The following is a 57,671-nucleotide window of genomic DNA, read 5'->3' as shown; positions in this document are numbered from 1 at the left end:
CTTTGGTGTGGAGACGCCCATCAGCAGGACGCGTCCGTTGTGGTCTGCGCTTTCAAGGGCTGCTGCTTGCGCCGCGGAGTTGCCGGACGCTTCGATGACGACGTCGGCGAAGGGCCGCCCCATGGCTGCTGCTGCCGCACCTGTGGTGTCCGGGGTTTCAAGCGGATTAACGGCAGCCGCCGCCCCCAGTTTCATCGCCGTTTCGCGACGAAGTGGACTGGGATCAAATACGACGACTTCCGCTCCCGCGGTAACAGCCTGGATCACTGCATTCAGGCCGATTGCTCCGAGTCCGTGCACGTGGACCGTGTCGGCAGCACTGATGCCGCCGATCTTCTTGAGTCCGTTTAATACGCAGGCGAAGGGTTCAATAACCGCGGCCGTAAGCATATCCACCTCGTCAGGGATGTGGAAGCACATGTCGGCCGGGACGGTGAACAGCTCGGCGGCGGCTCCATCGTGGGTGACACCGAACCAGTCGTTGCCGCCCAGGTGTCCGTGCCCGAGAACGCGGTCCCCGGGGTGGAATCCTTCAACAGCTGCGCCGGCTTCCACGACGATGCCTGACCATTCATGGCCCAGGACGTGGGGGTAATTGATCTTGAAGGATTCCGGCATGCTGCCGTGCAGGATTTCGATATCGGTGCCGCACACCCCCACGTAAGCGGGCCGGACCAGGAGTTCAGTGGCCTTGGGTGCGGTGACGGTTGCGGTGCCGGGTTCGACTGTGACGGTGCCGCCGGCGTCTTTGCGGACCAGGACGGCCGGCACGGTCCGGCGCGGAGGTGCTGCGGACGCCGTTCGCACGTCGTTGACGGTCTCAGACATGTTGTGTTCTTTCTGTAGATTCAGGCAACAAGGAGCAACGAGGATTGTTAGACGTCGCTGCCATGAAGCGCGGCAGTGACAAGTTCCCGAATACCCTCCGGGGTTACTTCCCGCGGGTTGGCGTACGGGTTCCTGGTGGCGATTTCAACGATCTTGTCGATGTCGGATTCCTTCAGGCCCAGCTCGGCCAAGGACGACGGTGCACCGAGGGCGAGGCTCAGTTTCCGGAAGTGGGCCGCCGGGTTGTCTGCCCCCGTGGCGCGCTGCAGGGCCGCGATCGCCTGCGGGGCGTGCTGGGCGTTGTAGGCCAGGGCGTAAGGAAGCACCACTGTGTGGGTTTCGGCGTGGGGAAGGTTGAAGGTTCCGCCGAGCGTGTGGCACAACTTGTGGTGCAGGGACATGGTCGTCGCACCCAATGTGGCTCCGCAGAGCCAGGCCCCGTACAGGGCATCGGAGCGCGCTTCGATGTTGGTCGGGTCCTCGACGATCTTTGGCATCGCTTCGAGCAGGGCACGGGTGCCCTCCTCGGCCATCAGGGAGATGATGGGCGAACCGTCCGGCGCGTACAGCGCTTCCACGGCGTGGGCGATGGCGTTGAATCCGCTGGTGACCGACATCTTCACCGGGAGGGACACGGTAAGTTCGGGGTCGTAAATGACACTGGTAGGTAGAACCTTGGAGTCGCGTCCGGTCTTTTTCTCGCCGTCCGCGGTCAGACCCCATACCGGCGTCATTTCGGAGCCCGCGTAGGTAGTCGGCACCGCAATGATGGGCTGGCCGAACTCCAGAGCGATGGCCTTGCCCAGGCCGGTTGTCGACCCGCCGCCGACCGCAACGTACCCGTCGGCCTGGGCAGCAGCAGCTACTTCACGCGCTTTGTGGGCGGATTCGATGGGCACATGCATTTCAGCTTCTGCATGCACCCCGGCGCTGAGCTCGCCCAGCTGTTGTGAAACCCTTTCGGCCATATCCGCCTGGAAGGGTGTAGCCAGGACCAGGACACGCTTGAGGCCAAGGTTGAGGACTTCGTCGTTAAGTGAGGCAAGCGAACCGGCTCCGAAGCGGACGCGCATCGGAAGTGCCTGGTACTGAAAATCCTTCATCGGGTGTTCTCCTGTGCTTCGATAATCCGTGCAGTGGACGAGGACATCACTGCCGTCTTGATAATGTCCGGGTCGACGAGATCGGGGTGGATGACGATGTCGATCACTGCCTCCATGAACGGTGAGGTGAGCCCGTAGCGGGCTGCATCGGCTTCTGAGGTGTTGGGCACGAATTCGGCGATCAGGCTCTGCTTCACGGCGAAAACGGCGTCTGAGTCGATGTAGTCGCTGCCGGCAACAAAGATGTGGGTCGTCAGTTGCCGGAAGCCCAGCGCGGTGACGATGAAATGGATGTGCGCCGGCCTGTTCGGGTGCCTAGAAGTCGCGTGGAGAAGGTCCCCAACAGGCCCATCGGTCGGGATCGGGTAATAGCTGGGGATAACGCTGCGGAAGTAGAACTCCCCGGCGGCGTTGGACGTGAACAGGCCGCGGCCGTTGCCGATGCTTTGGATGCCGGGTTGCTGGACGTCGTAGAAGCCCTTGGTATTTGCCTGCCAGATGTCGATGGCGGCATTGGGGACGGGCTCACCGGTGACAGAGAGGATGCGCCCCCTGACCAGGCAGATCTCTCCTTCACTTTCCGGGGAGGCATTCTCGCCCAGTTCACGCTTCGGGGATTCGACCATGTGGAACGGGCCCAGGACAGTGGAGTCGGTAGCGTCCGGAGTCTCGGCGTCATTGAGCGTTTCCACCATCATGGACACGCCCAGCACGTCGGAGAGGAGGATGAACTCCTGTCGGACGGAGTCGCACTTCCGGCCTGTGGCGGTCAGGAAGTTGATGGCGGTTTCCCATTCTTCGATCGTGGGTTCAATCTCCCTAACGAAGTTGTGAAGGTTGGTGGTGAGGCTGGTCAGGATGGTCCGAAGCCGGTCATCAGGGGTATTGCGGAAACTGTCGATAACAGCGGCAGTCAGTGTTCCCGGGCCGAGGTCCGTGCTCATGGTGCTGTTCCTTCCTTGGAGCTGGGGCGGCTGGTCAGTGGGGCTCAGATGCTGGTGAATCCGCCATCGACAACGAGTTGCGCGCCGGTGATGTACGAGGCCTTGTCGGAGGCGAGATAGACGATCGCATCGGCGACTTCGCTGGCCTTTCCGGCCCTGTGCATGGGGGTCTTGGCGATCAGCTCATCGGAAATGGCCTGATCCTGGTTTTCCGTCAAGGGTGTTGTGATCAGCCCGGGGTGGACCGAGTTCACGCGGATCCCCTGCGCTGCCCAGGTGGCGGAGGCGTTCTTCGTCATCATGGTGACGGCACCCTTGGATGCCTGATAGGCGGCGACGCCGGCTGCTCCGACAAGTCCCCAGATGGACGAGACGTTCACGATGGATCCGGATTCCTGCGCCAGCATGGCCGGTGCGACGAAGCGCATTCCCAGGAAGACGCCGGTCTGGTTGATGGAGATGATCCGGTGCCAGTCCTGGATGTCGATATCCGTGATCGAGTCGTACGATCCAACCAGGCCTGCGTTGTTTACCAGGACGTCGATCCGGCCGTGGGCATGGAGCACTTCTTCCGTGAGTGCCTTCCAGCCGTCTTCTTCGGCGACGTCGAGGCGCCGCCACTGGATGGTCCCGTCTGCTGCGTCCCCGGCGGCTATGTCGGCTCCGTAGACGGTCGCACCCTGTGCGGCCAGTGCCAGTGCTGTGGCGTGGCCGATGCCGCTGGCCGCTCCGGTGACGATGGCGATCTTCCCGTCAAAGGATGGTGAACTCACGATGTGCGCTCCTTGCGTTATAAGTGGCGGGCTCGGTTAGACGACGCGGCGGGTACTCCGGGAACCGGCCAGGTAGTTGAAGATCAGTGCGCTGAGGATGATCAGACCGTAGATGGCCTGGATCCAGAACGAGGGAACCTGGGACAGGACGAGGATGTTCTGGATGATGCCCAGCAGCACTACGCCGCTCAGGGCACCAATCATCGATCCCTTACCGCCGTTGAGGCTGATCCCGCCGATGACTGCCGCTGCGAACACGGTGAAGATCAGGCCGTCACCCTGATTGGCGGTCACGGACGCGATCCGGCCGGTGAGCATGAGGCCGGCGAATGCGGCGATGACCGACCCGGCGACGAAGACTCCGATGGTCAGACGCAGCGTCTTGATGCCTGCTGCTGCGGCGGCAGCATTGTTTCCGCCCATGGCGTAGAGCTTGCGGCCGACCGGGTGGCTGCGCATGAAGACCGCGGCGACAATCAGGAAGATCACGAAGAGCCAGATCTGGATTGAGATGCCCAGCCACTTGGTGTTGCCGAGTGCAAGGAATTCAGCGGGCAACCCTGAGAGAGTCTTGCCGCCGGACAGGCCCATGGTCAGGCCGCGGAGCAGGGTGAGCATGGCGAGGGTGACCATGAAGGCGTTGAGCTTCAGCTTGCCGACGAGGAATCCGTTGATGAGTCCGATGACGATACTCAGGACGAACATCGCAGCGAACGCGCCCCACGGCGTCCATCCCCATCCGGAGCCGCCGACGGCGGCGGGCAGGACCAGCCAGACGGCGAGCATCGGGGCCAGGCCCACGACGGATTCGAGGGAGAGATCGAAGTATCCCGAGATCAGGATGATGCTTTCCGCGATCACGACGATCCCGAGCACAGCAGAGGTAACAAGGACGTTGTTCAGGAGATTGTTCGCCGTGAGGAACTGCGGGGACAGGATGGTCCCGATCACCATCGCCAAGATAATGGCGGGCAGCAGCGCGAGCTCACGGGCCCAGCCGGACGAGCGGGCCTGGTCGATGATGTTGAGGGGCCGGCGGCTGGTCGGCGTACCCGCAACGGTCGGGGTATGCGTGGACATTGGACTTTCTCCTTGGTTTTTTGACTCTGTGATCGTGGGCTGCAGGGGCTGGGCGGACGTTTTCATGCCGCTGCCTCCGCGCCTTGGATGGCGCCTACGAGTTCCCACTCTTCGTAGCCGGCGTTGAGTTCGGTGTGGATTTCGCCCTTGTACATGACGATCACCCTGTCGCAGATTTCCAGGTCGGTGTCGTCGGTGGAGACGATCAGCAAGGACCGTCCGCTGTCACGCAGTGCCCGGAGGGACTCGTAGATGGATTCCTTGGCCGTCACGTCCACACCGGCGGTGGGGTGGACAAGGACAAGTGTGTCCGGGTTGGAAGCCAGCGCCCGTGCAAGCACGACCTTCTGCTGGTTGCCTCCGGAGAGCTCTTCGACGGCCTGCGTCGGTCCGTCGCATTTGATGGCCCAAGCCCCGGAAAGTTCTGTGAAGCGTTCACGGCGGCGCTTTGAGTTGATGAGGCCGCCAGGGCCGCGAAGCCGGTCAACGATCGTCAGGGTGGCGTTCTCTTCGACAGACAGTTCCGGGACGTAGCCGTTGACGTGGCGGTCTTCGGGTACGAAGCCCACACCCGCGTTGATCGTCTTGATGACGTTTCCCTGACCGAGGGTGTGGCCGTTGTGTTCAACGGTGCCTTGTTCGATTGCCACCTGGCCGGCGATGGCCTGTGCGAGCTGGACGTGACCGGCACCATCGAGGCCGGTCAGCCCGACACATTCTCCGGCACGGACGGTCAGGTTGGCTCCGAGCACTCGGAGGCCGATGCGGGCCCCCGAGACGGTGAGGCGCGTCTCGCCCAACTGGTCTTGGCGGCGGTGCTCGGCGGCAATCTCTTTCTTTGCCGCGGCAGCTTCTTCCTCGCTCACCCCGGCCATGACGTTGACAATCCGGTTGACGGTGAGGTCCGCCGTCTGGGCGGTCAGGACGTCGCGTCCGTCGCGCAGGATGCTGACAGAGTCGCAGACCTTGAAGATTTCCTCCAGATGGTGGGACACGTAGATCACGGTGACCCCGCGCTGGCGCAGGCTGTTGATCTGGGCGAAGAGTTCATGCGAAGCCCCTTCGTCCAGGCCGGCCGTTGGTTCGTCCAGAAGGAGGATCCGCGGTCCCCGGGACAGTGCCCGGCATACTTCGACGATCTTCTTTTCCAGCGGTTCAAGATCAGCGACAGTCTTATCGACGATGCGCTCGTAACCCCAGTCCTTGAGCTGGTCCGTGGCCGTCCTGCGGATCGCGGGCCAGTCCACGCTCCCCCACCGCTTGCGTGGGTAGGCACCCAGGCTTATGTTTTCCGCCACTGTCAGTTCCGGCACGAGGGTGCTTTTCTGATACACGCAGGCGATCGAATCGGATCCTGGACCTTCGGTGACGTCACCGTTGGCGCCTTGGATGTGGATGCTGCCGGCGTCCGGAGTCACCAGACCGGTAAGCATCGCAATCAAGGTGGACTTTCCGGCGCCGTTGCGGCCGAGAAGGGCCCGGGATTCGCCTGAACGGACGATCAGGTTCGCATCTGTCAACGCCTGGGTCGATCCGAAGGACTTCTGCAGCCCTCGGATCTCGATGGCGTTCTGGGTATTGGCTGTGACCACGATGTCACCCTTTCTCAAATTCAGTCTTCACCCTGGCCCTGCTCGGCCGGGAGGAGGCTACTTCTTGTTGCCCCAGAGGTTCTGGTCGTCAACGTTGTCTTTGGTGATGACCGGGGACGGAAGCATGTCGGCAAGGTTGCCCTTGTAATCAACGATTTCGCTGCCGTGCTCGGACGGACCGACCTTGTATTCCTTGCCGGCGATGGCGTCCTTGAGGTACTGGACACCGTACTTGCCGTAGAGGTCCACGGGCTGGGAAACAACAGCGTCAACGTGACCCGATCGGATGGCATCCAGGGATCCCTTGGAACCGTCAATCGTTACCAGCGGGATGTGGCCTGGCTGTCCGGCGGGAACCCACTTGCCCTGGCCTTCCATCACGGTCTGCACACCGGAGAGCATGACGGAGTCGCTGGCGAGGAACACGGCGTCGACCTGGGAGGTACTCAGAACTGTCTGGGCGTTTTCCACAGCCTTCGCGGATTCCCAGTTGGTGTCCTTCTTGATGATCGAGATCCCGGGGAACTTGGACTTCATGCAGTCGCTGAAGCCTTTGTCGCGGTCGAATCCGGAAGTCGTTGACAGAGCGCCGTGCAGCGACAGCACCATGCCCTTGCCGCCAGTGAGCTTGCCGATCTGTTCACAGACGCTGGTGCCCATAGCAACATTGTCCGCCCTGATGTTCATGTAGATCTTGCCGCCATTGGCTGCGGTGTCCACGGTCACTACGGGGATGTTTGCGGCGTTAGCGGCCTGGATGGCCGGGATGATGGCATCGCTGTCGCGGGGGATTGTCACCAGGCCCTTTACGTCCTGTGAAATCAGGGTGTTGATGTCGGTCACCTGCTTGGCGGGGTCGCCCTCGGCGTTGGACGCCGGGAGCATGTTCAGGCCGTTTGAATTGGCCTCGGTAACGACGGAGTCCACCAGGCCTGCCGTGAAGGGGTTGTCGAGGACACCGGCTGAGAAACCAACGGTGGGGTTGCCGTCACTTCCCGGTGACGCACCCCCGCCACAGGCGGAGAGCGCCAGCGTGGCGCCCATGAGCACGGCGACACCAGTGTGGCGGCGGCTCAGTTTGAATGCGGAGGCGCCTTTGCGATCCTGCACCATCATTTGCTCCTAATTAGAAGGTAGACATACACAGTGGAACTCTGGCTCCGGTGCTGCCCGTCCTCGACTTCGAGTCCGGCGCTTCCGGAGGCTTTGGCCGATGCGCCGACTGGCCGGGGAGATCCCCGCCGTTATCGGCTCTCGCGGCTTCATCACCCTTCAAATGTAAAGTGATACACCCCACAGTGTCAAGTAATACAACACATGTCACTTTACACTCGACCCCTACGCACCCTTCCATAATCCTGTTCCACGTAATAACTGTGAAGTCTGGGCAATGATGCGGTAGAGGAGCTAAACTCATGTGTACGCGTACTGTACACGTATGGCTGGTTCCCCGGTCTCTTGGTGGACAGACAAATCAGCGGTCCCTTCTTTTGACGGACTGGATCGCCGGAAAGGCCGAGGATGAGCATTCAAGCCACTGCACCGGTGACCCAGGAGGGTCGTGCCCAGCTGGGCAGTCAGCTCAGGGCTGCCAGGACAAGGGCGAAGATCTCTCTCAGGGAGCTTTCCCGCAGGGTCGGTATCTCCGCAAGTTTCATGTCACAGGTCGAGTTGGGCCGCGCCGTCCCTTCCATCGGAACCTTGTACACCATCGTTTCGGAGCTTGGGCTCTCCTTGGACACGCTCATGAGTGGTGAGCACTCGGCTCCCGCCCCGGAAGGAAATGGCGCGACCGTTGATTCAACTGTCGTCGGTCTTTCCGGCTTCGCCCCGTCTGCAGGCACGGCAATCCCGGGAATCCAGAGGGCCGGAGACCGTCCAGAGATCAACATGGGAGGCGTCCGCTGGGAGCGGCTCACGGAACGGGCCGACCCTTTGGTCGAGTTCCTGCGGGTGACGTACGCGCCCGGGAGCGAGTCCTGCTCCGCAGAGGCCCTGATGCGCCACCCCGGATGGGAATACATCCATATCCTTTCCGGCCAGCTCAACGTCCAGGTCGCCTTCGACAGCGATGTTCTCGGGCCTGGAGACAGCATGAACTTCGATTCCAACGTTCCGCACCGTCTCAGCAACACCTCCGCTGAAGATTGCGTCGCCATCTGGGCCGTGGTCGGCCGTCAAGGCTTCGCCCATCCCCTCGACCTGGCCAGGGCCGGACAGGGATCGAACGGTGAGGACTCCACGACGATGGAACACTCCCACTCCTAGCATTCCTCCCCTTTCATGACACGGACGCGGTAGACGCTAAAAGAGTGCCGGCGACGGGTGTCGCGCCGGCACTCTTTTGGCTTTGCTGGCCTGGGTCACTTCAGACAGCTGAGTCCGCGGAGGCGGTGGTGTCTTCCTGACCGAGGGCAGGCTGCCCAGGCTTGGGCGTCGGCTGGTAGGCCAGCAGCTTCCAAGATGAACCCACGCGGATCCACACGGCCAGCGCGGTGTTGTCCAATGCGGTCCGCGTGCCCCTGATGGTCAGATCGGCGTGCATTTCTCCCATCACGAGGGCTACATCGCCCACTATTTTGACCTGCTCCACCGGATGATCGATCCGGTGATAGACGTACACACCCTGCCGGCACTTGTCTATGTAGCTGATCAGGTCATCGCGTTCCCCGTTTGAGTGCGCGTAGACGAGGTCCTCATGGCAAAGTTCAGCGAAGGCGTCGAAGTCAGACCTAAGCACGGCCTCGTAGCGGCGGTTTTCGAGGGACAGGATCTCCTGTTCGTTTGAAGAATGGTGATCGGGCACGTGGTGCTCCTTCCGATCCAGGGCGGGCTGAAGGTTAGATGAGTCCGCGGATGCTGCCGCCATCCACGCCCCAGACGGACCCGGTGACGAAGCTGGTCACCGGGCTACAGAGCAACGCGATGACGCGTGCTACTTCCTCCGGAGTGCCGAGCCGTTCCAGGGGCAGCTGGCGCAGCTTCATTTCATGTTCTACGGCTGCCTGGCGTTCCATCCCGTGCAGGGTTGCGAACGTGTCAGCAAAACCGCCCGGCTTGGTCCAAAACGGTGTCCAGATGGGTCCCGGGGCCACGGCGTTGACCCGGATCTTCGGTCCCTCCGCGCGGGCAATGGACTTCGTCAAGGCCAGGACAGCTGCCTTGCTGGCGGAGTAGTCGACAGGCTGGGCCTCAGGTTGCCGGGCGAGGTCGGATGCGTTGTTGACGATGCACGGAGCCGCTGACTCGCGCAGGGCGGGCAGAGCGGCGCGGATGGCGCGCACGTAACTCATGAAGTTCAGCTCCATCGTGAGGGCCCAGTCCGCGTCGGTGATCTGCTCGAAGGTCCTGACTGCTCCAGAGCCGACGTTGTTGATGAGAAGGTCCAGGCCGCCGAGCTGGTCGATAGCCTCGGCAACAGCGTTGTTCGTAGCTTCACCTCGGGTGAAGTCAACAACGGTCGGGACGATCCGGCCAGGGTGGTCAGACGCCAGTTCCTCAAGTTCAGTCAGGGCCGATTTGTCGATGTCCAGGGCTGCGACTGTGGCTCCTTCGGCGGTGAGCAGCAGTGCTGTGGCACGGCCAATGCCCAGGGCAGCGCCGGTGATGACGGCTTTCTTGCCGGTCAGTTCCAGTTCCATGAGTTGTACCTTTCGGTGGTTCGGTGTTCCTGTGGTGCTTTAGTTCTGATGGGCGGAAGAACCTTCGGAGCCGGTCCGGAAATCAAAACCGGTGGTCAGGCCCCCGTCAGCTACAACGGTGGTGCCGAAGATGGCCGAGGACTCCTTGGCGAGCAGGAAAAGTGCCGAATTGGCGACTTCATCCGCTCCGGTGATGCGTCCGAGGGGCTGCCGCGCCTCCCATGGCTACATCGGATGATTCGGAGCCTCCCGGGAATGTCACTTCGCCGGTATCAGCGGTAACTACACCGGCTATCACTTTGACCAGGGTGCTCTTTCCGGCACCGTTTTCTCCCAGCAGCGCGTGCACTTCACCCGGCCCGGAAGTCCACCGAAACGTCGTTGAGCGCCTTCGCCCCGCCGAAGCTTTTGCTGATCCTGCTTACAGAAAGCAGGACCTCGGTACTAAGGACCACGTTGACCTCATTCCGTTTGATTGGTTCGAGGACGAGGTTAAGTGATCTAACCCACAGGTGTCAAGTCCAAGGTTACATGTTCACCCATGTTGTAAACCTCGGGCCAGAGGTTATCGTCATCTGAGCGGGTCCTTAGAAAACGCATTCTCCTCTAAATTAGGGCCGTCCCTCCACTGAAAATGCCGTAAGAGAAGGCTTGTCGCGGGCTCCGTGGCGCCACCCGGCCCGGCGAAATGTGTCAACTAGTAGTTGACGCCGAAGCCTGCTGCCACTTACCTTGGAATGAGGTTGGGCCAAGAATCATCAGCTTCGGGTTGGCTTTCCCTAACGAAGGCCCGGCTCAACGTCGTGAAGAAGCAGCGTTGGGCGTGGACAGCGGGGCGAAATCAGACTCGTGGCGGCCGATAGCCCCCAACACTTTAAGCAAGGAGAGTGCTCCGTGGATAACGCCACTGCAGCCGAGAAAAATAAGATCGAAACCTTGGAGGCAAAGCGCTACCAAGCCGTAGTCGACGGTGATTACGACGCCTTCGAGGGCCTGTGCCACCAGCGTCTGGTGTACACCCATTCGCTGGGTGACCGTGACACGCTGGGCAGCTACCTGGAAAAGCTTCGCAAGGGCTTCTATAGGTACCACCGGATCGACCACCCCATTGAAGACATCGTCTTGATTGGGGACACCGCACTCGTATTGGGACAGATGAACGCGGACCTCACCGTCAACGGAACCCACAAAACGCTTGCCAACAGCGCACTCTCGGTATGGATAAAAGAGGGCGAGAGCTGGAAATTCTTGGCGTACCAGCCGACTCCCCGCAAGCCTGCGGCAGCTTAGACCCCGCAACCTCTGCTCGCGCCAACGAAGGAAGAACCATGAACCAGGCTTTTGTTTACGACGCCGTGCGCACCCCGTTCGGCAAGTTCGGCTCCGGCCTCGCCGCCGTCCGCCCGGACGACCTTGCCGCGCATGTCATCAAGGAATCAGTGAAGCGCGCTCCCGCCCTGGATCCGGAGCGGATCGATGAGGTGGTCTTCGGCAACGCCAACGGCGCGGGCGAGGAGAACCGGAACATCGCCAGGATGGGCACGCTGCTGGCCGGCCTGCCGGTGTCCATCCCTGGCACCACGGTCAACCGGCTGTGCGGCTCTTCCCTGGATGCGGCGATTATCGCCTCGCGCCAGATCAACGCCGGTGATGCGGAGCTGGTGCTGGTAGGCGGCGCGGAGTCGATGTCCCGCGCCCCGTGGGTGCTGCCCAAGACGGAGAAGCCCTACCCTGCCGGGGACATGACACTGGCGTCCACCACGTTGGGCTGGCGCCTTGTCAACAAGGCGATGCCCAAGGAGTGGACCATTTCCAATGGTGAGGCTACGGAGCGGCTGCGCGAAAAGTACGGCGTGACCCGGCAGGCGCAGGACGAGTTCGCGGCGAACTCGCACAACCTCGCCGCCGCCGCGTGGGACGAGGGCTTCTACGACAACCTTGTGGCCCCGGTGCCGGGCACCGGCCTGGTCCGCGACGAAGGTATCCGGGCCGGTTCATCGGCGGAGAAGCTCGCGGGCTTGAAGACCGTGTTCCGGGCCGAGAACGGCACCGTGACCGCGGGGAACTCGTCCCCGCTGAATGACGGCGCCTCCGCGGCCTGGATCGGATCCGAGGCCGCCGCCGGGCTGCTCGGGCTCGAACCCCTGGCCCGGATCGCCGGCCGCGGCGCGCACGGCAACGACCCCCAGTACTTCGGCTACGCCCCGGTGGAGGCCGCCAACAAGGCCCTCGCGAAGGCGGGCATCGGCTGGGACCAGGTGGGCGCCGTCGAACTTAACGAAGCGTTCGCCGCACAGTCCCTGGCCTGCATCAACGCCTGGGGCATCGACCACACCATCGTGAACGCCCATGGCGGCGCGATCGCAATGGGCCACCCGCTCGGCGCGTCCGGCACGCGGATCCTGGGCACCCTCGCCCGGTCACTGCAGGCCTCCGGGGAGCGCTGGGGTGTCGCGGCGATGTGCATCGGTGTGGGCCAGGGCCTGGCCGTGGTGCTCGAAAACGTAACTGCCGACGCTTCGGCATGAAGGAAAGGGCTAGGCGATGCTGAATTTTGTAGACACCGTGGCCGATTCCGTCGCCGGCATCAGGGATGGTTCCACCGTGATGATCGGCGGGTTCGGCAACGCCGGGCAGCCGTTCGAACTGATCGATGCGCTGATGGACTGCGGCGCCACCGCCCTGACCGTGGTGAACAACAACGCCGGCCAGGGCGACCAGGGTTTGGCGCTGCTGATCAAGGAAGGCCGGGTGAAGAAGATGATCTGTTCCTTCCCGCGGCAGTCCGATTCCTGGCATTTCGACGCCAAGTACAAGGCCGGGCAGATCGAGCTGGAACTGGTGCCGCAGGGCAATCTCGCCGAGCGGATCCGTGCCGCCGGAGCCGGCATTGGTGGGTTCTTCACCCCCACCGGCTACGGCACCATGCTGGCCGAGGGCAAGGAAACCCGGATCATCGACGGACGTGGCCAGGTGTTCGAGACCCCCATCCACGCCGACGTCGCCCTGATCAAAGCACTGAAAGCGGACGGCAAGGGCAACCTCGTGTACCGCAAGACCGCCCGGAACTTCGGTCCCATCATGGCCGCTGCCGCGAAGCAGACCATCGTGCAAGTGTCCGAGATCGTCCCCACCGGTGCGCTGGACCCGGAAAACGTGGTGACCCCGGCATATACGTCAATACGGTTGTCCGCGTAGCGGCCTCAGACCGCCGCCTCGCCGGCACTAGCGAGAAGGTGGCTTGAGATGACTACTGCAACCTCCATCCAGACCTCTGCCACACCCCTGGGCCGGGATGACCTGGCCCGCCTTGTGGCCAAGGATATTGCCCCGGGATCGTTTGTAAACCTGGGCATCGGCCAGCCCACCTTGGTGTCCAACTACCTCACCGAGGACCAGGACATCACCCTCCACACCGAGAACGGTATGCTCGGCATGGGCCCGGAAGCCCAAGGCGACCAGATCGATAGGGACCTCATCAACGCCGGCAAGATCCCCGTCACCGAACTTCCCGGAGCGTCCTACTTCCACCACGCCGACTCCTTCTCGATCATGCGCGGCGGGCACCTGGACATCTGCGTCCTGGGCGCGTTTCAGGTCTCCGCCACCGGTGACCTCGCCAACTGGCACACGGGGACATCCGGGGCGATACCCGCCGTCGGCGGTGCCATGGACCTGGCCACCGGCGCCAAGGAAGTGTTCGTCATGATGACCCTCCTCACCCGCGAAGGCGCCTCCAAGATCGTGGAAACCTGCACCTACCCGCTCACCGGCGTCGGCTGCGTCACCCGGGTCTACACGGACAAAGCAGTGTTCCTCACCGGCCCCGAAGGCGTCGCCGTCCGCGAAACCTTCGGCTGCACCCTCGAAGAACTCCAGGAACTGGTCCCCGTCCCGCTCAAGGCCGCCGCAGCCGGCTAAGGCGGGCCCTGTAATAAGAGGGAACCTACGTTGCCACGTGGGTTGTCACACGTGGAAGAAGTTCCTGGAACGGCTGGAGCCGGGTGCATCGGGCCAGGACGTTCGTCGAGATAGGTCACACCCCAACCTGACACAGGGCGTATTGGCTGGGCCCCGAAATGAGGGACTTAGCTCTGGGCCCACTGAGAGGCTCGGTCCCGCCGCCGCCCACAGCCAGGGAGAATTCCTATGGGTTATCCACCGCTACTGCTGCGATGGGTGCTACCCCAACGGCGCCCGGCTTCCAGCCGTGGATAATCCGAATTGACCCCAGCTGTGGACGGAACAGAGTCACCACGGTCAGCTTGTCGAGCCTAATCGTCCCGGCCTGGGGAAGATTGTCGTTACTGTGCGGGGGCTGTGGGCAGTTCCAGCCTCGTTTGGATGTAGGCTGTCTGCGCCGGTGCGGAGGTGAGGAAGTTGACGAAGGCTTGCGCTTGGTCCGGGTCGCTGGCTTGGGCGCTGACTGCTGCTGAGAACTCGGTGTAGTGCTGTAGCTCTGGCGGAAAGGGACCCACGACCTGGGCTTGGGGAACGAACAGCAGCTCGCTGAGCTGTTGGATAGCGACGTCGGCGTTGCCTGTAATGAGAGCCTGGGCAACGTAGCCTTTTTCGACGACGGTGGCGCGGGCGCCGACGTCCTCTGACAGACCGAGTTTGTCCAGGAGGGTCATGAAGTATGCGCCGCTTGCTCCGACGCCGGAGTAGGCAACTGATCTTGCCGCGCGCAGGGTTTGGATGAAGGATTCAGCGGTGGAGATGTCGGGTTCGGGGGTACCGCGCTTTACGGCGACGCCGATACCGGCGCGGGCCACCGATGTCAGGGTGTGTGGTTCGATGACAGTGGTGAGGGGGCCGAAGGATTCGGTAACGGCGATCATCACGTCGAAGGATTCACCGGCGTCGATACGCCGAAGGAGTTGGCCTGTGGGTTCGAAGACAGCGTCGATGCTGACTCCTGTTTCCTGCCGGAACATGATGATGACCTCATCGAGTGCTTTCTTAACGGCCGGCGAGCTAAAGACTTTCACTGGGGTTCGTTCCTTTTCGTTGTGCTTTTCAGCGGGGCGAACGTGCCCGAGGACCCCGATGTTGCTGCCTAGGAGTGTTACGAGGCCCGAAACTGAGAGAGGGGCACCGCAAAGCCGGCGCTTCTCGGGGTGTCGGGGACAAGGTCTTGCATCATGAGCATGCGGCGTTCGCCATAGATGTTGTCTCTGACCCATACGACGCCGATTTCGGGGGCGGCTTCCACGACGGTTCCGCGGATGTGGCCGTGCCCGTCGGGGCACGCGACCAGATCGCCTTCGCGGACATTCCAAGCCCACTTTCCGTTTGACATGTTGTCTCCTCGATCCTCGGCGCCGGCCGCGCCGTCGCCGTTTTGGGCATAGCGGAAGGGAGGCCGGGGGCCGGATGTAACTAAAGGGGAACTAATGGTTGGGCTGGGGATTCCCTGGGTTTGAGGGGAAGCCCCAGCCTCGAGGGGTTAGAACTCGACGACGCTCACGGTCTTGCCGGTCACGGCCGATTCGGCTGCCGCGTTGGCCAGGACCAGTGCCGACACTCCATCTGCGAAGTTCGGTGAGGTGGGCGCTCCTGTGCGGATGGACCGGGCGAATGCCTCAAGTTCCGCGTAGTAGGCCTGGGGGTACCGTTCGAGGAAGAACGGCAGGTATGCATCTGACTCTTCTGTTCCTGCCGCACCGGATTTGCGCACTGTTGTGGGAGTAACGTTGCCGGCGGAGAGCATTCCCTGCGGACCGAAGGCTTCCAGGCGCTGGTCGTAGCCGAAGGCGCAGTGGCGCGAGTTGGTGATGGTGATGAGTTCACCGTCGCGGCCGCGGAGGGTCACCACTGCGGAGTCGAAGTCGTTGAGCTCGGCGATGTCTTTGCTGAAGACATTCGATGCGACTGCGGACACTTCGACGATGTGCGGGACGAAGGATCGGGCCATGTCCAGGTCGTGGATCGTCATGTCGCGGAAGATGCCGCCGGAACCGGCGATGTAGTCACGAGGGGCCGGCTCGGGATCGCGGCTTGTGATGGTGAGCTGTTCGAGCTTGCCGATTTCCCCGGCTTCGACCCGGGTGCGCACGGCGGCGAAGGACGGATCGAAGCGGCGGTTGAAGCCGAGCATGATCGGGACGGTGGAGTCCTTGATCTGCTCACGGCAGGAAAGGACAGTGTCGATGTCGAGGTCGATGGGCTTTTCGCAGAGGACCGCGAGGCCGTGGGCAACCGATCGGGAGATGAGGTCCACGTGGGTGCTGGTGGGCGAACCGATGATCACGCCGTCGAGGCTGGTGTCGGCGAAGACCTCTTCGGGGTCCTGCACCGCGCGGGCGCCAGTGCTTTCTGCCAGCCGGCGTGCTCCGTCGATGAAGGGGTCGGCGATCAGAACGAGATCGATGTCGGGATGGGCGGCAATGTTGCGGGCGTGTACCTGCCCGATGCGGCCCGAGCCGAACAGTGCCAGGCGAAGGCGTTTGTCATTGGACATGGGGTGTGGCCTTTCAGGAAATGGAGAAGGGGGTTAGTCGCGTTGCCGGAGGTGGCAGGGGCTGTGCGGGCTTGGCCGATCAGCTTGCGAGGGAGACGCCGGGGAAGCAGTTGATCGCTGTTTCGTAGGCGCGCTTAAGGCCTTCGGCAACGGGCAGGCTGCGGTGTTCGGCGGAAATGATTTCCACTCCCCAGGGGCCCTTGTAGCCGGCATCGAGAGTTCGCTGGATGAACGTGCGGGTGTCGAAGTCGCCCTGACCGCAGTAGGCTCGGTTGTTGATGGTGTCTTCGAAGATGGTGCCAACGACGTCCTTGTAACCGTCGTCGATTTCTACGGCGAAGACCTTGTCCATGGGCACAACGTCCCAGAGGTCGTCGTGGGAGAGGCCGGACCGGTGGGTGTGCCAGATGTCGATCATGAGGCCGGCGGCGGGACTGTCGGAGTAGGTCACGACCTTGACCGCTTCCTGCGCCGTGCGCAGGTGGGAGAACGGTGTCGCCTCGAGGGCAAGCCGGATGCCGGATTCAGCGGCCTCGTCTGCCAGGTCGGAAAATGCGCTGGCCATCGTCGACAGCGGCAGGGGGTTGTCTGTCATGCCGGCTCCGACCTTTATGTGGCGGGCACCCAGGGCCTTTGCGGCTTCGAACAGCTCGGCGCGTTGGATGTCGGATTCGGCGCGCTCGGCCCCTGAGGCCCACCAGCCGTTGAGGAATTCGACTTCGATGATGCCGATTCCTGCCTCGCGGATCATGCGCCCCAGCTCGGCGTAGCCGATGGTGCGGCGTGCATGCAGCAGATCGTGGTGTACCAGTCCGATGCCTGACCACCCGGTCTGCGCTATGAGGTTGATGCGCTCCTGGATCGGGATGGGGCTCGTTTCGTTCGGGCGTCCGGGGGCGGTATCGCCGGCGCTCACCCAGCAGGTTGCGATCAGCTGCGGAGCTGCGTTGGTTTCGCTGGTCATGCGGTCTCGACCTCCATGGATGCTCCCTGTTCCTTCTCGGAGCGGTAGCAGGCGTCGACAATCCGAGCGACGGCCAGGGCGTCGGCGACCGGTGCGACTACCGGGGCGCCGGTGCGGATGCTGTCGACCCAGCCACGCATTTCAGGGTGGAAGTTGCTGATGTTTTCCAGTTCGGGCAGTTCCGAGAACTTGTTCAGTTCGGTCCTGGCGAACGGCGGGGTGAAGTGGCTTTGGGTCCACTCGGTCCAGCCGGCGCGCCAGCCGGCCCGGTCCTGGTCCACGTAGACGCGCAGCTTCTGGGGCAGGATGCCGATTTCCAGCATGCCGCCGGTCCCGTAGACGGAGATACGGGAGCTCTCGAACCACTCAAGGCGGTCGTGCCCGTCGAAGCTGAAGGTCACGGACTTGTCCGGGTAGTTCAGCAGGACAGCTGCGGAATCTTCCCGGCTCGACTCGTCGGACAGGCGTCCGGACTTGTGGACACGGGCGTTGACCGAATCGGGTGCGCCGAACATGTGCACCAGGGAGTCAAGCATGTGGCATCCGATGATCCACAGTGCCCCTCCCATGTCGGCGGGCTGGTTCAGGTGCGCGGTCAGGTGTTCACCGACGAGGGCAGCACCGCGGGCGGAGACGGAAACCACCTCACCAATGACGCCGGCGTCGATGAGTTCCTTGGCCTCTGCGATGGACTGGGCGAGGCGAACGTTGTATCCGACCTGCACCACCAGCCCGGGGGTTGCCTTGGACTCGGCCTCGGCCAGCTGAACCAGGTCTTCAACGGTTCCCCCGCCTGGCTTTTCGACGACAACGGACTTGCCGGCGGCCAGTGCGCGCAGGGCGTGGGGGACCATGTCCTTGCTCTTGGAGTGGACCATGATCGCGTTGATGCGCTCGTCCTGGAGCAGCGCGTCAATGGAGCGGGGCTCCATGTCGTACTTATCGGTGAAGTACTGCAGGCGGGGATCGTCGTCCGCGGCCGCAACCACTTCAACCCCTTCAATTTCGCGCAGGGCGCGAACCCGGGCAGAGGCGTGCGGGTGTGTGATTCCCAGAAGTCCTACGACAATCGGTTCCAACGCATTATCTCCTTCGACTGAGCACCCTGATCGGTGCTTTTATGGTTTTGATGGGGGCGGGCAGCGGTGCTCCACCGGATCAAAAAGATTAGGATGCAGTGTCACCTAATGGACAGCTTGTCCAAAGCATTTCATGGAGGGGGCCTTCGGTCAAGCTATGACCTGTGACACGTCCGCATCCTTCTTCAACGCAGCCTGCGGCGCCCCTAGATAGTCCGACAAAGCCCTGGTTCCCCGCAGGAGGAGACCGACGATCGGCTCTTCGCCCTCGGGCCGGCTCAGGATGCCCTCGCGCAGCCCACTGATGGACAAAGAAGCCGCAACCTCGCCGCGGTGGTCGAAGACGGGTGCCCCGATGGCGGCGATGCCCGGGGTGACGTTGTTGTCGCTGACCACGAACCCCTGGTCCCGGATGTCCTCCAGTCCGGAATAGAACTCCGAACGGGACCGAACATCCCGCCAAGGCTCGCCGCTGCTGGCGACGACCGCGGCATATTCATCCCACGACGCCCGGTCTTCGAACGCGAGCAGCGCACGGGGCGCGGCGCCGACATGCAGGGGAAGGGACTCCCCCAGCTTCAGGACACGGCTGTTGACCCGTATCCCGTCAATGCGCTCGATGCAGACCGCCCGGGTGCCACGGCGGATGCACAAGAAGGTCGTTTCCCCCGTTGCTGTGTGGATTTCGCGCAGGATCGGGGCGGCAGCACGGCGGATATCCAAGCGGCGTGTGAGGTCGCCCGAAAGGGCGATCATTTTGCTTCCCACCCGGTATGCGCCGCGATGGCCGATCTGTTCCACCCATCCGGCTTCAGCCAAGGTGGCCAGCATCCGATATATGGAACTGGCGGGTTCTTCAAGCAGCTCGGTCAGCCTGGTGGACGTCGCGATCCGTTCTTCAGCCAAAGCCGACATCAGTGCGGATGCTTTCGCGATGACGGCAGGGGCGCGGGGGGAGTCCCGCTCGGATCCTTCCGGAGGGTCGAGCCGGGTGGCTTCTTTTGTATCGTTCGGGTCTTCCTGGGACATGGAAGCGGCGATTCCCTGCGCGGCGGCGTCCAGGATTCGCCGCGCCGCGCCCTCCTGGCCGAGGACTGTTGCCCGCAGGCCCGCGACCGAGATGGCACCCAGCAGGCTGCCATCGTGCCGGAAGACCGGAACGGCAATTGAGGCGACGCCTTCGATGACCTCGCTGTCTTCAACGCTCCATCCGCGCCTGGCGGTCTGCTCGACCCTCTCCCTCAACTGCTCCCCGGTGAGCGGCGTCCGGGAAGCGATACCGGGGTAAGGGCACGAGGCCAATACGCTCTCCCGGAACTCGGGCGCGCCGAAGGCCAGGAGAGCCTGTGATGCGGCCCCGGCGTGGAGCGGAAGGGTACGCCCGGGGGCCAGGTCATGCAGGTCGACGTCTGCGCCCTGGATCTGGTCCAGGCATACGGCCCCGTTTTCGCGCAGGACGCAGAAGTAGGGGCTCATGCCCAGCTGGCTACGGATCCAGCGCAACTGTTCGCGCAGCTCTGCGCGGTCCACGAGCGCATCCGCCGCTGCGTCACCCAGTTTGAGTATCCCGGTCCCCAGCTCAAGCTTGCCGTAACCGCCTGAGCGGACGAGCTTTTCCTGCTCCAGCGCAGCAACAATCCGGTACACCGTCGGCCGCGGCTCGGACACGACCTTGGCCAGCTCCGCCGGCGTTGACTGGCCAATCCGGGCCAATTCATCGATCACTTGGCCGGCTTTCTTCAACAGCTGAATGGTGTTCACCAACCGCCTCTTTCCTGGCCCCTAGGAGCCGATAGCATCCAGGTCACTAAACCTCACGCGATGCGCTGCATTTGGCCATTTCAGCCAATGTTGTCCGTCCGGCCCCAGGTGCCCTGAAGGCCCGACCCGAGGTGCGCACAAAATGTAATGTGGAACACCACTAGCTTTCCAAGCTGGTACTGTGCGAACATGGTGTCCATTGTACGGCACCAAGTGCTCGCAATCACATCTAAATTTCAGGCGCGGCGGTCCTGCCGACGCAGAACTGACGCCTTCAGCGTCACGCGGCTCTCCAAAGGAGGAGAACGGTGTTTAAGAAAATTGTCATGTTCGCTGCAACTGCAGCCACGTCACTGGTACTTGCTGGTTGTGCAGGAGGGGGTGCAGGCAGCGGCAACGCGGCCGGCGGAGGGACACAGGCTCCCGCCGACACCCGCATCGGAGTTTCACTGCCCAGCCAGGATGAAGAGCGCTGGATCACCGACGGTAAGGCCATCAAGGAAGGGCTGGAAAAGGTCGGTTACCAGGTGGACCTCCAGTACGCCAATAACGACATCCCCACCCAGCAGCAGCAGGTAGACCAGATGCTGACCCAAGGTGCCGATCTGCTGATCCTGGCACCGCTGGACGGAACGGCCCTGTCCCCCCAGCTGCAGCAGGCGGCAAGCTCGAACATCCCGATCGTCTCCTACGACCGGTTCGTCAGGAACAGCGCCGACGTTGACGTTTACGTCACCTTCGACAACTTCAAGGTCGGCGCCCAGCAGGCCACCTCGCTTCTCATCGGGCTCGGTGTCCTGAACAAGGACGGCTCCGAAGGTTCCGCCAAGGGACCGTTCAATATCGAACTGTTCGGCGGATCGCTGGATGACAACAACGCAACCTTCGTCTTCAACGGCGGCATGTCCGTTCTGCAGAAATACATCGACAACGGCACCCTTGTGGTGAAGTCGGGACAAAACAAGCTCGCACAGGTGGCAACCGAGAACTGGTCACAACAAAAGGCCCAGGAACGCATGGACAACCTGCTGACCGCCAGCTACAACGGCGGAGCAGCCAAGCTCGACGGCGTCCTTACCCCCAATGACAGCGTCGCCCGCGGCGTCATCACCTCCCTGGGCAACGCCGGCTACGGCCCGACCCTGTCCTCACAGCCCAAGCCGATGCCCGTCACGACCGGCCAGGACGCCGAGGTTGCCTCCGTCAAGTTCGTCAACGACGATGTGCAGTTCTCCACCGTGTTCAAGGACACCCGCGCCTTGGCCGCACAGACTGTAAAGGCGTCTCAGGACCTGCTGGCAGGAAAAGACCCTGAGGTCAACGACACCAAGTCTTATGACAACGGATCCAAGGTCGTCCCCTCGTTCCTCGTGCCGATCCAGCCGATCTACAAGGACAACATCAAGTCCGCCCTGATCGACTCCGGCTACTACACCGCTGAAGAGGTCGCAGCCGGCCGCCTTCAGTAAGCGCCCTTCAGGGAGGGGCACACAGTGCCCCTCCCCTCCCCCTCTCCCCTACAAGACCGATAGGACGGCGGGCCAATGGCCGACCACATCCTGGAAATGCAATCCATCACCAAGACCTTCCCCGGCGTCAAAGCGCTCTCCGGCGTATCGCTGGCCGTGGAACGCGGTGAGGTCCACGCGATCTGCGGCGAGAACGGCGCAGGGAAGTCCACCCTCATGAAAGTCCTCTCCGGCGTCTACCCCGCCGGCAGCTACGGGGGTGAGATCCTGTTCAAGGGACAAACGTGTTCTTTCTCCGGCATCCGGGATTCAGAGCACGCCGGCATCGTGATCATCCACCAGGAACTGGCCCTCGTGCCGCACCTGTCGATCGCCGAGAACATCTTCCTGGGCAACGAGCGCCGCGGCGCATCAGGACTGATCGACTGGCACAAGACGAACGCCGAGGCCGCCGAACTCCTCGCATCCGTCGGTCTGCGGGAAGAGCCCACTACCCCGGTCGGACAGCTTGGCGTCGGCAAGCAGCAACTGGTTGAAATCGCCAAAGCCCTGTCCAAGGAAGTGCAGCTGCTCATCCTCGACGAGCCGACCGCGGCGCTCAACGATAACGACTCCGCCCACCTGCTCGACTTGGTCCGGGCCCTCCGTGACCGCGGCATCACCTCGATCATCATTTCCCACAAACTCAACGAAATCGAAGCAATTGCCGACCACACCACCGTCATCCGGGACGGAAAGACCGTGGAAACCCTGGACATGACGGACCCCGACGTGAACGTCGACCGCATAATCCGCGGAATGGTCGGCCGGGACCTCGAAGCGTTCTATCCCGACCGTGATTCGAACCCGGGCGAGGTCGTTCTCCGGGTGGAGGACTGGACGGTCAGGCACCCCACCCAGGACCGTCTGGTCGTCGATGGCGCCAGCTTTGAAGTCCGCGCCGGAGAAGTCATCGGCGTCGCCGGACTCATGGGTGCCGGACGCACCGAACTGATGATGAGCCTGTTCGGCCGCTCCTACGGCAAGTTCGTATCAGGCAGAATCTTCATGCACGGCAAGGAGATCCACACCCGATCCGTCGCCGCAGCCATCGAAGCACGGATCGCCTACGCCACCGAAGACCGCAAGGCCTTTGGCCTCAACCTCATCGATGACATCGCCCGCAACATCTCAGCCGCATCACTGGGCAAACTTGCGAGCTGGGGATTCGTCAATCACCACGAAGAGGCCCGTGCGGCTGAGTTCGCGATGAAGTCGATGAACATCAAAGCCCCCAACGTGAAATCGATCGTCGGCAAGCTCTCCGGCGGGAACCAGCAAAAGGTCGTCCTCTCGAAGTGGTTGCTCACCGACCCGGAAGTACTGATCTTGGACGAACCCACCCGCGGCATTGATGTCGGCGCGAAATACGAAATTTACACCCTCATCAACAGCTTCGTGGACGCCGGAAAGGCAGTCGTGGTCATTTCCTCGGACCTGCTCGAACTGCTCGGCACCTGCGACCGCATCTACGCGCTTTCTGCAGGCCGGATCACCGGGCAGCTGCCCGCGGCTGAAGCATCCGAGGAACGCCTCATGACACTCATGACCAAAGAGAAGGAACTCACAGCATGACCGTGACAGCCCCCCGGGGATCCCAAAGGAAAGATGCGCCGTCCGCAGCAGCGGTCGTCCACACCGGAACCAGCGAAATCCGTGAGCTGTTAACCCGTAACTTGCGTACCAGCGGCATTTACATCGCACTCGTGGCCATCGTGGCCCTGTTCGCAGGACTCACCGGCGGCGCCTCACTCGGTCCCGGAAACATCACCAACATCGTCCTGCAGTACTCCTACATCCTGATCCTGGCCATCGGCATGGTCATCGTGATCATCGCCGGTCACATCGACCTCTCCGTGGGCTCCGTCGTCGCCTTGACCGGCGCAGTGTCGGCGGTCGTCGTCATCCAATACGGACAGCCCTGGTGGGTCGGCGTCCTCGCAGCCCTCGCCACCGGCCTCGCTATTGGAGCCTGGCACGGATACTGGGTCGCCTACGTCGGAATTCCTGCGTTCATCGTCACCCTCGCCGGAATGCTCCTCTTCCGCGGCCTGACCCTGGTCGTGCTCAACAACGTCTCCCTCTCTCCCTTCCCGGCTGACTACGGCCAGATCGCATCCGGCTTCCTCAACGGTCTGCTCGGGGGCCAAGGATACGACCTCTTCACACTCCTCATCTTCGCCATCGCCGTGATCGGCTACTCCTTCAACCAGTACCGGACCCGCAAGACCCTGATCAGCTACAACCAGCTCGTCCCGTCATTTCCGCTGTTCATCGCCAAAATCCTCGTTATCGCCATCGCAGTCATGGTCTTCGCCTGGCAGCTGGCCATCGCCCGCGGCATGCCGCTTGTCCTGATCATGCTGGCCATCCTCATCATGGTCTACAGCGTCATCATGCAGCGAAGCGTCTTCGGCCGCCAGGTCTACGCCATCGGCGGCAACGTCGTCGCAGCAGCCCTCTCTGGTGTCAAGGTCCGCACCGTCAACTTCTGGATCTTCGTCAACATGGGCCTCCTCTCCGCAGTGGCCGGTATCGTTTTCTCCTCGCGCTCCAACGGCGCCCAGCCCGGCGCGGGCAACATGTTCGAACTCGACGCGATTGCCGCGGCTTTCATCGGCGGCGCGGCCGTTACCGGCGGCGTCGGAAAAGTCGTGGGAGCCATGGCCGGCGGCCTGATCATGGCCGTCATGAGCAACGGCATGCAGCTGATGGGCATCGACCAGTCCGTGCAATCAGTCGTCAAGGGCCTGGTCCTGATGCTGGCCGTCGCCTTCGATATCTACAACAAGCGCCGCGCCGGTTCCCGCTAACCGCTTCCCGCGCTAAGAAGCACCCGCGTGAAATGAACCATTTACGCGGACAACACCTCTTCAAAGGAGTCCATCTGATGACCCACCAGTTTGTATACGAAGCCCTCCCCATGCGGGTGCGCTTCGGCGTCAACTCCCTCTCGACCCTTCCCGAAGAACTCGACCAGATCGGCCTAAAGCGCGTCCTGGTCCTATGCTCTCCTGAACAGGAAGAGACCGGCAACCGCGTAGCCGAGGCCTTGGGTGAGCGCTGCGTCGGTGTTCTCCCGGAAGCCGTCATGCACGTGCCCAACGAAGTTGCACAGCGGGCAAGCGACGAAGCTGCCAGGGTCGGTGCCGACGGGTGCGTCGCTGTCGGCGGCGGCTCAGCAATCGGACTCGGCAAAGCAATCGCCCTCAAGCACGGGCTGCCGATCGTTGCCGTCCCCACCACGTACGCCGGATCAGAAATGACCCCCGTCTGGGGACTGACCACCGACGGACGCAAGGAAACCGGCAAGGACCCCCGGGTTCTGCCCCGCAGCGTCGTCTACGATCCCGAGCTCACGGCGACCCTGCCGGCCGCCATGTCCGTGACCAGCGGCATCAACGCCATCGCCCACGCCGTGGAAGCCCTCTACGCCCCGGATGCAACGCCGATCATCTCGCTGATGGCCGAAGAGGGCGTCCGGGCCCTCGTCGCAGCGCTGCCCGCGATCGTGGCCGACAGCTCCGACCTCGAAGCCCGCAGCAACGCCCTCTACGGATCGTGGCTGTGCGGTGCCTGCCTGGGCGCCACCACCATGTCACTGCACCACAAGCTCTGCCACGCACTCGGCGGAACCCTCAACCTGCCGCACGCCCAAACCCACACCGTCGTCCTCCCCCACGCCCTGGCCTTCAACCAGCCCGCCGCTCCCGAAGCGACGGCCGCCCTGTCACGGGCACTCGGTGGCGCCGCAGATCCCGCCGAGAGGCTGTGGCAGATCGCCGGCGAACTGAATGCCCCCCGGTCCCTGGCCGAGCTGGGCATGAAGGAAGAAGACATCGACCGCATCGCCGAAGAAGCGACCAGCCGCTCTTACGGCAACCCCCGCCCGATCACCTACGACGACGTCCGCGGCATCCTGCACGCGGCATGGGCCGGCAAGCCACCGAGCGCCAACCCCACCGTCTGAGCCCCAAAGGTCCACGCCCTGGCCATCAGGTGAGGGTGTGGCGCCTCGCGGGAGCCACGCCGAGCAGGACCCTCCCTCGCGGGTACGCCCACAGGAGGGTCCTACTCCACCCCGTCCCACACATTAGAAAAATCAACTAGGAGGCAGACCTTGGTCGCCAATCGGACCATCGCCCCAGGAATCGCGGTATCCCCACTCGCACTCGGCACGAACGTCTTCGGCTGGACCGCCGACACCGAAACATCGCATGCAGTCCTCGACGGCTACGTCGCTGCTGGTGGGAACTTCCTGGACACCGCCGACTCCTACTCGTTCTGGGCCGAGGGAAACACAGGCGGGGAGTCGGAAACGATCATCGGCAAATGGCTGGCCGGCAGATCTGACCGCGACGAGCTCGTCATCGCCACCAAGGTAAGTCACCACCCGCAATTCCTCGGTATGGCCCCCGGAACGATCCGGGCTGCGATCGACGCCTCGCTGACCCGCCTCGACATCGACGCCGTTGACATCTACTACGCGCACTTCGACGACCCCTCAACACCCCTCATCGAGAGCATCGCGGCACTGTCCGAACTCGTCGATCAAGGAAAAATCCGCTCAATCGGCATCTCGAACTACACAGCGGAACGAATCAAAGAATGGCTCGACATCAGCGCCCGCGAAGGATTTCACCCGCCCGTCGTCATAGAGCCCCAATACAACCTCGTCGAACGAGGAATTGAAGCCGATGTCCTCCCTCTGGCCCGCACCCACGGCCTCGCCGTCGTGCCCTACTACTCCCTCGCCCACGGCTTCCTGACCGGAAAATACGACAACGGCGAGGAAATCGAAAGTCCCCGCGCCCCCGACGCGGCCAAGTACCTCAACGCCCATGGCCGGAAAGTCATCGACGCAGTCAAAAGCGTCGCCGATGAGCACTCCACCCAGCCCGCATCCATCGCCCTGGCATGGCTCGCAGCGCAGAACGGTGTCGCGGCCCCCATCGCCAGCGCCCGCACAACCGACCAACTCTCGCCCCTCGTTGAATCAATGCAGATCCAACTGACCACCAAGGATCTGCAGCTTCTCGGCGAGGCCTCCCAACTCTGAGTCCCTGCGCGCATACTCGACACCCACAAACAACAGCGAGGAAACGACAATGACCCAGCAGACCCGCGTCCCCGAAACCGAGAGCGTTCCCGGCAGCAAGTACGTGTCTGAGGCACAACAAAACGTTGAGGAACAGCTGGTCCGCAACGTGCTGCGCTCCTTCGATGACTGCCAGGATCCGCGGCTAAAGCAACTGATGCAGTCACTCGTAACCCATCTGCACAACTTCATCCGCGACGTCCGGCTCACCGAAGCCGAATGGAACAAAGCCATTGATTTCCTCACCGCCGTCGGCCACATCACCGACGACCGCCGACAGGAATTCATCCTGCTCTCCGACGTCTTCGGCGCCTCAATGCAGACCATCAACGTCAACAACGAAGCCCACGGCGACGCAACCGAAGCCACCGTTTTCGGCCCCTTCTTCGTAGACGACGCTCCCCGCATCGAAAACGGCGGAGACATCGCCGGAGCCGCACCAGGAGAACCCTGCTGGATCGAAGGAAGCGTCAAGGACACGGACGGAAACCCGGTCCCCCACGCCCGAATCGAAGTATGGGAAGCAGACGAAGACGGCTTCTACGACGTGCAGTACGACGACCAGCGCGTGTCCGGCCGAGCCCACCTCTACAGCGACGAAGACGGAAACTACCGCTTCTGGGGACTGACCCCAACCCCATACCCCATCCCCCACGACGGCCCCGTCGGGCAGATGCTGGAAGCCGTTGGACGCTCCCCCATGCGCGCGTCACACCTGCACTTCATGGTCACCAAACCTGGCCTGAGGACACTGGTCACCCACATCTTCGTCCGCGGGGACGAACTGTTGAAATACGACACCGTTTTTGGTGTCAAGGAATCCCTCATCAAGGACTTCGTCCAGCAGGACGCCGGAACCCCTGCTCCCGACGGGCGCGACCTCGGAAATCGCACCTGGGCCCGAACCCGCTTCGACATCGTTCTGCCGGCCGCCGCGGACTAGTGCGAACCGGCAACCCAGCTCTTAGAGTTTCCGGTGGTGCAATACTGCATCCACCGGAAACTTTGGGGCTTTGCAACGAATACCAGATCCAACTACACCCCGCCTGACACAGGACGTCGTAGCTTGGGCTGCCGCCACAGGGACATATATCTGGGTTCCACTGACAGGCTTGGCCACGCCGCCGCCCACAGCAGGGGACAAACCCTGCGGGTTATCCACCGCTACTGCTGGGAGCTAACCCATCGGCTCCCGACTTTCAGCCGTGGATAACCCGACCCCAGCTGTGGACGGAATAGAGTCACCACGGTCAGCTTGTCTGGCCCAATCAGGGTGACGGAGTCTCCATTATCGGCTCTTAAGCACGGGAGTGGATTAGCTGCAAGAGCCTTGGCCCATCGTCCGGCGGCTTCGGCTTTTCCTTGGCGTTGGGCGAGGTGGACCGCTAGATGCAGGATTCTGGGGCACCGAAATAGGTTGAAAGCCGTCGTGCCCCATCGCAGGCCAAGTCGATGATGCTCGGTGAGGAATCTGGTTGGTGGAGGATGCCGTCTCGGAGGCCGCTGACCGATAGGGACGCCATCACGTGGCCCCGGTGGTCAAAAATTGGAGCACCGACGGCGGCCATTCCCGAGGTTACTTCGTCGTCGCTGAGGGCGAAGCCGGCCTCGCGGATTTCTTTGAGCTTTCCGAAGAATTCCGCTCGGGATCGCACGCCGAAACTAAAATCGGAGCTCTGGCCCATGACCGCAGCGTACTCCTCCCAGGACTGCGCGGTGTCGAAGGCCAGCAAGGCGCGGGGTGCGGCACCGATATGCAAGGGCAACGAGCTTCCAAGGGCCAAGCGGCGACTGTTCACTCGTTTACCGTCTATGCGCTCGATGCACACAGCACGGGGACCGCTTTTGATGCACAGGAGGACGGTTTCCCCGGTTGCATCGTGGATTTCGCGAAGCACGGGTAGCGCAGCCCGCCGCAAATCGAGTTGATTCAACAGATTCCCCGCGAGGGAGATCATCTTGCTGCCGATTCGATAGGAGCCGCGGTGGCCGAGCTGTTCTATCCAACCGGTCTCAACAAGAGTTGCCAACATGCGGTAAACGGAGCTGATGGGCTCGCCGGTGAGGTCGGCGAGTCTCGCGGAGGTCGAGAGGCGTTCGACAGCCAACGCATCCATGAGGGAGCTTGCCTTGGCTAACACCGATTCGTTCGACTCGGGGGAATTGAAGTCGTTGCCGGTCGGGACCGGTTTGAATTCGGCCATGAGATCGGTCAGAGTCTGCGCGGCAGCCGCGAGAACAACCTTGGTTTGTTCCTGCTGGGTGACAACTTGGTCGACCAGACCTGCTGCTGTCAGCGCACCGAAAATGCTGCCATCTGCGTTGAATACGGGAAATCCTATGGCTGCGATCCCGTCGACAACCTCGTTGGATTCCATTCTCCAGCCCTCACGCTTGGTGTCTGCGACCAACTGGCGGAGTGTTTCGGCGTCAATGGGCGTCCTTGACGCCCATTTGGCATAGGGGGCTTGGGCAAGGAGCTCGTCGAGAACTTCGGGGGATTGCCATGCCATGAGCACATGGGATGCGGCACCGGTGTGGAGTGGAAGGATACGCCCAGATGAAAGCTCGTGGAGATCGACTTCCGTCGAGTCGACCTGCTCAAGACAAACAGCGGTCCCGTTGCGTGGTATCCACAGGGCGGCCGTTAGACCAAGCTCGGACTGGATGCCTTCGAGCAGGGTAATAAGGGCTTCATGATCGAGGAGAGCATCGGTTGCCGCCTGCGCCAACCGCAAGATCCCCGTGCCCAGTTCAACGAGCCCTGCCGGGGCGCGGCGGAGAAGCCCTGACTGTTCAAGTGAGCTGATGATCCTATAGACCGAAGGCCGCGGTTCGTCGACAGCTTTCGCCAAGTCCGCAGGAGTCGAGGGGCCGAGGGCGGATACTTCATCCACTAATTGCGTTGCTTTGAGCACCAACTGAATCAGCTTGGCTGCTTGCGTCATGTGGCACCCCTCGAATCGACCTTCCTCGGGCCACGGGCGATGTGAATCGAGGGAGCCGGGCAGGACGTCATCCTTCTAGTTCTGCGCCTAGCGAAGACCTGCGGTTGAACCGAACAGCGTTCCAGGGCAGCAAAAACAGGGTGATTGTATTGCTCGAACATCCTGTCCATCATATGCGACGTGCGGTCGCGGTCTACGGCACTAAGCCGATCTAGATATCGCTCAGCTGCGTCGCGTTGCTCGGCGAGAATTCCCATTTCACGACCAATTCGGAGTCTTCACCGTTCGGTTCTGGCCGACAGGGTTTGGGAGAAAACGCAAAAATTTGTGATACCCCGGGCAGCGATCACCGCAAAAGTTGCCCCGCAGTCTTCGCAGACTTGCTCCAGCGAGAAACGCCAAACTTAGGTACACCCCATCCTGACTTAAAACCCGCCTGACAAGGGAGGATAAGGCCTGTGGACGGAGTTCCTGTTTGTTCTCAGAGGCCCGCCCGGTCACAACATGTGTGAAATAACCACCGCCTGCCCCAAACGGACTTCATCAAGTCCAGATTCTTTGGACTATTTCGAAGATTCTCGAGCTACCCACCCCGTTTCCTTCCCCTCCGACTGTCAGGATGGATCTGAGAACATCATGAGCGACCGTCAATAGAACGGAATTTCGCACTATTTTGACGCCAACACACGAAGCGGCGGGTGCCGCCGGGTGATGAGAATCTGAGGACTTGGGGTCAGAGTGATGCTGCATGACTTGGCGGCTAGCATCAGCCGCGCACCCGTGCGCCCTTGACTTCGCATGCCAGATGACTTTCGGGTCGCGAGTCTACGGCGAGGCGACCTCCGAGTATCCGCGAGCGGGGCATGAAGGGGCCCTTGCTTCCCCCTTGCCTCGTCGACCAGTTGACGCAGTTAGGCTGTGGCTTCTTCTACCTCGAGGAGCCAGATGCAGCTAAGGACGTGTTCTTCCATTTCCTTTCTGGCGGTAGCCGCGTCGCCCCGCGCAAGGGCTTCCCGAATCCGGTCGTGATCTTCCTGGCGTTCTCTGATGACCCCTGCCATGGGCTGGGGTGGGCCGGCGGTGCTAACCAGGAAGTCGCTCAGGTCCCACATTCTCCGGCCGGCATTAGCGATGATTCTCGAGGAACCCATCTCGTGAATGGTCTCGTGGAACCTGCGGTTGAGGAGTCGGTAGTGGCGGGCACGGGCGGCTGCGTCCGGGTTGTCTGCAAGTTGGACGATCTTAAGCGATATTGAGTCCAGTTCCTCGAGGGTCCGGAGTGTGCTGCGGCCGGCCGAGACTCCCGCAATGGCGCCTTCAAAAGCGGAGAACATGCGGAAGAAATCTGCGACTTCGGGCTGGGAATAGCTGGCGACGACGCATCCGATCTGCGGGAAAATTTCCACGAGGCCGTCGGAGGACAGCAAACGCAAAGCTTCCATGACCGGCTGTTTACTTACTCCGATTTCAGCCCGAATGTCCTCGACAGACAACTTGGAGCCCGCAGGGTACTCCCCCTCGAGGAGCCGGGTCTTGATCGTTTCATACACGTGGGCGGAGAGCCGCCCTCCCGCACCGGGGACCTGATGGCCTGCGGACTGAAATTCGATGCTCATATGCTTAGTATCCCAAGGGCTAATAGTGATCCTGCTGCTGGTTAGTGCCGGGGCGTATACCTGAATGAGGTAATTTCGATCTTAATTATGCTTCACAGCTGGAATTCCTTGATGCCGGTGTTAAGGTTTGCTGGCGAGGGCAGCGCTTTTCTGCTCGGCCCAGGTACCGCTCATTTTTGCCGGCCAGGCACAGGTGGTTTGGGATGCCAGCCAATGGACGGTACCCGACGAACCGCCGCACAGAAGATGCAGCACGGCGGCTCGTCGGTTTCATCAGATGAACTACAACTGGGGACGTTCGTTGCGTTTCAGAACTGCACCCTGGCTACTTAGCGTTTTCTGGATCAGTTCGATCGGGACATCCGTGATGGTTCCCCCGTGCTGGGCGGCCAAGGCTGCAGCGGTGCCGGCCGCATGGCCAGACACCATGCAGACGGCCTGTCCGCGGACAGATCCGGCAGCTTCATGGTCGGCGCCAATGCACCGGCCGCCGACTGTGACATTGCTCAGGCCATTGGGAACCAGGCTGCGCAGGGGGATCCCGTAGGACTGGGCGATGCGCATGAGCGTGATCCCGCCACCCTCAACCTCCTGCCCCAGTACCGTGCTGCCGGGCTTCACGTCGTGGATGTCCAGGGGGTAGGCTCCCCGTCCAACCTGGTCAGGGAAGTCCCGGCCTGACAGGACGTCCTCTCTGGTCAGCGTGTGATCCGTCGTGATATGCCGCGACTCCCGGATACCAACCTGGTGCGGGACGGAGGAGAGGTAGCAGTTCTCGAACCCCGGAACGTACTTCTTAAGGAACCGGAGGCTCTCCAGGACTTGGAGTTTGGTCTCTATCTCCGCTTTCGTGACGTCGCGTGGATCCGTTCCATCGATGCCGTGCACGCGGGTGATGTTGATCCCCACGTCCTGGCGGCCGGGGAAGGTGTAGATGCCCAGCTCGTCGCGTGGAATGTTGAGGTCTCCTGCTTCTGTAGCTTTTTTGACGAGTGCCCGGAAGCCCTGAAAGTGGACGCCAGGCGTATTGCGGATGTGATCAATGGTGTAGGCCTCGCCGGACCATCCCGGCGGCGTGGCATGCTCGTCCGGGTTCTCTTCCAGGTAGTCCCAGATCCGCTCGAGGTCCACCCCGGCTACCTTATAAATGTTGCTGACCGGCTGGGCCACGGGTTCGCCGCCCCCCGCGCCGTAGGTGAATGCTCCCCCGGCATGAGCCACCAGGTCCGCATCTCCGGAGCAGTCAACGAACGTCCGGGCGGTCAGGGTCTCGGTCCCTGCCTTGTGGGCGACGGTAACGGAGGTAATGGCGCCGTCCTCGACGGCAGCGCCTATGACGATGGTGTGGAAGAGGCATTCCACTCCCGCGTCCTGGGCCATTTTGGTAAGGAATATCTTGGCGGGTTCGGGATCCTGGGCGTTGATTCCTCCGAACATTGAGTCGGCAACGGGGGGTGTTGCATAGCCGTCCTTGACGAGGTCAAGCAATAGCTGGCGGCCGTATCCTCCGAGTGCCCAGTTTCCCTCGAAGTCCAGGGTTCCGAGCATGTGCATGCCGAGAGAAATGATGCCGCCAAGATAGCCCTGCTTTTCCACTACCAGGGTGCGGGCCCCGGTGTTGGCAGCGGCGATGGCCGCCAGGGCACCGGAAGTTCCGCCGCCGACAACAATTACGTCGTAATCTGTTTGCTGAGACACAGTCTCTCCAATTTCGTTTGGTGGAAAAAGTTTTCCATATTTTTTTTGGGGTCAGGCAGGCCGCTGCGAACACATCAGCCTTGTTTTTTGGCCCTGCACGACGGGACCTTCGGGAGGTCCCGGCAGGTGGGCCGAGCATCGGTTGGGATGGTGCTGTTGGGAGCCGGGACTGCAACGTCTACGTCAGCTCGGTTGCGGGTCCGTCAGGTTGGCGAGAGCCATGGCGGGGTTTCCAGGGTGAATAAGGGCTTCGTCGCTCGTCACCCGCCGATGGAGAAGTCCTTTCTATCCTTTGGTTGCTCCGCTGGTGAGACCTCGCACGAATGAGCGTTCCAGAAGGATGAACAGAATAATTACCGGAATCGAGCTAGCGACGGCGTACGCCATGAACTGTCCCCATTGGACGCCGGTGTCGGCAACGAACTGGAAGAGCCCGACCTGGAGGAGCGTCTTGTCCCTGGAGTTCACCAGAATGCTGGCGATCAGCCAGTCGTTCCAGACGAAAAGGAAGACGATGAGAGAAGCGGCTCCCATTCCAGCCCGAAGGTTTGGAAGGACCACGCGGTGGAATGCGCCGATTCTCGAACAACCATCTACCGCTGCGGCCTGTTCCAGCTCAAGGGGCAGCGCCTCGATGAAGCCCCGTATGATCCACATTGCCATCGGCATCTGCCAGGCTGCGAAAACCAGGACCAAAACCAGATGTGAGTCGTACAGGCCTATCTTTACGGCCAATGCGTACAGGGGAATCAACACTGCGATCCCGGGCACCATTGAGGTCATCAGCACGACCATGAGCACCGTGGATTTTCCGCGGAAGCGCAGACGCGCAGCGGCGTAGGCGCCGTACGTTGCCACTGCGAGTGCGAGCACTGTCGCGGCGCCGGCCACGATCAGACTGTTCATCATGTACAGCGGCAAATTTGAAGTTGTGAAGACAGCGATGTAGTGATCGAACGTGATCGGGCTGGGTATCCATTGCGGGGGTGACTGAAGTATGGCATCGGATGACTTGAGGGAGGTGAGAACACCCCATACAAGAGGCGCGAGAGCGAAAACCATCACCAGACCGATAAAGGTTCTTCTGCTGATTGTCTTAAGCAATTTCTGAGACATTGGTATCCCGATCTTAGGAGTCTGCGGAACGGCGCAGCACTCGGATATAGGTGACGGCGAAGGCCATGTTCAGCAGCAGCGCGATGACGCCGTATGCCGATGCCGCTGCCAGGTTGTTACCTTGGAAGGCTTCAAGGTATATCCGGAGGCTGAGGGTCTCCGTTGAGCGCAACGGCCCGCCGCCGGTCATGGTGTAGATCAGTGTCACCATGTTGAAGTAGTAGACGGTCAAATTGATCGCCGTCATGGCCAGAGCGGACGAAATCCCGGGCAGCGTGATATGAACGAAGCTCTTCCACGGTCCACAACCGTCGATTGCTGCGGCGTCGTACAGCTCATCGCCGATGCTCTGCATGGCTGCCAGCAGAAGCACGGTAGCCAGGGGGTAACTTGCCCAGACATTCGCGATGATGATGACTATGGCTGCCGTGTCAGGATTCGACAACGCATCGATGGCAGGCAGGCCAGCAGCTCCCAGCGCTGAGGAGATAGGGCCGAAGCTCGGGTTGAGCAGCCATACCCACAGCAGGCCGGTGACGACCTGCGATATCACCCAGGGAAGGAAGACGATCGTGCGCGCGATAGTAATTCCACGCCCGCTGGAGGTCAGCGAGGCCGCCAGCGGCAGCGCGATCACAAACGCCAGAGCCAACGATCCAAGCACGTACTTGAGCGAGACGGCAACGCTGTTGTAAAAACGTCCATCGGAGAAGAGCTCGGCAAAGTTTCCGGCCCCCACGAACTCACGCACATTCAGATAGGCCGTGTCATGCATGCTGTAGTAGAAGGCCAGTCCGATGGGAACCACGGAAACCATCATGATCAAGGCAATCGCCGGCGAGAGCAGCACCAGTCCGAATTTCCTGTCAGACCATTGCTTTTGGGGCTTCTGGAGGGGTTTCTCCAGGGGAGGTGCCCCGCCGCCCGAGCGGGGTGAGGTTGTCATCTGTAAAGTTGGCACCGAAACTACTCCTTCGTAGATATCGTCTGGTACTGCTTAGAGCAGTTCGTCGTAGGCCTTCGCTGCCTCGTCGGCGACAGTCTTTGCGTCTGCGCCTTCCACGACCATTTTCTGCAGTGCCTCGGCCCATAGCTGGCTTGCCTCGACAAAATGCTCTCCAGCATTAAGGCTGCGTCCGCTGCTGCGGAACCACTCGGCCAACGTGTTGGCCGCTGCGCCTTCGGAGGTTGCGAACCACGGATCGTTGTAGACCGAGTCGCGGGTGGGAAGTTCGCCCGTTTTCTGAACGCGGGCGAGCTGGCTCTCGGCACTCGTCATGTGGCGCATGAACTTGGCCGCTTCCTCCGGATGCTTGCTGTCCTTGCCGAGCGCCACGGTCCATCCGAACACATTGGCGGGCGCTGGCCCGCTCCCGTCAATGCCGGGCAGGGGTGCAAGCTTAAGGCTGGCTCCCCCGGCAGAGGCAGCAACTGCGGTCGCGTATCGGTGGGATCCCAGGAGGGCATAGTGGGAGGCGCCGGCGGTGATGGATTGGTACACATCCTCATACGCGTAGGACACCACTTCTCGGGGCGTTACACCCTTCTTGACCAGCGAAGCGAAGCGCTCGAACGCGCGCACTCCCTCAGGGGAATTGAAGGCCGCTTTGCCGTCCGGATGGAAGACTTCGCCCCCCTCCGCCCAAATATAGGAGACGAAGACCTGCCCTGGTGTCGCGGCCTGGGCGCCGGAGCTGAGGCCCACAATGAGCCCCGAGCGGCCCTTGGCTTTGGCTGCTTCCGCTGATGCCAGCATCTCATCCCACGTCGCCGGTGGCTTGTCACCGCCGATGAAGTCAGTACGGTAGTACAGCGCCTCAGAGCGGTACTCCAGCGGCAGTGCCATTTTCTTGCCCTCGAACGTCAGGCTCTCCCAGCCGAGCAGCCAGTCGTTCTTCTCCTCCTCTGGAATCAGGTCGTCCAACGGAAGGACGTTACCGGCGGCAACATGCTTCGGCAGATCGGTATCGAGGACGCGGACTACGTCGGGCGAGTTGCCTGCGTTCGCCGCCTGCATCAGCTTCGGGTCGATTGTGGCCCATGGCAGGGTGTTGACCTTGATTTTCACGTTCGGGTTAGCAGCTTCAAACGATTTGATGTTGGCCGCCAAATCTCGGCCGCGCGGATCGTCATTTGCCGGATTAATCAGGTCCCAGTACTCAAGGGTGATGGGTCCACTGCTCGTTGTCGCTGAGGGCCCCGTACATCCGACGATGAGGGAGCCGACAGTCAGGCCGACCCCGGCGAGCAGCGCTGCCCTCCGGGTCACGGGTTTGGTGATTTTCAATGTTTCTCCTAAGTCTGTCAAAAATTGGATCCGCCAGTCATGAATGCGCCGAGCAGCCACGTCCTTGCCGCCACTGTCCGGCAGGTTCTGGGGGTAATGAAGAGGCCGAATTCCCTATCTATCTCCTGTGGAATCCGGGAGCAGAGGTCTGGAATGCTTACCGTCTAGCATGCTAGTCTCACTTACATCAGTCTTATCGGAACTGATTTCCCACAATGTGGATAGTATCCATCACTTTCAAAACCCGTCAAGGAAAATTTTTTGGGCCGGACGAAGTTGTCCGCTCGAGCTACGGAGGGACTGCCATCGTGAAGAAGATAATCAACAAACCAGAAGACTTCGTCGACGAAGTAATCGAGGGGATTCTGCTCGCCCACCCCGCCTCGCTCAGATCCGCATCCAAAGACAACCGAGCGTTGGTCCGTGCGGATGCACCACTCGCCAACAAGGTAGGCATCGTCACGGGAGGCGGCTCCGGCCATTTACCCGTATTTTTGGGCTATGTTGGCGAGGGCCTCTGCACCGGCGTCGCAGTGGGCAACGTCTTTTCGTCGCCCTCCCCCGACCAGATACTCGATGCAACGAGGTCCTCCCACGGCGGCGCGGGCGTGCTTTACCTCTACGGCAACTACGGCGGGGACGTTTTCAACTTCGACCTCGCCGCTGACCTTACCGAGATGGAAGACATCGAAACTGCAAGCGTCATCGTCAGCGACGACGTTGCCTCTGCACCCAAAGAACGTGCAGCAACTCGGCGCGGCGTCGCCGGCATGGTGTTCGCCTACAAGATTGCCGGGGCGTCCGCCGAACGAGGTGACTCGCTCTCCGAAGTCGCTCGTCTTGCAACCAAAACGAACAAACATGTCAGGTCTATGGGCGTTGGTCTGTCACCGACGATTCTGCCTGCAGCGGGCGAACCGACATTCACCCTGACGGAAGGTGAGATGGAAATCGGGATTGGAATTCATGGGGAACCAGGCGTGCACCGTGGAAAGCTGGAGTCGGCGAACCGAATCACCGAGCGGCTGCTGAAGGAGATCCTCGACGATCTCGATCTCCGGGCCGGCAGCCGGGTGGCCCTCATGGTGAATGGCATGGGCGCAACCCCCGCTGAAGAGCTCTACGTGATGTTCCGCCGGGCAAAGCAACTGCTGGATACAGCAGACATCGAGATCCACCGCGCGTACGTCGGCGAATATGCCACGAGCCTGGAGATGGCCGGCGCCTCCATCACTGTCCTGGCCCTGGATGACGAGCTCACCGAACTGCTCGATGCTCCAGCCGTAAGCCCCTTCTTCGAACAGCGATAGGAATACCAACGATGAATGTTACAGAACTCCGCGGCGTACTCGCGCGCACGCTGACTGCTATGCCGTCCCACGCCGACGAACTGCGGAAACTGGACGCCGCACTCGGAGACGGCGACCTGGGCATTACCGTAGAGTCCGGATCGAACGCTGCGTTCGCCGCCCTCGCAGATCTGGACGACGCTGCTGACATCGAGCTTGTGCTGCGTGTCGCCGCCAAGGCATTCTCAACGGCAAACCCCTCGACCTTCGCCGCCTTGATCGGCGGCGGGGTGCTCGCAGCATCAAAAACGGTGACGGGTAAGACCGAACTCGCACGCGAGGACGCTCTGGAAATCGGAGAGGCAGTTGCTGCTCGAATCGCAGAGCGCGGCAACGCCAAGCTCGGCGACAAGACGGTACTGGACGCATTGATCCCGAGTCTCGATACCTTGCGGGGCATCAACGGAAACAGCGACGACCCGCTGGCGGCGATGATAGACACCGCAGCAGCAAGCGTAGAGGAAACTTCACACCTGCAATCCGCCAAAGGACGAGCCTCCTGGATGCAGGAGCGCAGTGTCGGACACCCCGACGCTGGCGCCACCGCCTACCTCCGATTCCTACAGGAGCTCCGTGCGAACTGGTCCTCGTAGCCGCTCCGCCCGGCGCATTCGTCCTGTGTAGGACATCGTTCACCGGGCAAGCCCGCAGAGGCGTGGCCGCAGCAGACCCTGAGATTTTTACTGTCTTCGACACTGACGCCGACCGCATCCCGTCGGAATCTCGTGTCCTAGGCATATGCCCGGACTACCGTGCCGGTCACATTTCTCGGTGTCGTCGCCCCTGTCTGTCCCCTGCTCGCCCGAAAAATTCGGGCGGGAAGGGTGCTGATGGGGGCGCTGCTGCTTCTGTTGGCGCCGCAGCGCAGAATTAGACCATTAAGACCAAGCCGTAGTTTTCCTCACGGCGATTCGTGCAGCTCTTGCTTCTCAACGGCCACACGCTCGAACCTTGATGCTTATCGGCTCCGGGCTGGAATACCTCAATGCCACGCGACTAGTCAATACTCGGATAAGCTCCCAACATGTCTGGGTGGGGTTGGAATCCTGAAACCTTCAGTGCAATTGGCACGGTGGGGGCAACATTGGTGGGCAGTGTCGCTCTGTTGATCGCTAGTAGCCAGGTGAAAATGGCCGGAAGAGACTTGGCAATGAGGGCTCAAGCACGCCAGGTACACGTCCGGATCCTAAAGGACAGTATGATGCCGCGCGCATATCCGGCCACGTCGTCTGCAGAGCACAGCGGACACTGGGTCAGTTTCGCTAGGTCGACTATCAACGCAACCACTCGGGTGGTAGATGTAGAAATTCTGAACGCCAGCCAAGGACATATCAGCCTCCACTGCCTCGCATCTGTAGGCGGATGGCCCGTGGAGGGAGAGGCGGGCTACGGCACTATGACAAGAACAAGCTGGCGAGGTTCTTACCACGGTCTTGCATTCACGAAGAACACGGTGGCGCCGGGAGAACGGAACCTACTACGAATTCCGGTCGCCGATGAGTTCATGTATGTGCAGCACAACATGGGGGTGCAGTTCCAAGATTCTGAGGGGAATACTTGGACGCGGTCATTGGATGGAATGCTGATTAGAGGAGAAATGAAACCACGGATGCGTGCTTAGGTGTCAGGGCCCGGAACCCCTCACTGAATCATTGAGTTTGAGGTGATCTCCTCATGAGTGCACGAAGCGGAGCGGCCGTACCAACGGTAATTCATATCCAGTCCATGTCCGTCCGGTGCCCGTTCCCGTGGGATGTGGTTGCTTGGCGCCATTCCACGGAACGTTCAGGGGCGTTTATCGCTGCGGCGCAATAATTCGGCTGTTTCAGATGTTCGGCCTGAACTTCCCCGACTTCACAGACACAACCGCAAGCCGGCCAACCGCATCAACGACGGACTTCACTGCTAATGCCTGACGCCGCTCCCCTGCCAGTACGGCGATCATCTGATCTCCATACCCGGCAAAAGGGCCGGGAGGACTCCGTTTCATCTAGCGGGAGTCTGTCTCAACGCTCGTGCGGACGACTTCAAACACTCAGTTCAGGTGACCTCAGAACTTCATCCGTAGATCATGGAGAACAGCGGCCCATCGGCAGGGACTTTGGTCATATAGGCACACCCCAACATGACGTCAGGCAGGGACACAAAAGGCCGTCAGAGTAGGGTTGAATCCTTCTTTTCTGACGACGGGCCGAGAAACACCTAGACCGAAACCTGACACCCACACGGCAATGATCCAACAGCCTGTTGGACAACTGGATCGGCCATACGGATGCCAGTCCACGCAGTGAAAGAGGTTACGGCGGGACAGGTCCCCATCTCCAACGCCGAACTATTACCGCTTGCCCTTTTTCCGCGAGCCCTTGCCCCGGCCCTTGTCCGGATTGGGGGCGTACCGCTGAGCCACTTTCGCCTTCTTGACGCCGGTGCCGCGACGATCCGGCTTGGGTTCCTTCTTAGGCTTCTCCTGCTGCGCAGACGGCTGCCGGGAGCTTTGCGCCGTGCGACCCCGGACTATTCCGATGAACTCCTCGATGATCTCGTCCTCGGATCCGCTTGGCCATGCCAGCGCTATCTCCGTCACGGGCGCCCCTGTGAGCCGGCGCGCGACGGTGTCTTTGACGTTGAAGTGCCTGGCCACGGACATGGGCAGGATCGCCAGGCCGGCGCCCGTCGCGACAACCTGCAAGGCCTGCTCGGGTCCACCGAGCGCCGCGACATCCAGGAACGTCTCCTCAGCCAGGTCAGTCAGGGGCACTTCCTCAAAAACAGAAATTTCGTGGCCTTTGGGCGCAACCACCACCGGCTGCTCTTCGTAGAGCGGGATGACGTTCAGGCCTTCGCGCTCCACCGGTAGCCGGACAAAGCTGAGGTCGGCGGTGCCGTTCCGCAACACTTCCAGCTGCGCGCCGTCGTCGGCCATAAAGGACTGCAGCGGGATATCCAGCACGCGTTCTTCCCAGCGGCGGATCCACTTCCCCGGAGTAACTCCGGCCACGTAGGCAAAACGCAGCACCCGCGGGGCCTCCGGTGCGGGAGATTCGGAGGAGCTGGGGTTCTGGGCGTCAATATCAGCAGGCACGTCTTCACAGTACCGCCCGCACGCTGCGCCAGTACTCCCCCGCTGGTGCCCCGGGCGCAGGGACCCGGATACCCTTGAACCATGACCTCTGATAACTCCCAGTCCATGAAGCCGGCCACCGTTGCCAAGAAGCTTGGCATCTACCTGCCCGCAACACCGCAGGAGTTCCAGGATTCAACCATCAGCCGCGCAGATTTCGCCGAGCTCCAGTCCAATCCGCCCGAGTGGCTCGTCGAGCTCCGCCGCAACGGCCCGCACCCGCGCCCTGTCGTTGCCCAGAAGCTGAACGTCTCCATCAGCGGCCTGGCCCGCGGCGGTGTTGAGGAAGCACTGACGACGGCGGAAATCACCGCCCTGCTGCAGGCTCCCCCGCAGTGGCTCGTCACGGAACGCTCCACTCACGCCGCGGTGCGTGCCGAGGCCCAGCGCGTGAAAGACGAGGCCGCTAAAAAGGCAGCCAAGAAGGGCTAGCCGGGCTCCTCCGGGCAGCGCATGCTTAAGTTGCGTGCAACGTCCACCTTGGGAGGAAGCGGGCGGGATCGCGGAGAAGTAACTTAGATCATTGTTGAACAATCTCTTGCCAAGATTGTTCAACAGTCTGTAGTGTTGCCTGTGACACCCCATCTGTGACTACGGTCACCCGCAACCTCTTGGACGGCCACTGTGGAAAGCACCGCAACGCTCAAATCAGGCACAACAAAAGCCGGGCGACGCTCGGCACTCCTCGGCGCCATGTTCCTGATGGCCACCAGCGCTATCGGTCCTGGCTTTATCACACAAACGGCAGCGTTCACCGTGCAGCTGGGGGCTGCCTTTGCCTTCGCCATCCTCGTGTCCATCCTCGTGGACATCGCGGTGCAGACCAACGTCTGGCGCGTCATCGGCGTTTCAGGCCTGCGTGCGCAGGAACTCGGCAACAAGGTCCTCCCGGGGATTGGCTGGTTCCTCGCCGGACTGGTCTTCCTGGGCGGCCTGGTTTTCAACATCGGCAACGTCGCCGGCACGGGCCTGGGCACCAACGCCATGATGGGGCTGGATCCCAAGCTCGGTGGTGCCATCTCCGCGGTCATCGCCATCCTCATCTTCCTGAGCAAGCGAGCCGGCGTGGCGCTGGACAAGATCGTGGTGATCCTGGGCGCCGTGATGATCCTGATGACGCTCTACGTGGCAATCGTCTCCGCCCCGCCTCTCGGTGAGGCGCTTCGGAACACCGTGATGCCGGAGAAAGTGGACTTCCTGGTGATCACCACCCTCATCGGCGGCACCATCGGCGGTTACATCACGTACGCCGGCGCCCACCGGATGCTCGATTCCGGCGCCACCGGTGTGGAGCACGTCAAGGAGATCACCCAAAGCTCTATCCTGGGCATCCTGGTGACCTGCGTGATGCGCGTCCTGCTCTTCCTGGCGATTTTCGGAGTGGTGGCCGGCGGTGTGGCCCTGGCCAACAACAACCTTGCCGCCTCCGCCTTCGAAGCCGCCGCCGGCCAGATCGGCCTGCGCATGTTTGGCGTGATCCTCTGGGCCGCCTCCATCACCTCGGTGATCGGCGCTGCCTACACCTCCGTTTCCTTCGTGACCAAGTCATCCACCAAGGAACGCACCCGCAACCTCATCACCGTCGGCTTTATTGCCTTCTGCGCGGTGGTTTACCTTCTGATCGGCCAGGCGCCGCAGCAGCTGCTCATCTTCGCCGGCGCCTTCAACGGCCTGATCCTCCCCGTGGGCTTCGCCCTCCTGCTGTGGGTGGCCTGGCGCCGCCGGGACCTGCTGCACGGCTATGCCTACCCCAAATGGCTCCTCATCATCGGCGTCCTTGCCTGGCTGCTCACGCTGTTCCTTGGCTGGAACTCCCTGACCGGCCTCGCCAAGCTGTGGGCCTAGGAGCAACCGGTGACACTATCAACAAACTCCCCCGCCGGCGTCGAACTTCCCAACAATCCGGCGGCGCTGCTGCCGTCCCAGGCCCGCGCACTGTTCCGGGCGGGCCTTGTGACCCCCACCTCCGGCTGGAGCGCCGGATACGCGCAGGCCAACCTGATCATCGTTCCCAAAGCCCAGGCGTTCGACGTGCTGCTGTTCGCGCAGCGCAACCCCAAGCCCTGCCCTATTTTGGGAGTGCTCGACGCCGGCGAAACCACCGGCGCGCTGCTGGCCGGCGGCGATGTGCGCACTGACGTTCCCCGTTATGCCGTGTACATCGACGGAGAAAAGACCGACGAGCCCACTGACATCACGGCCTACTGGCGCGATGACCTGGTGACCTTTATTGTCGGCTGCAGCTTCACGTTTGAGGCTGCCCTCCAGGAGAACGGCATCAGGGTGGCCCACATTGACCAGGGCGTGAACGTCCCGATGTACCGCACCGACGTCCGCTGTGAACCGGCCGGTTCCCTGGCCGGACCCCTGGTGGTGTCCATGCGGCCCGTTCCGGCGTCGCAGGTTGCCGACGCCGTCCGGATCACCTCGCGGTATCCGGCAGTCCACGGTGCGCCGGTGCATGTGGGGAATCCGGCCGAGCTCGGCATCGACAATCTTGGCCGCCCGGACTTCGGCGATGCCGTGGAAATCCCTGCCGGCCATGTTCCCGTGTTCTGGGCCTGTGGGGTGACGCCGCAGGCCGCCGTGATGGAATCCAGGCCGGCCCTGGCGATTGGGCACGCCCCTGGGCACATGCTGATCACCGACGCCAGGGACAGCAGCTACCTGGTGCCGTAGCTCCTGCGCCGCTGGCCACTTCTGCCGTTTCTGCACACTGCCACTTGTACACAGTGCCACGGGTCCGTTTTCCGGAGCCGTGGCACTGCTGCGTTTTTAGGCGGTCAGGCGGGGATGGCACCGATGTGGGCCAGCAGCTCCTGCTCGGCGGCGTCAAGGTAACGGCGAAGCTCGGCGGCCGCCTCTTCGCGCTGGCCGGAGCGGATCTGGTCCACCAGGGCCGCGTTGCGCTCCACGTAATGGCTGTGGAAATCAGGAGTGGTGGCCATGGCATGGAAAACCAGGCGCATCTCGGCCAGGACCTTTTCCATCAGCTCATCCAAGGAGGCGCTGCCGGAGAGTGAGACCAGCGTCTTGTGCAGTTCCTGGTTGGCGTCTGCCATGCCGGGAATAGAGCCGGCGGCCAGCGCCTCCCGGGCCCCCGCGATGATCGCATCAAGCCGGTCCAGGGTTCCTTCAGTCTTCTCGCCCCACAGCACGGCCGCGGGTTCGATCAGGCGCCGAACCCGGTAGATCTCGCGCACGTCCTCCGCGCCCGGGGCCGCAACGTAGACGCCGCGGTTGGGGATACGCTGCACCACCGACTCGCCGGCCAATACCGTAAAGGCCTCACGCAGCGTGTTCCGGGAAACGCCCAAGGCTTCGGAGAGCTTCTGCTCGGACAGTTTGGTCCCGGGCGGAAGCTGCCCGGCCGAGATCCGTGCGCGCAGCACGCCGGCAACCCACGCCCCTGTGTGGGCGTGGGTTGCGTGGCCGCCGTCGGCGATCCCTTGGAGTGCAGCGTTCATGGGCATGATCCCAATCTACCTAAGCGGGAGAAGGATCAGTGCACTGGCGCCCACCACAGCCGCCCTCGCCGCTGGCGGGTCAGGCGATTTTGGCCAGGACGTCCCCACGCCCGACGGCGGTGCCCGGCTCTTGCGGGCCCCTCGCCACAGTGCCGGACCGGTGGGCGGCCACGGTGGTTTCCATCTTCATGGCCTCGAGCACCGCCACAGGCTGCCCGGCCACCACAACATCACCGGTCTCCACCAGCCATTTCACCAGCGAGCCAGCCATCGGCGACGTGAGGCTGGTGTCCTCGGCCGCAATGGAACCTCCGGCAAGGCCAGCCCCGGCGGAGCCGGAACCGGAAAGCGCCCCCGAACCGCCGCCGCCGCTGAGCAAAGCCTCGTAGAGCCCGGCCGGCAGCCCAAGCTGCACCGCCTTTCCGTCCAGCTCCACCGTGATGGTGTTCCGGGCGGCGTCGGGTGCGGCGCGGGCAATCTCGGGCGACGCGGCGAGCGGTTCGGCAAACTCGTTCTCGATCCACGTGGTGTGGACTCCAAGGTGGTCTTCGGCCAGGAAATCGGGGTGGCGTACCACGGCCCGGTGGAACGGCAGCACCGTGGGCAGGCCCTTGATCTGCATCTCATCTAGGGCGGCCCGGGCCCGGCGCAGGGCCTGGGGACGGTCCTCGCCGTGCACAATGAGCTTGGCCAGCAGCGAATCGTAATGGCCAGGCACCACCGATCCTGAACGGACGCCGCTGTCCACGCGAATGCCGGGGCCGGTGGGCGGCTCGAAGGCCTCCACGGTGCCGGGACCGGGCAGGAAACCGCGGGCAGGGTCCTCAGCGTTGAGCCTGAATTCGATGGCGTGCCCGCGCGGTTCAGGATCCTCGGTGAAGGGCAGGACACCGCCGGCGGCGATCCGGAACTGTTCACGGACCAGGTCCACGCCGGAGGTTTCCTCAGTAACGGGGTGCTCCACCTGCAGCCGGGTGTTCACTTCCAGGAAGGAGATGATGCCGTCCTTGCCCACCAGATACTCCACGGTTCCGGCACCGTGATAGTTGGCTTCCCGGCAGATCGCCTTGGCGGAAGCGTGGATCTGGGCGCGCTGTTCGGGGGTAAGGAACGGGGCAGGTGCCTCCTCCACAAGCTTCTGGTTGCGGCGCTGCAGCGAGCAGTCGCGCGTGCCCAGCACCACCACGTTGCCGTGCGTATCCGCCAGGACCTGGGCTTCCACATGGCGGGGCTGGTCCAGGAAGCGCTCCACAAAGCATTCCCCGCGGCCGAATGCCACGGTGGATTCGCGGACCGCCGATTCGAAGGCGTCCTCAATATCCTCAAGGCGCCGGGCAACCTTCAGCCCGCGCCCGCCGCCGCCGAAAGCAGCCTTGATGGCCACCGGCAGGCCGAATTCCTGGGCGAAGGCCAGGACCTCGTCGGCGTTGGCCACCGGACCGTCGCTGCCCGGCACCAAGGGGGCACCGGCCCGCACGGCGATGTCACGGGCAGTCACCTTGTTGCCCAGTTCCCGGATGGACTGGGGCGTGGGGCCAATCCACGTCAGCCCTGCGTCCATCACCGCCTGGGCGAAGTCCGCGTTTTCTGACAGGAACCCGTATCCGGGGTGCACCGCGTCTGCCCCTGCCCGGCGGGCCACTCCGATGATCTTGCCTATGTCCAGGTAGGTCTCGGCGCCTGATGACCCGCCCAGCGCGAAGGCCTCGTCCGCCAGCCTCACGTGCAGGGCGTCGGCGTCGGGATCCGAGTACACGGCAACGGACTGCAGGCCGGCATCGGAGCAGGCGCGGGCGATGCGGACGGCAATCTCGCCGCGGTTGGCGATCAGGACCTTTTTCATGACGGGATTCCTTCTGAAATGATGCCGCTGGCGGCTGGTTCAAGGGGTTCGAGGGTGGCCGGGTCCACCATGGTGAACCGGACCCGGCAGCCTGGCGGCAGTTGCGCCGCCGTCGGAAGATCTTCGGGCACGACGACGGCGATCACCGGATAGCCGCCTGTCACCGGATGGTCGGCCAGGAAAAGGACAGGATGCCCACTGGGCGGAACCTGCAGCGCACCCTCCACGGCGCCTTCGCTGGCGAGTTCGCCCCCGCGGCTGCGTTCAAGGGACCGGCCGTCCTCCGCTTCGGGTACAAGCCGCACGCCGATCCGGTTCGACTGGTCCGTGACCTGCCAGCCCTGGCCGGCGAGGGCCTGGACGGCCGCCGCGGTGAACCAGTCATCCCGCGGGCCCGGCGTCACGCGGAGCTCTGCCGTTCCTGGTCCCAGCCGCAAGGTGGAGGTTTCGGGCTCACCCACCGGCCGGACGCCGTCGACAGGTGCTACCGGAAGCAGCGTTCCCGCGACCAGCGGAGCGGGACCCAGACCGGACATGGTGTCGCTGGACCTGCTGCCAAGCACCGGCGGGACGTCGAAACCGCCGCGGGCCGCCAGGTAGCTGCGCAGCCCTAGGGATGGGGCACCCAGGGTGAGGCTTTCGCCGTCGAGCAGGGCAAAGGGAGCACAGCCGGCGGGGCGGCGCAGCACCTCTCCCGTCCCGGAGCGGATCTCCAGCGGAACGCAGGCGCCTGCCGTTGCGAGAACCTGGTCCCCCCTGGCCCTGACGGAAAGCCCGCCGAGGAGATTCTCCACCACGGCGGCGCCGGGTTCGTTCCCCACCAGCCTGTTCGCCTGGCGGGCTGACTGCTGGTCCGCCGCGCCGGCCGCGGAAACACCCAGGTCCCCCAGCCCTGGCCTGCCCAGGTCCTGCAGGAGCGACTGCAATCCGGGTGACTCAACTTCCAGTCCGGAAACCCTTTCGTCCCGCTCACCTGCAGCGTTCTCTGCAGGAACCGCGTGGGCACGGCTTGCTGCACGCACAGCGGCGCTGTCTGCCGCGGTTCTGTCCACGGCCACATAACGCACTTTGTCGCCGGGCCGGATGAGGGCGGGCTGCTCGCTGTCCAGATCCCACATCACTGCAGACGTCCGGCCGATGAGCTGCCAGCCGCCCGGGGACTGCCGCGGATAGACGGCAGAGAACTTACCGCCCAGGGCTACGGATCCGGCAGGCACTGCCGTGCGCGGCGAGGTCCTTCGTGGGACGCTGAGGGTATCGCTCTCTCCCACCAGATAGGCGAAACCGGGGGCGAAGCCGCCGAAGGCAGCCGTCCACACCTGTCCTGTGTGTGCCGCGATGACGCCGTCGGCCCCGAGGCCGGTGAGCCTGCCCACCTCGGCGAGGTCCTCGCCGTCGTACACCACCTCTATGGTGACCTCCCTGCCGCCGTCCTGCTCGACGGCGTCAAGCTGGAAATGTTCGACGGCGGCGCGCGCCGCCAGCGCCTGGCGGTGCGAGGCGAATTTCAGCAGCACGGTTGCGGCGGCAGCGACGGCGTCGAGCTGGCCGGGGAAGGGCTCCGCTTGAACGCGGCGATGGAAGGCGAGCACTGACACAAGGTCCGTCAGCTCCACCAGCAATGCGCGCGGCCCGGCCCAGCGGACGCCGGTGATGCTCATAGGAAGCTCCGCACGGTGACGCCGGCCGCCTCAAGCCCGGCCCGGACAGCTCCGGCCATGGCCACGGCGCCGGGGGTGTCCCCGTGTACGCAGATGCTGTCAGCGTGCACCGCCAGGACTGAACCGTCCCGCGCCACAATTTTGCCCTCCGTGGCCAGGCGCACCATGTTCCTGGTGACCACGTCGTTGTCGTGCAGCACTGCGCCCTCTTCCCGGCGGGACACCAGGGTGCCGTCAGGATTGTAGGCGCGGTCGGCGAAGGCTTCCGCCACAGCCCGGAGCCCGCGGGACTCGGCCTTGCGCAGCGCCACCGAGCCGGGCAGGAGCAGCAGCGGCAGTCCGGGGCTGAACGTATGGACGGCATCCACCACCGCCTGCGCGTGCACCTCGTGATGGACGATGGTGTTGTAAAGGGCGCCGTGTGGTTTGACGTATTTGATCTCCGAGCCTGCTGCGTTCGCCAGGGCCTGCAATGCCCCCAGCTGGTACAGCACATCATCTGTCAGTTCAGTGGCTGAGCAGTCCAGGAACCGGCGGCCGAATCCGGCAAGGTCCCGGTATCCGACGTGGGCGCCGATGGTCACGCCTGCGGCTACGGCGTCGCGGCAGGTCTTGGCGATGGTGCTGGGGTCACCGGCATGAAAGCCGCAGGCCACGTTGGCGCTGGAAACGTGGCGGAAGACGGCGGCGTCGTCGCCCATGGTCCAGCTGCCGAAGGACTCTCCGACGTCGCTGTTCAGATCGATGAATGGCATGTGACCCTCGTCTCAGGTTGGCTACTCCACCCATCATGCCTGATTTTCTCAGATTGTTCAACAATCTAGCCGGGTAAATCCTGTGCTTGTTCGCAGATGCGGCCCGTCAGGGTTCTGATATGCAAACAAGGCCAGGTCAGCAGGGCGGGGAACAGCAGGAAAATCCCTTACTGGGGCGGTCCGCAGAAGCGCGGCACCAGGGCCATTGACCGCCGTCGTCCCAGGGGTTGAAATGGAAGCAACAGCCTGGATTACTGGGCCGGGCCTGATGCATGGAGGTGCCGTGGTGCCAGCCGCAATGGAGTTCCTGCTTCTCACGGTGGGGCCGACGCTTTTGTGGGGTTCCCTGCTGGTGTCCGCGGTGGCCGGCACGGTGTTCGCCGTCCGCCGCCACGCCATGCAGCAGGCCGACGGAACCTCAGACCCGTTGTTTTGGGACCTCTTTATGGGTTCCGTTGTGGCAGTCCCGGCCATTCTGATCCCGGCGCTGGAATCACCGTTGTCCGGCTTGCTGCTCACTGTTGTTGGCGGGGCCGCGGGTATCGCCTCATACCGGTACAGCCCCCGGGTTATGGCATGGCAGCAGCTCAGGAGGCAGCGGCGGCTGGATCAGCCCGTTCACCAGGCAGCGCAGGCACAGCATGAGGAACTGCTGGCCCGCTGGCGCAGATACGAACTCGATCCGGCCCTCTGCATCGACTACCCCGCCATCACCGATGTCCGGATGCCCGAAACCTCGGCACTGATCAGGGCTATGCGTGATGCCGAGCAGTTGCGGGCGGTACGCCACGAAGGGTACCCGCCCGCCGTCACCCGGCTTGTCCAGGCCCTTGCCGCCGCGGAAAAGGCTGCCGGGATCCCGGCAAACGGACACTAGGGCCTGGCGGCGGTCATCTTCCGGCTACGGGGTGCCGGTGTTGCTAGTCGGTTTTTGCGAGGGCCGGTGCTGCTAAGCAGTGCTGTTAAGCCGGGATCCTGCGGCGGCGCAGGACAAGGATGCTGCAAGCAACCGCCAGTACTAACACTCCCAGGCCGAGCAGGATGGCCCACAGAGGAAGCCCGGTATTCTGGCTTGCCTGCGTGCCGCTGGCTTGCGGTGCAGCCGCCTTCATATCGGCCGCCTTCTTATCGGCATCGCCCGTTCCGGAGGATGCTTTGCCCGCCGGAGGGGCAGCAGCAACAGCAGGCGTTGGGGTTTCGGCCAACTCCGCGGGCACCCCGGCATCAGCCGGTGCAGGCAGCTCCGGGGAGGAGGCTGCACCGAAGAGTCCTGCGTTCAGGGCGGTGCCACCCGTGACGCCAAGCGCGCCCTGAACCGGCGCCTGGCTATTGGCCGTTCCGGTCTGGCTGGAAGGTGGCCTGGTTGCTTCGGCAGCCGCCGCCAGTGTGGCTGCCGAAGCAGCCGCTGCTTCCGCGGCTGCGGCATCCAGCGCAGCCTGGCTTGCAAGGTTTTTGGCGACCGAAATTCGTGCCTGAATTCCAATCACGTGGGCTCCTTTATCCTGGTCCCGCACGGCCAACCGGAACTCCTCGGTCTGGAAAAAAGTGCGGAGCATTTCCCGCGTCCCGTCTATGGCGACATCTGCTCCGGCCCTTGTTTCCAAACCGCCCGCTTCAAGCAGCCCGTAGGCATAAATCCTATTGTCCAATTCCTCGGCCGCGAAGACACCCTCCACCAGGAATAAGCGCACCAGAAGGGGATCATTCGCCTGCAGGATCTTCTCCGCAGACGACCGGACGTGGGGGGTGCCCGTAGCCAGGTACTGATACGTCCGTTGCCTGTCAGCCGTGATCTGCTCATCCGTTGGATAGGGTTCCGGGTTGTTAATCCTGCTTTCGGCTTCTGCGGCCAGCCGGGCATCTTCTACAAGGTTGGCAGCCTTTGCCTCAGCCGTTCGGAAGGCCCAATCAGTCAGGAACCGCGCCCGCTCCTCCGCCCGGGAAACCTGCTCTGTGACTTGGGCGGCTTTCACGGCTTCGGCTGCCTTCCCCGCTGCCGCCCGCGCAGCTTCCGCCGCCGTCTTGGCAGACGCAGCGGCAGCGATGGCGAGCTGGGGATCGTTCGCCTGGACCAGGAAGCTTTCGGCAGCCAGCCTTTGCGACTGCGCTTCGAGGCTGGCAGACTCTGCGTTCCCCGTCAGCAGGAGGATGGCCTGTTCCTCCTGGTCCATGGCAGCCGCGAGATACTGCCCGTAACGGAGGAACTCCCGAATCACTACTGGTGAATTGCTATCCAATGCCCGTTGCGCAGCCAACCTGACCCGCGCCCATTCGCTTTCGGTGAGGTAGTAGGCCTGGACCCGGTCCTCGCCTTCGGAAGCAGCGTGGGCCGCTGTGGAGGGAATCAGTATGGCAGCGATGACGAGTGCCAGCACGACGCCAACAGCTAAGGCCGCAGACAGGAATTGGCGCAGGGCGCGGTGCAGAACGGTGATCAAGATTCCCCCAATAGAAATGAAGCCGACCCTGCGAAGCGGCAACTGTGGCGTCCTGGGAAACCGTGAGCCTAAAACTGGGTGGTCAAAGGCATTCTATCTGCAGGTGGGCCAGTCCCCGACCACCATCGTTGGCGCCGCCGAAGGCCCGGCCAAGGCCCGCCTGAGAGATCGATCAGGATCAGAGAAGCGCCGCCCCACGCATCTCTCTAGAGTCAGGAGCATAACCATCCGCCCACTCGCGAAGGACCTGCCATGACCTCCATTGAATTCATCACCCTCGAAGTGCCCGACCCCGCAGCGGCCGCCGCTTTCTACGACGCCGCCTTTGGACTGGGCAGCCGTGTGCGGACGCGGCCCTCGGATGCCGCGACGACGGGCTTCCGCGGGTTCACGGTGTCGCTGATCGTGTCGCAGCCGTCCACCGTCAGCAGCCTGATCGGCACCGCGGTGGAGGCCGGCGCCACCCCACTAAAGCCCGTCCAGAAGTCGATCTGGGGTTACGGCGGCGTGGTTCAGGCTCCCGACGGCGCCATCTGGAAGGTGGCGACGTCCGCGAGGAAGGAAACCGGACCGGCAACGCGGCAGGTCGAGAAAATCGTGCTCCTTATGGCGGCCGCGGACGTTGGTGCCAGCAAGCGGTTCTATGTTGACCGCGGGCTCGCCGTCGGGAAGAGCTTCGGCAAGTATGTCGAGTTCGCCATGCCGTCCAGCCCGGTCCAGCTGGGGCTCTACGGACGCCGCGCCCTCGCCAAGGACGCGGGCGTCTCTCCCGACGGCACCGGATCGCACCGGCTGGCGATCGGCAGCCACGCCGGCCCCTTCACCGATCCGGACGGGTTCGAATGGGAGGCCGCCTCCGCATAAACCGGAAGGGCCGGCGTCGAGGGCGTAGTGCCCGGCCTAGCTCAGGGTGGAGGTGTCGATGACAAAGCGGTAGCGCACGTCGGAGGCCAGGACGCGTTCGTAGGCGTCATTGATCTTGCTGGCAGGGATGACTTCAATTTCCGCTCCGAGTCCGTGTTCGGCACAGAAGTCCAGCATCTCCTGGGTTTCACGGATGCCGCCAATCATGGAACCGGCAAACGAGCGCCGGCCCATGATGAGGGCGAAGGCGTTGACCGGGAGCGGCTCGGCGGGGGCGCCCACGTTCACCAGGGCGCCGTCGAGGGTCAGCAGCTGGAGGTAGGCGCTGATGTCGATCGAAGCGCTGACCGTGTTGATGATCAGCTCAAACGTCCCGGCGAGCAGTTCAAACGTGGCGGGATCGTTGGTGGCGTAGTAGCTGTCGGCGCCCAGGCGCAGCCCGTCCTCCTGCTTTTTCAGGGACTGGGAGAGGACGGTCACCTCGGCGCCCATGGCGGACGCGAGCTTGACGGCCATGTGCCCCAGTCCGCCGAGTCCGACGACGGCAACCTTCTTGCCGGGTCCGGCACCCCAGCGGCGGAGCGGGGAGAAGGTGGTGATCCCTGCGCAGAGCAGCGGCGCCGCAGCGGCGAGGTCCAGCCCCTCCGGGATACGCACCACGAAGTCTTCGGTGACCACCACATGGGTGGAGTAGCCGCCCTGGGTGACGGTTCCGTCGCGGTCTTCGGCTCCGTAGGTGCCGATCATGCCGTTGAGGCAGTACTGCTCCTCGCCCTTCAGGCAGTTGGCGCACTCACGGCACGAGTTGACCATGCAGCCGACCCCCACGCGGTCTCCTATGGCGTGCTTTGTTACCTCAGCGCCCACCTCGGTGACGATCCCTGCGATCTCATGCCCGGGGGCCAACGGGTACTGCTGGGGTCCCCAGTCTCCGCGCACCGTGTGGATGTCAGAGTGGCAGATGCCCGCGTACTTGATTTCGATCAGTACGTCATGGGGCCCAACGTCGCGGCGTTCGATGGTGGTGGGGACCAGGTCACCGGTGGCGGACGGGGCTGCGTAAGCATTAACGGAAAGCATGATTCTCCTGTTGTGGTTGGCCTCATTCCATCTCACCCGGTTTCCGGCGCCCGAAGAAGGCTGCGTTTATAGGGGGACAAGCTCTCCCCCCTTTATCCGCGTGAACCGGGGCTATCGTGGATTTATGGATAACCAGCCCCACAACCGTGCCGACATTCGGGACTTCCTGGCCAGCAGGCGCGCCAAAATCCGCCCCGAGGATGTGGGGCTGCCGGCAGGCACCAGACGGCGCGTTCCCGGGCTCCGCCGCGAAGAGGTGGCTGTTCTCGCCGGTGTCAGCACAGAGTGGTATGCCCGCCTTGAAAAGGGCCATATCAGGGGTGTGTCTGAGGACGTCCTGAAGGCAGTGGCCCGCGCACTGCACCTGACCGATGAGGAATGCCTGTATCTTTTCGAGCTGGCCCGCGCTGCCAACCCGGCCCGGCGCCCAAGTTCGCGCCGTAAGGAGGCCGACGTCGCGGCACCGGTCCAATGGCTGCTCGACTCCATGACGATGTCGGCCGCGTTCCTTCGCAATGGCAGCCTCGACATTGTGGCCAGCAACGCGTTGGGGCGTGCACTTCATGCGCCGATGTTCGCCAGCAGCACCACGGCTGCCCACGGCCACGCGAACTTCGCCCGCTTCCACTTCCTGGACCCCGCCGCCCGGGACTTCTACGCGGATTGGGAGGGTGGCGCTGCCGCCACCGCTGCCATGCTGCGCGCCGAAGCCGGACGTGATCCCAACGACTCCTCCCTTCGAGCACTGGTGGGCGAATTGTCCACACTGAGCCCAGAGTTCCGCACGCTGTGGGCCTTGCACGACATCCGCTTCCGCCACGAGGGAATCAAAAGGCTGCGTCACCCCGTGGTGGGCGACCTGGAGCTGACCTACCAGTCCTTCTCCCTGTCGAGCCTCCCCCGGGACATGCATGGACTCAGCGTCTATACAGCCGAGCCGGGAACCACCAATGAAGAGCGCATCAAGGTCCTGACCAGTTGGGCGGCAACAACTGCCGTCGAAGCAACAACAGCGGCTGAAGCAGCGGCGGTCGCAGAAGCCGCGGAGCCGGGCAGCAGGCAAAACCCGGCTGTCTGACGGCTGCAGCTGACGTTAAGCGCTGTGTCTCCGCGGTGGAGCGGTTGCCCGGCCGGCGGTAGCATCCGAAGATGGAGCCAACAGAAACGAAAACCCGTGATGAGTTCGGCAGGCTGCTGGCGGACCGTGAAGTGTGGCGCCAGGCGATCACCCTGGAGGCGGCCGGCGAGCTGACCGCCCGGTGGCTGGAAGGCGGCAGCGAGTATCAGGCGGCCACGTTTACAGCCCGCTACGACGACGAAACCCGCCGCATAGCTTTGGCGCTGGCCGCGCTCAACCGGAACGGGCTGTTCACCAAGGAGTCCCAGCCGGGCCTGCGGTCCGGAGCACACGTCCAGCGCGAGTACGTCACGGGCTTCTGCAGCGCTGACGCAGCAGCCCAACTCCTGGCCCTGTCCACGCGGTCCGATCTGGTCACAGTGGTGCACGCACCCGGCGAGGCCAGCAGCGCGGCCATCCCTGTCACGCTGTCTGGGTCCGAGGTGGTCACGGTGCTGGGCACCAGCGAGAACCCGGTCAGCGAGGAACAGATCCGGGGCTGGGCGGATGAGACCAACGAAACCCTGGCACTCCTGCTGGCCGATTCCTGGTACGTGGAGATCCTGGATCCGGTGTGGGGCAGGAGCGATGTTCTGCTGCCCGCGGTGCTTTCCGCACTGGCGCCCGGTCAGTAACAGCGATTTTCATTTCCCGCGGACACGCCGGCCCCTATCGACTGGTTCCCCCGGGCTTCACCAACGCGACGATCTCTGTCTCAAACGCCTGTGATGACGTCATGGATCCCCTGAACCAGCAGAGCGCGTGCACGGCGGGGTCTCCCGGAACCACCATCGGCCGGAGGTTGTCGACGGCGGACCTTTCGGTGACGGCCTCCCACACAAAGCCGGCGCCGCCGTCGGACGTACGCCCGGAGTAGATCTCGTAGTGTTCGGTGGCGCGGCCGGAGCGCGGATCCACCGGGGCCGAGATGTAAACGTGGTCCAGGTCGTAGGGGTCCACGCTGCCCAGCCCTGTGTAGTCCTGCTCGTGCGGGAGGAGCCCGGGGCCGGCCACGGCAAGCGGATGAAGCGCCCAGCTGGAACCGTCAAAGCGGGCGTAGAGCAGGCGGTGATCGTCGACGTCGAGCTGCTGGTTCCGCTCGAGGGGGCCGTTGACGTCGTTGGCCCGGCAGGTGATGATCGCCGCGAGCTGCCGGCCGTTCCTTCGGAGATCGGCTGTCCAGCCGTGGGTGAGGACGTCGCCGTCGATCTGGGTTCCGGCGGCGAAAATGGTGGTGAGTTCGGTCTGCGAAACGCCGGAAGAGCCGATTACGGGTTTGCTGACCACCCGGCCGGTGGTGTCATGCAGCGTGTTGCCGTGGAGGTAGCCGTGGTAGATGTTGTTGTTGAAATCGCGGGGATGGTGGTCGGTGGTGATCAGGTCGATCCGGTCCGTGCCGTTGGAGGAATACCGGGTGTACCCGTTGACGTAACCCACTTTGGGCCGGGTGAAAAGCTTGCCGCCGTAGCTCCAGGTGCTGCCGTCGTCGTCTGACACCATCATGGTGGGATCATCGTTGATGGCCCGGACAAAGTTGTAGGTCAGCGCCTCCGCGGACAGCCGGTGCAGGTTGGAGTAGGTGGCACCCCGGCCGTCCGCGAGCTCCGTCCAGTCAAAGATCTGTTCCGGACTCCACTCGCTGGCATCATGCGGCCGGACGGACACCCGCCAGCGGGAGTAATTGTCTGTTTTGTGCTTGGCGTACATGGCGAGGTAGCGCCCGTCCGGCCGGATCAGAAGCGCCGGGGCGTTGTGGTCATCCGATTCCAGCCGCTCATGGAGTACGTGCACCCGCCGCTCTCCTGTGCCCAGGTCCAGCACGGCAACCTCGATATTTCCGCCCCTGCCTGGACCTCCGGCGCCCTCGGGTGCGGCCACCGAGCCCACCAGGAGGGTGTTGTTCCCAGAATCGATCAGCGCCCGCTCGTCCTGGAACCAGCACCAGGCGCCGTTGTTGTTGAGGAGGATGGGAGCGTCAGTCATGAAAATCCTCAGGATTGCATCGATTCAAAGTGATCCAGATTATCCTATCTAGGTTCCTGCGGGTCCGTCATGGGCGACAGGAACGTGCCTGCACTGCTTGCGTCAGGAGGTGATCGATTTAGGTACCGGTGACGTCCGTGAGCGTCCAGTGCTGGTGGGCGGCGCCTCGGTACGGCTGTTGCTCCGTGGTGGTTCCGTCCGTCGTTGCTTCGGCGCTTAAGCCAAGTGCGTGGTTGGAGAAACGGTTGGTGAGGACCACTTTTCCCGCGCCAACGGGTGTCACCGCCCATTGCTGCTGCACGACGTCGGCGTCTGACCGGATCGCTGCCTTCTCGCCGATCGTCCGTGAGCGGAAACCTATCTTGAGGAGCATTCCGCTGTTGGTGTCCTTGAGTTTGTAGAAGCCGTCGGCGTCGGCGCTCAGGTTCCAGCGCTGGTGGGCTGAGTTGGTATCGGGGGCCAGAACAACAGCGGCTCCGTCCCTCGTGGAACCGTCCAGGACGGTCAGGGCCCTGCCGCTGGCGGCATGGATGATCTTATAAACGCGGTCAGGGGCGACGGCGAATGACTGCCGTATGGGCTTTGTGATGCGGCCGCCCACCCGGAGGCCGGACACGTTGGTGTAGCCGCCCGATCCCTCAGTGGCGGTAAACCGGATGAACCCGGCGGGAACCGGGGCCCACTCCGCCATTTTTGGGCTGGGGCCCGTGACCCAGTCCCCGGACGCAACGGTTGTGAAGCCCACGCCGTCGGCACTGGCCGACACCTCGAACGAAGTCACGTCCCCGTCGGTCCCGTTCTCGCGGAACCATTGCTTCGGAAGATACTCCAGCGTTGTGATGCCGCTGTAGACCCCTCCCAGATCCAGGGTGATGGACACCGGCATCGCCAGCTCCCCGGTGCCGGGCCACGTGGACCAGCAGCTCTGCAGTTTATTGTCGGCACGGCCGTCGATCGCTAGGTACGGCGGTTCGGGCTCATGGAATGCGGAAGCGTAGGCGGCGACCGGAGTAACCACGTACTCGGCGCGAACGGGCTGCACCGGCAGTGGACCGCGTTGCCTATTGGGCGTCCAGGCCGCGCCGACTTCGGCGAGACGGGTCACCACGTTGGGATCCAACCTGCCCTCCCGGTTGGGAGCGCAGTTGAGAATAAAGGACGTCCACCCCGCTTCAAGCTCGGTCAGGTGAGTGATGATGTCGTCCGTGGACATCAACGGTTCAGTGGGTGTGGACGGGTGCCAGAACCACCCCTCACTGATGGTCTGGCCCTGAAGCCCTGCCCACGTGTTCCCGGCCGGCACGGTGATCCCGAAAGGCTCCTCCCAAAAGATCGCGTCGCCCAGCCAAGGGGTCAGGACCGCGCAGATATCGATCATGACGCAATCGGGCTGCAGCGTTTTGACCAGATCGCGGACCCGCTGCAACGGAACCTGCTGGTGGCCCATCTGCCACGCGTAGCCATCGAGCATCAGGACTTCGATCTCGCCGTAGC

General features: G+C 62.9%; 51 protein-coding genes and 1 pseudogene (2 of these 52 cut by a window edge). 20 read left to right on the top strand and 32 right to left on the bottom strand.

Going from position 1 to position 57,671, the window contains the following annotated elements; translation table 11 throughout:
• The 7 genes from F8G81_RS00520 to F8G81_RS00490 all read right to left on the bottom strand — a co-directional run.
• Positions 1-828: the 5' portion of a zinc-dependent alcohol dehydrogenase gene (locus F8G81_RS00520; RefSeq protein ID WP_267277100.1), read on the bottom strand. The gene continues 276 nt to the left of window position 1, outside the view; 828 of the gene's 1,104 nt are visible here — the first part of the coding sequence; the start codon lies at positions 826-828; its stop codon lies off the left edge, out of view.
• A 47-nt stretch (positions 829-875) separates the two neighbouring features.
• Positions 876-1,931 carry a maleylacetate reductase gene (locus F8G81_RS00515; protein ID WP_267277099.1) on the bottom strand — a complete coding sequence of 352 codons (1,056 nt, stop codon included), beginning with the start codon at positions 1,929-1,931 and terminating at the stop codon, positions 876-878.
• Entirely contained in the window at positions 1,928-2,875 is a 948-nt protein-coding gene (locus tag F8G81_RS00510; protein WP_267277098.1) for a dioxygenase, read from the bottom strand. The genes F8G81_RS00515 and F8G81_RS00510 overlap by 4 nt, the downstream gene beginning before the upstream one ends.
• Positions 2,876-2,919: 44 nt before the next feature.
• A complete protein-coding gene (locus F8G81_RS00505; RefSeq protein ID WP_267277097.1) occupies positions 2,920-3,648 on the bottom strand; it encodes an SDR family NAD(P)-dependent oxidoreductase in 729 nt (242 codons plus the stop codon).
• A gap of 36 nt (positions 3,649-3,684) precedes the next feature.
• Positions 3,685-4,728 carry an ABC transporter permease gene (locus F8G81_RS00500; RefSeq protein WP_267277096.1) on the bottom strand — a complete coding sequence of 348 codons (1,044 nt, stop codon included), beginning with the start codon at positions 4,726-4,728 and terminating at the stop codon, positions 3,685-3,687.
• Positions 4,729-4,790: 62 nt separating this feature from the next.
• The gene (locus F8G81_RS00495; RefSeq protein WP_267277095.1) at positions 4,791-6,320 is read right to left on the bottom strand and encodes a sugar ABC transporter ATP-binding protein; all 1,530 of its coding nucleotides are present in this window, start codon (positions 6,318-6,320) and stop codon (positions 4,791-4,793) included.
• Positions 6,321-6,377: 57 nt separating this feature from the next.
• On the bottom strand, positions 6,378-7,436 hold the full coding sequence (locus tag F8G81_RS00490) for a sugar ABC transporter substrate-binding protein (protein WP_267277094.1): 1,059 nt from the start codon (positions 7,434-7,436) through the stop codon (positions 6,378-6,380).
• A 405-nt stretch (positions 7,437-7,841) separates the two neighbouring features.
• Here F8G81_RS00490 and F8G81_RS00485 point away from each other — a divergent pair, with 405 nt between their 5' ends.
• Positions 7,842-8,588 carry a helix-turn-helix domain-containing protein gene (locus F8G81_RS00485; protein WP_267277093.1) on the top strand — a complete coding sequence of 249 codons (747 nt, stop codon included), beginning with the start codon at positions 7,842-7,844 and terminating at the stop codon, positions 8,586-8,588.
• Positions 8,589-8,688: 100 nt separating this feature from the next.
• Here the strand turns inward: F8G81_RS00485 and F8G81_RS00480 are convergent, their stop codons facing one another.
• The 4 genes from F8G81_RS00480 to F8G81_RS23495 are packed head-to-tail and all read right to left on the bottom strand — an operon-like array spanning position 8,689 to position 10,310.
• A complete protein-coding gene (locus F8G81_RS00480) occupies positions 8,689-9,126 on the bottom strand; it encodes a nuclear transport factor 2 family protein (RefSeq protein WP_267277092.1) in 438 nt (145 codons plus the stop codon).
• 34 nt (positions 9,127-9,160) lie between these two features.
• On the bottom strand, positions 9,161-9,961 hold the full coding sequence (locus F8G81_RS00475; protein WP_267277091.1) for an SDR family NAD(P)-dependent oxidoreductase: 801 nt from the start codon (positions 9,959-9,961) through the stop codon (positions 9,161-9,163).
• Positions 9,962-10,000: 39 nt separating this feature from the next.
• Positions 10,001-10,156 (bottom strand): hypothetical protein, encoded by a 156-nt coding sequence (locus F8G81_RS23530; protein WP_416377156.1) that lies wholly within the window; start codon positions 10,154-10,156, stop codon positions 10,001-10,003.
• Positions 10,140-10,310 (bottom strand): ATP-binding cassette domain-containing protein, encoded by a 171-nt coding sequence (locus F8G81_RS23495; RefSeq protein ID WP_323809226.1) that lies wholly within the window; start codon positions 10,308-10,310, stop codon positions 10,140-10,142. Before F8G81_RS23495 ends, F8G81_RS23530 begins: the two co-directional genes overlap by 17 nt.
• Positions 10,311-10,855: 545 nt before the next feature.
• Here F8G81_RS23495 and F8G81_RS00465 point away from each other — a divergent pair.
• From F8G81_RS00465 to F8G81_RS00450, 4 genes and pseudogenes are all read left to right on the top strand, one after another.
• The gene (locus F8G81_RS00465; RefSeq protein ID WP_267277090.1) at positions 10,856-11,251 is read left to right on the top strand and encodes a nuclear transport factor 2 family protein; all 396 of its coding nucleotides are present in this window, start codon (positions 10,856-10,858) and stop codon (positions 11,249-11,251) included.
• A gap of 38 nt (positions 11,252-11,289) precedes the next feature.
• Positions 11,290-12,489, top strand: coding sequence for a thiolase family protein (locus tag F8G81_RS00460; protein WP_267277089.1), 1,200 nt, complete (start codon positions 11,290-11,292; stop codon positions 12,487-12,489).
• Between the two features lie 16 nt (positions 12,490-12,505).
• A pseudogene (locus F8G81_RS00455) lies at positions 12,506-13,206 on the top strand (3-oxoacid CoA-transferase subunit A).
• A gap of 1 nt (position 13,207) precedes the next feature.
• Entirely contained in the window at positions 13,208-13,882 is a 675-nt protein-coding gene (locus F8G81_RS00450; RefSeq protein ID WP_267277088.1) for a 3-oxoacid CoA-transferase subunit B, read from the top strand.
• 383 nt (positions 13,883-14,265) lie between these two features.
• Here the strand turns inward: F8G81_RS00450 and F8G81_RS00445 are convergent, their stop codons facing one another.
• From F8G81_RS00445 to F8G81_RS00420, 6 genes are all read right to left on the bottom strand, one after another.
• Positions 14,266-14,952 (bottom strand): molybdate ABC transporter substrate-binding protein, encoded by a 687-nt coding sequence (locus F8G81_RS00445; RefSeq protein ID WP_267277087.1) that lies wholly within the window; start codon positions 14,950-14,952, stop codon positions 14,266-14,268.
• Between the two features lie 77 nt (positions 14,953-15,029).
• On the bottom strand, positions 15,030-15,263 hold the full coding sequence (locus F8G81_RS00440; RefSeq protein ID WP_267277086.1) for a hypothetical protein: 234 nt from the start codon (positions 15,261-15,263) through the stop codon (positions 15,030-15,032).
• Positions 15,264-15,410: 147 nt separating this feature from the next.
• Complete coding sequence (iolG, locus tag F8G81_RS00435) at positions 15,411-16,424, bottom strand: inositol 2-dehydrogenase (RefSeq protein ID WP_267277085.1); 1,014 nt, start codon at positions 16,422-16,424, stop codon at positions 15,411-15,413.
• A gap of 79 nt (positions 16,425-16,503) precedes the next feature.
• Positions 16,504-17,388, bottom strand: coding sequence for a sugar phosphate isomerase/epimerase family protein (locus F8G81_RS00430; protein ID WP_267277084.1), 885 nt, complete (start codon positions 17,386-17,388; stop codon positions 16,504-16,506).
• Positions 17,385-18,467, bottom strand: a complete 1,083-nt coding sequence (locus F8G81_RS00425) for a Gfo/Idh/MocA family protein (protein ID WP_267277083.1) — start codon at positions 18,465-18,467, stop codon at positions 17,385-17,387. Before F8G81_RS00425 ends, F8G81_RS00430 begins: the two co-directional genes overlap by 4 nt.
• 150 nt (positions 18,468-18,617) lie before the next feature.
• On the bottom strand, positions 18,618-20,228 hold the full coding sequence (locus F8G81_RS00420) for an IclR family transcriptional regulator (RefSeq protein ID WP_267277082.1): 1,611 nt from the start codon (positions 20,226-20,228) through the stop codon (positions 18,618-18,620).
• A 308-nt stretch (positions 20,229-20,536) separates the two neighbouring features.
• Here F8G81_RS00420 and chvE point away from each other — a divergent pair, with 308 nt between their 5' ends.
• From chvE to F8G81_RS00390, 6 genes are all read left to right on the top strand, one after another.
• The gene (gene chvE, locus F8G81_RS00415) at positions 20,537-21,697 is read left to right on the top strand and encodes a multiple monosaccharide ABC transporter substrate-binding protein (protein WP_267277081.1); all 1,161 of its coding nucleotides are present in this window, start codon (positions 20,537-20,539) and stop codon (positions 21,695-21,697) included.
• Positions 21,698-21,772: 75 nt separating this feature from the next.
• A complete protein-coding gene (mmsA, locus tag F8G81_RS00410; protein ID WP_267277080.1) occupies positions 21,773-23,311 on the top strand; it encodes a multiple monosaccharide ABC transporter ATP-binding protein in 1,539 nt (512 codons plus the stop codon).
• Positions 23,308-24,549 (top strand): multiple monosaccharide ABC transporter permease, encoded by a 1,242-nt coding sequence (gene mmsB / locus F8G81_RS00405; RefSeq protein WP_267277079.1) that lies wholly within the window; start codon positions 23,308-23,310, stop codon positions 24,547-24,549. The genes mmsA and mmsB overlap by 4 nt, the downstream gene beginning before the upstream one ends.
• 77 nt (positions 24,550-24,626) lie before the next feature.
• The gene (locus tag F8G81_RS00400; protein WP_108598554.1) at positions 24,627-25,706 is read left to right on the top strand and encodes a maleylacetate reductase; all 1,080 of its coding nucleotides are present in this window, start codon (positions 24,627-24,629) and stop codon (positions 25,704-25,706) included.
• 150 nt (positions 25,707-25,856) lie between these two features.
• Positions 25,857-26,795, top strand: coding sequence for an aldo/keto reductase (locus F8G81_RS00395; RefSeq protein ID WP_267277078.1), 939 nt, complete (start codon positions 25,857-25,859; stop codon positions 26,793-26,795).
• A gap of 49 nt (positions 26,796-26,844) precedes the next feature.
• A complete protein-coding gene (locus tag F8G81_RS00390; RefSeq protein WP_267277077.1) occupies positions 26,845-27,777 on the top strand; it encodes an intradiol ring-cleavage dioxygenase in 933 nt (310 codons plus the stop codon).
• A 442-nt stretch (positions 27,778-28,219) separates the two neighbouring features.
• On the opposite strand, the gene F8G81_RS00385 is transcribed toward F8G81_RS00390, so the two are convergent.
• From F8G81_RS00385 to F8G81_RS00360, 6 genes are all read right to left on the bottom strand, one after another.
• Positions 28,220-29,782: an IclR family transcriptional regulator gene (locus F8G81_RS00385; protein ID WP_267277076.1), complete on the bottom strand. Its 1,563-nt coding sequence runs from the start codon at positions 29,780-29,782 to the stop codon at positions 28,220-28,222.
• Positions 29,783-30,693: 911 nt separating this feature from the next.
• Entirely contained in the window at positions 30,694-31,398 is a 705-nt protein-coding gene (locus F8G81_RS00380; protein ID WP_267277075.1) for a GntR family transcriptional regulator, read from the bottom strand.
• Positions 31,399-31,680: 282 nt separating this feature from the next.
• The gene (locus tag F8G81_RS00375; protein WP_267277074.1) at positions 31,681-33,096 is read right to left on the bottom strand and encodes an FAD-dependent oxidoreductase; all 1,416 of its coding nucleotides are present in this window, start codon (positions 33,094-33,096) and stop codon (positions 31,681-31,683) included.
• A gap of 285 nt (positions 33,097-33,381) precedes the next feature.
• Positions 33,382-34,212, bottom strand: a complete 831-nt coding sequence (locus F8G81_RS00370) for a carbohydrate ABC transporter permease (protein WP_267277073.1) — start codon at positions 34,210-34,212, stop codon at positions 33,382-33,384.
• Positions 34,213-34,225: 13 nt separating this feature from the next.
• Positions 34,226-35,158 (bottom strand): carbohydrate ABC transporter permease, encoded by a 933-nt coding sequence (locus F8G81_RS00365; protein WP_267277072.1) that lies wholly within the window; start codon positions 35,156-35,158, stop codon positions 34,226-34,228.
• Positions 35,159-35,209: 51 nt separating this feature from the next.
• The gene (locus tag F8G81_RS00360) at positions 35,210-36,499 is read right to left on the bottom strand and encodes an ABC transporter substrate-binding protein (RefSeq protein ID WP_267277071.1); all 1,290 of its coding nucleotides are present in this window, start codon (positions 36,497-36,499) and stop codon (positions 35,210-35,212) included.
• Positions 36,500-36,807: 308 nt separating this feature from the next.
• Between F8G81_RS00360 and F8G81_RS00355 the strand changes: the two genes are divergently transcribed.
• Positions 36,808-37,809, top strand: a complete 1,002-nt coding sequence (locus F8G81_RS00355) for a dihydroxyacetone kinase subunit DhaK (protein ID WP_267277070.1) — start codon at positions 36,808-36,810, stop codon at positions 37,807-37,809.
• An 11-nt stretch (positions 37,810-37,820) separates the two neighbouring features.
• Positions 37,821-38,441: a DAK2 domain-containing protein gene (locus tag F8G81_RS00350; RefSeq protein WP_267277069.1), complete on the top strand. Its 621-nt coding sequence runs from the start codon at positions 37,821-37,823 to the stop codon at positions 38,439-38,441.
• Positions 38,442-40,183: 1,742 nt separating this feature from the next.
• On the opposite strand, the gene F8G81_RS00345 is transcribed toward F8G81_RS00350, so the two are convergent.
• A complete protein-coding gene (locus F8G81_RS00345; protein WP_267279351.1) occupies positions 40,184-40,918 on the bottom strand; it encodes a LysR substrate-binding domain-containing protein in 735 nt (244 codons plus the stop codon).
• Between the two features lie 93 nt (positions 40,919-41,011).
• Between F8G81_RS00345 and F8G81_RS00340 the strand changes: the two genes are divergently transcribed.
• The 3 genes from F8G81_RS00340 (at position 41,012) to F8G81_RS00330 (ending at position 43,648) form a co-directional block, all read left to right on the top strand.
• Positions 41,012-41,401, top strand: coding sequence for a DUF5997 family protein (locus tag F8G81_RS00340; RefSeq protein WP_267277068.1), 390 nt, complete (start codon positions 41,012-41,014; stop codon positions 41,399-41,401).
• A 192-nt stretch (positions 41,402-41,593) separates the two neighbouring features.
• A complete protein-coding gene (locus F8G81_RS00335) occupies positions 41,594-42,814 on the top strand; it encodes an NRAMP family divalent metal transporter (RefSeq protein ID WP_267277067.1) in 1,221 nt (406 codons plus the stop codon).
• Between the two features lie 9 nt (positions 42,815-42,823).
• The gene (locus F8G81_RS00330; protein WP_267277066.1) at positions 42,824-43,648 is read left to right on the top strand and encodes a putative hydro-lyase; all 825 of its coding nucleotides are present in this window, start codon (positions 42,824-42,826) and stop codon (positions 43,646-43,648) included.
• A gap of 104 nt (positions 43,649-43,752) precedes the next feature.
• Here the strand turns inward: F8G81_RS00330 and F8G81_RS00325 are convergent, their stop codons facing one another.
• The 4 genes from F8G81_RS00325 to F8G81_RS00310 all read right to left on the bottom strand — a co-directional run bounded on the left by F8G81_RS00325 (position 43,753) and on the right by F8G81_RS00310 (position 48,695).
• The gene (locus tag F8G81_RS00325) at positions 43,753-44,442 is read right to left on the bottom strand and encodes a GntR family transcriptional regulator (RefSeq protein WP_267277065.1); all 690 of its coding nucleotides are present in this window, start codon (positions 44,440-44,442) and stop codon (positions 43,753-43,755) included.
• 73 nt (positions 44,443-44,515) lie between these two features.
• Positions 44,516-46,279, bottom strand: a complete 1,764-nt coding sequence (locus F8G81_RS00320; protein WP_267277064.1) for an acetyl/propionyl/methylcrotonyl-CoA carboxylase subunit alpha — start codon at positions 46,277-46,279, stop codon at positions 44,516-44,518.
• The gene (locus F8G81_RS00315; protein ID WP_267277063.1) at positions 46,276-47,940 is read right to left on the bottom strand and encodes a carboxyltransferase domain-containing protein; all 1,665 of its coding nucleotides are present in this window, start codon (positions 47,938-47,940) and stop codon (positions 46,276-46,278) included. Before F8G81_RS00315 ends, F8G81_RS00320 begins: the two co-directional genes overlap by 4 nt.
• On the bottom strand, positions 47,937-48,695 hold the full coding sequence (locus F8G81_RS00310) for a LamB/YcsF family protein (RefSeq protein WP_267277062.1): 759 nt from the start codon (positions 48,693-48,695) through the stop codon (positions 47,937-47,939). The genes F8G81_RS00315 and F8G81_RS00310 overlap by 4 nt, the downstream gene beginning before the upstream one ends.
• A 232-nt stretch (positions 48,696-48,927) precedes the next feature.
• Here F8G81_RS00310 and F8G81_RS00305 point away from each other — a divergent pair, with 232 nt between their 5' ends.
• Entirely contained in the window at positions 48,928-49,572 is a 645-nt protein-coding gene (locus tag F8G81_RS00305) for a hypothetical protein (RefSeq protein WP_267277061.1), read from the top strand.
• Positions 49,573-49,657: 85 nt separating this feature from the next.
• On the opposite strand, the gene F8G81_RS00300 is transcribed toward F8G81_RS00305, so the two are convergent.
• Positions 49,658-51,133: an ALF repeat-containing protein gene (locus tag F8G81_RS00300; RefSeq protein WP_267277060.1), complete on the bottom strand. Its 1,476-nt coding sequence runs from the start codon at positions 51,131-51,133 to the stop codon at positions 49,658-49,660.
• A 252-nt stretch (positions 51,134-51,385) separates the two neighbouring features.
• Here F8G81_RS00300 and F8G81_RS00295 point away from each other — a divergent pair, with 252 nt between their 5' ends.
• Positions 51,386-51,997, top strand: a complete 612-nt coding sequence (locus F8G81_RS00295; protein ID WP_267277059.1) for a glyoxalase — start codon at positions 51,386-51,388, stop codon at positions 51,995-51,997.
• A gap of 36 nt (positions 51,998-52,033) precedes the next feature.
• Here F8G81_RS00295 and F8G81_RS00290 read toward each other — a convergent pair whose 3' ends face one another.
• Positions 52,034-53,077 (bottom strand): NAD(P)-dependent alcohol dehydrogenase, encoded by a 1,044-nt coding sequence (locus tag F8G81_RS00290; protein WP_267277058.1) that lies wholly within the window; start codon positions 53,075-53,077, stop codon positions 52,034-52,036.
• 124 nt (positions 53,078-53,201) lie between these two features.
• Between F8G81_RS00290 and F8G81_RS00285 the strand changes: the two genes are divergently transcribed.
• Together F8G81_RS00285 and F8G81_RS00280 are read left to right on the top strand one after the other, a co-directional pair.
• Complete coding sequence (locus F8G81_RS00285) at positions 53,202-54,155, top strand: helix-turn-helix domain-containing protein (protein WP_267277057.1); 954 nt, start codon at positions 53,202-53,204, stop codon at positions 54,153-54,155.
• Between the two features lie 71 nt (positions 54,156-54,226).
• Positions 54,227-54,829 carry a DUF6919 domain-containing protein gene (locus tag F8G81_RS00280; protein WP_267277056.1) on the top strand — a complete coding sequence of 201 codons (603 nt, stop codon included), beginning with the start codon at positions 54,227-54,229 and terminating at the stop codon, positions 54,827-54,829.
• 34 nt (positions 54,830-54,863) lie between these two features.
• Here the strand turns inward: F8G81_RS00280 and F8G81_RS00275 are convergent, their stop codons facing one another.
• Both F8G81_RS00275 and F8G81_RS00270 read right to left on the bottom strand, forming a co-directional pair.
• A complete protein-coding gene (locus F8G81_RS00275; RefSeq protein ID WP_267277055.1) occupies positions 54,864-56,177 on the bottom strand; it encodes a BNR-4 repeat-containing protein in 1,314 nt (437 codons plus the stop codon).
• 118 nt (positions 56,178-56,295) lie between these two features.
• On the bottom strand, positions 56,296-57,671 hold the 3' portion of the coding sequence (locus tag F8G81_RS00270; RefSeq protein WP_267277054.1) for an alpha-L-fucosidase. The gene runs 484 nt beyond the window's last position; the window shows 1,376 of its 1,860 coding nt (coding positions 485-1,860); its start codon lies beyond the right edge, outside the window; it ends in the stop codon at positions 56,296-56,298.

Source organism: Arthrobacter sp. CDRTa11, from assembly GCF_026427775.1.
Taxonomy (GTDB): domain Bacteria; phylum Actinomycetota; class Actinomycetes; order Actinomycetales; family Micrococcaceae; genus Arthrobacter.
Note: the sequence above shows the minus strand (reverse complement) of the source record. Positions and strands in the feature narration are given on the sequence as shown.

Excerpts from the sequence above, each read along its gene's own strand:
- F8G81_RS00305 (WP_267277061.1), top strand. The coding sequence starts at position 48,928 with ATGGAAGCAACAGCCTGGATTACTGGGCCGGGCCTGATGCATGGAGGT.
- F8G81_RS00320 (WP_267277064.1), bottom strand. The coding sequence starts at position 46,279 with ATGAAAAAGGTCCTGATCGCCAACCGCGGCGAGATTGCCGTCCGCATC.
- mmsA (WP_267277080.1), top strand. The coding sequence starts at position 21,773 with ATGGCCGACCACATCCTGGAAATGCAATCCATCACCAAGACCTTCCCC.
- F8G81_RS00365 (WP_267277072.1), bottom strand. The coding sequence starts at position 35,158 with ATGACAACCTCACCCCGCTCGGGCGGCGGGGCACCTCCCCTGGAGAAA.
- F8G81_RS00475 (WP_267277091.1), bottom strand. The coding sequence starts at position 9,961 with ATGGAACTGGAACTGACCGGCAAGAAAGCCGTCATCACCGGCGCTGCC.
- F8G81_RS00440 (WP_267277086.1), bottom strand. The coding sequence starts at position 15,263 with ATGTCAAACGGAAAGTGGGCTTGGAATGTCCGCGAAGGCGATCTGGTC.
- F8G81_RS00385 (WP_267277076.1), bottom strand. The coding sequence starts at position 29,782 with ATGACGCAAGCAGCCAAGCTGATTCAGTTGGTGCTCAAAGCAACGCAA.
- F8G81_RS00280 (WP_267277056.1), top strand. The coding sequence starts at position 54,227 with ATGGAGCCAACAGAAACGAAAACCCGTGATGAGTTCGGCAGGCTGCTG.
- F8G81_RS00515 (WP_267277099.1), bottom strand. The coding sequence starts at position 1,931 with ATGAAGGATTTTCAGTACCAGGCACTTCCGATGCGCGTCCGCTTCGGA.
- F8G81_RS00390 (WP_267277077.1), top strand. The coding sequence starts at position 26,845 with ATGACCCAGCAGACCCGCGTCCCCGAAACCGAGAGCGTTCCCGGCAGC.
- F8G81_RS00350 (WP_267277069.1), top strand. The coding sequence starts at position 37,821 with ATGAATGTTACAGAACTCCGCGGCGTACTCGCGCGCACGCTGACTGCT.
- F8G81_RS00510 (WP_267277098.1), bottom strand. The coding sequence starts at position 2,875 with ATGAGCACGGACCTCGGCCCGGGAACACTGACTGCCGCTGTTATCGAC.
- F8G81_RS00450 (WP_267277088.1), top strand. The coding sequence starts at position 13,208 with ATGACTACTGCAACCTCCATCCAGACCTCTGCCACACCCCTGGGCCGG.
- F8G81_RS00490 (WP_267277094.1), bottom strand. The coding sequence starts at position 7,436 with ATGATGGTGCAGGATCGCAAAGGCGCCTCCGCATTCAAACTGAGCCGC.
- F8G81_RS00315 (WP_267277063.1), bottom strand. The coding sequence starts at position 47,940 with ATGAGCATCACCGGCGTCCGCTGGGCCGGGCCGCGCGCATTGCTGGTG.
- F8G81_RS00325 (WP_267277065.1), bottom strand. The coding sequence starts at position 44,442 with ATGCCCATGAACGCTGCACTCCAAGGGATCGCCGACGGCGGCCACGCA.
- F8G81_RS00500 (WP_267277096.1), bottom strand. The coding sequence starts at position 4,728 with ATGTCCACGCATACCCCGACCGTTGCGGGTACGCCGACCAGCCGCCGG.
- iolG (WP_267277085.1), bottom strand. The coding sequence starts at position 16,424 with ATGTCCAATGACAAACGCCTTCGCCTGGCACTGTTCGGCTCGGGCCGC.
- F8G81_RS00460 (WP_267277089.1), top strand. The coding sequence starts at position 11,290 with ATGAACCAGGCTTTTGTTTACGACGCCGTGCGCACCCCGTTCGGCAAG.
- F8G81_RS00430 (WP_267277084.1), bottom strand. The coding sequence starts at position 17,388 with ATGACCAGCGAAACCAACGCAGCTCCGCAGCTGATCGCAACCTGCTGG.
- F8G81_RS00310 (WP_267277062.1), bottom strand. The coding sequence starts at position 48,695 with ATGCCATTCATCGATCTGAACAGCGACGTCGGAGAGTCCTTCGGCAGC.
- F8G81_RS00370 (WP_267277073.1), bottom strand. The coding sequence starts at position 34,212 with ATGTCTCAGAAATTGCTTAAGACAATCAGCAGAAGAACCTTTATCGGT.
- F8G81_RS00285 (WP_267277057.1), top strand. The coding sequence starts at position 53,202 with ATGGATAACCAGCCCCACAACCGTGCCGACATTCGGGACTTCCTGGCC.
- F8G81_RS00295 (WP_267277059.1), top strand. The coding sequence starts at position 51,386 with ATGACCTCCATTGAATTCATCACCCTCGAAGTGCCCGACCCCGCAGCG.
- F8G81_RS00275 (WP_267277055.1), bottom strand. The coding sequence starts at position 56,177 with ATGACTGACGCTCCCATCCTCCTCAACAACAACGGCGCCTGGTGCTGG.
- F8G81_RS00380 (WP_267277075.1), bottom strand. The coding sequence starts at position 31,398 with ATGAGCATCGAATTTCAGTCCGCAGGCCATCAGGTCCCCGGTGCGGGA.
- F8G81_RS00485 (WP_267277093.1), top strand. The coding sequence starts at position 7,842 with ATGAGCATTCAAGCCACTGCACCGGTGACCCAGGAGGGTCGTGCCCAG.
- F8G81_RS00340 (WP_267277068.1), top strand. The coding sequence starts at position 41,012 with ATGACCTCTGATAACTCCCAGTCCATGAAGCCGGCCACCGTTGCCAAG.
- F8G81_RS00400 (WP_108598554.1), top strand. The coding sequence starts at position 24,627 with ATGACCCACCAGTTTGTATACGAAGCCCTCCCCATGCGGGTGCGCTTC.
- F8G81_RS00290 (WP_267277058.1), bottom strand. The coding sequence starts at position 53,077 with ATGCTTTCCGTTAATGCTTACGCAGCCCCGTCCGCCACCGGTGACCTG.
- mmsB (WP_267277079.1), top strand. The coding sequence starts at position 23,308 with ATGACCGTGACAGCCCCCCGGGGATCCCAAAGGAAAGATGCGCCGTCC.